The organism is Staphylococcus borealis, from assembly GCF_001224225.1.
Classification (GTDB): Bacteria; Bacillota; Bacilli; order Staphylococcales; family Staphylococcaceae; genus Staphylococcus; species Staphylococcus borealis.
Genome location: NZ_CUEE01000001.1, coordinates 519,042 through 563,044, shown reverse-complemented (window position 1 = coordinate 563,044; position 44,003 = coordinate 519,042). Strand labels below are relative to the sequence as shown.

Annotated in this window: 31 protein-coding genes (1 of these 31 only partly in view); 21 read left to right on the top strand and 10 right to left on the bottom strand. The window is 34.4% G+C overall.

Annotation, left to right across the window (positions count from 1 at the left end):
- The 8 genes from AK212_RS13975 to gtfB all read left to right on the top strand — a co-directional run.
- On the top strand, positions 1-3,512 hold a 3,512-nt coding region (locus AK212_RS13975), incomplete at its 5' end, for an LPXTG cell wall anchor domain-containing protein (protein ID WP_154392006.1).
- 188 nt (positions 3,513-3,700) lie between these two features.
- A complete protein-coding gene (gene secY2, locus AK212_RS02620) occupies positions 3,701-4,900 on the top strand; it encodes an accessory Sec system protein translocase subunit SecY2 (RefSeq protein ID WP_053029044.1) in 1,200 nt (399 codons plus the stop codon).
- 9 nt (positions 4,901-4,909) lie between these two features.
- Positions 4,910-6,484: an accessory Sec system protein Asp1 gene (gene asp1 / locus AK212_RS02615; protein WP_053029043.1), complete on the top strand. Its 1,575-nt coding sequence runs from the start codon at positions 4,910-4,912 to the stop codon at positions 6,482-6,484.
- Complete coding sequence (asp2, locus tag AK212_RS02610; RefSeq protein ID WP_053029042.1) at positions 6,474-8,036, top strand: accessory Sec system protein Asp2; 1,563 nt, start codon at positions 6,474-6,476, stop codon at positions 8,034-8,036. The genes asp1 and asp2 overlap by 11 nt, the downstream gene beginning before the upstream one ends.
- The gene (asp3, locus tag AK212_RS02605) at positions 8,020-8,562 is read left to right on the top strand and encodes an accessory Sec system protein Asp3 (protein WP_053029041.1); all 543 of its coding nucleotides are present in this window, start codon (positions 8,020-8,022) and stop codon (positions 8,560-8,562) included. The genes asp2 and asp3 overlap by 17 nt, the downstream gene beginning before the upstream one ends.
- Entirely contained in the window at positions 8,555-10,945 is a 2,391-nt protein-coding gene (gene secA2, locus AK212_RS02600; protein ID WP_053029040.1) for an accessory Sec system translocase SecA2, read from the top strand. The genes asp3 and secA2 overlap by 8 nt, the downstream gene beginning before the upstream one ends.
- A 16-nt stretch (positions 10,946-10,961) precedes the next feature.
- Entirely contained in the window at positions 10,962-12,470 is a 1,509-nt protein-coding gene (gene gtfA / locus AK212_RS02595; protein WP_053029039.1) for an accessory Sec system glycosyltransferase GtfA, read from the top strand.
- Positions 12,463-13,797 (top strand): accessory Sec system glycosylation chaperone GtfB, encoded by a 1,335-nt coding sequence (gene gtfB / locus AK212_RS02590; protein WP_053029038.1) that lies wholly within the window; start codon positions 12,463-12,465, stop codon positions 13,795-13,797. The genes gtfA and gtfB overlap by 8 nt, the downstream gene beginning before the upstream one ends.
- A 685-nt stretch (positions 13,798-14,482) precedes the next feature.
- Here gtfB and AK212_RS02585 read toward each other — a convergent pair.
- Both AK212_RS02585 and AK212_RS02580 read right to left on the bottom strand, forming a co-directional pair.
- Positions 14,483-15,481, bottom strand: coding sequence for a sensor histidine kinase (locus AK212_RS02585; RefSeq protein ID WP_053029037.1), 999 nt, complete (start codon positions 15,479-15,481; stop codon positions 14,483-14,485).
- A gap of 3 nt (positions 15,482-15,484) precedes the next feature.
- Positions 15,485-16,141, bottom strand: coding sequence for a response regulator transcription factor (locus AK212_RS02580; protein WP_053029036.1), 657 nt, complete (start codon positions 16,139-16,141; stop codon positions 15,485-15,487).
- A gap of 434 nt (positions 16,142-16,575) precedes the next feature.
- On the opposite strand from AK212_RS02580, the gene AK212_RS02575 reads away from it, so the two are divergent.
- The 4 genes from AK212_RS02575 to AK212_RS02560 all read left to right on the top strand — a co-directional run bounded on the left by AK212_RS02575 (position 16,576) and on the right by AK212_RS02560 (position 19,488).
- The gene (locus AK212_RS02575; protein ID WP_053029035.1) at positions 16,576-17,559 is read left to right on the top strand and encodes a DUF4352 domain-containing protein; all 984 of its coding nucleotides are present in this window, start codon (positions 16,576-16,578) and stop codon (positions 17,557-17,559) included.
- A 14-nt stretch (positions 17,560-17,573) separates the two neighbouring features.
- Positions 17,574-17,930, top strand: a complete 357-nt coding sequence (locus tag AK212_RS02570; protein ID WP_053029034.1) for a hypothetical protein — start codon at positions 17,574-17,576, stop codon at positions 17,928-17,930.
- 77 nt (positions 17,931-18,007) lie between these two features.
- Complete coding sequence (locus AK212_RS02565) at positions 18,008-18,484, top strand: peptide-methionine (S)-S-oxide reductase (protein ID WP_053029033.1); 477 nt, start codon at positions 18,008-18,010, stop codon at positions 18,482-18,484.
- Positions 18,485-18,642: 158 nt separating this feature from the next.
- Positions 18,643-19,488, top strand: coding sequence for an SDR family oxidoreductase (locus AK212_RS02560; protein WP_053029032.1), 846 nt, complete (start codon positions 18,643-18,645; stop codon positions 19,486-19,488).
- A gap of 64 nt (positions 19,489-19,552) precedes the next feature.
- Here AK212_RS02560 and AK212_RS02555 read toward each other — a convergent pair whose 3' ends face one another.
- Both AK212_RS02555 and AK212_RS02550 read right to left on the bottom strand, forming a co-directional pair.
- Complete coding sequence (locus tag AK212_RS02555) at positions 19,553-19,912, bottom strand: DoxX family protein (protein WP_037538195.1); 360 nt, start codon at positions 19,910-19,912, stop codon at positions 19,553-19,555.
- Positions 19,913-19,930: 18 nt separating this feature from the next.
- Positions 19,931-20,983 (bottom strand): LLM class flavin-dependent oxidoreductase, encoded by a 1,053-nt coding sequence (locus AK212_RS02550; protein WP_053029031.1) that lies wholly within the window; start codon positions 20,981-20,983, stop codon positions 19,931-19,933.
- 241 nt (positions 20,984-21,224) lie between these two features.
- Here AK212_RS02550 and AK212_RS02545 point away from each other — a divergent pair, with 241 nt between their 5' ends.
- Both AK212_RS02545 and AK212_RS13580 read left to right on the top strand, forming a co-directional pair.
- Positions 21,225-22,403, top strand: a complete 1,179-nt coding sequence (locus AK212_RS02545; protein WP_174841354.1) for an MFS transporter — start codon at positions 21,225-21,227, stop codon at positions 22,401-22,403.
- Positions 22,404-22,588: 185 nt separating this feature from the next.
- The gene (locus tag AK212_RS13580) at positions 22,589-22,762 is read left to right on the top strand and encodes a hypothetical protein (protein ID WP_156305027.1); all 174 of its coding nucleotides are present in this window, start codon (positions 22,589-22,591) and stop codon (positions 22,760-22,762) included.
- A 44-nt stretch (positions 22,763-22,806) separates the two neighbouring features.
- Here AK212_RS13580 and AK212_RS02540 read toward each other — a convergent pair whose 3' ends face one another.
- The 5 genes from AK212_RS02540 to AK212_RS02525 form a co-directional block, all read right to left on the bottom strand.
- On the bottom strand, positions 22,807-23,397 hold the full coding sequence (locus AK212_RS02540; RefSeq protein WP_053029029.1) for a TetR/AcrR family transcriptional regulator: 591 nt from the start codon (positions 23,395-23,397) through the stop codon (positions 22,807-22,809).
- 358 nt (positions 23,398-23,755) lie between these two features.
- Positions 23,756-24,700: a glycine betaine ABC transporter substrate-binding protein gene (locus AK212_RS02535; RefSeq protein WP_053029028.1), complete on the bottom strand. Its 945-nt coding sequence runs from the start codon at positions 24,698-24,700 to the stop codon at positions 23,756-23,758.
- Positions 24,701-24,724: 24 nt separating this feature from the next.
- Entirely contained in the window at positions 24,725-27,409 is a 2,685-nt protein-coding gene (locus AK212_RS02530) for an MMPL family transporter (RefSeq protein ID WP_053029027.1), read from the bottom strand.
- Between the two features lie 299 nt (positions 27,410-27,708).
- Positions 27,709-27,876 (bottom strand): hypothetical protein, encoded by a 168-nt coding sequence (locus AK212_RS13575; RefSeq protein WP_174841335.1) that lies wholly within the window; start codon positions 27,874-27,876, stop codon positions 27,709-27,711.
- Between the two features lie 332 nt (positions 27,877-28,208).
- Positions 28,209-29,081, bottom strand: coding sequence for a LysR family transcriptional regulator (locus AK212_RS02525; protein WP_053029026.1), 873 nt, complete (start codon positions 29,079-29,081; stop codon positions 28,209-28,211).
- 149 nt (positions 29,082-29,230) lie between these two features.
- Between AK212_RS02525 and AK212_RS02520 the strand changes: the two genes are divergently transcribed.
- The 4 genes from AK212_RS02520 (at position 29,231) to AK212_RS02505 (ending at position 35,869) form a co-directional block, all read left to right on the top strand.
- A complete protein-coding gene (locus AK212_RS02520) occupies positions 29,231-29,842 on the top strand; it encodes a metallophosphoesterase (RefSeq protein ID WP_053029025.1) in 612 nt (203 codons plus the stop codon).
- A gap of 117 nt (positions 29,843-29,959) precedes the next feature.
- The gene (locus AK212_RS02515; protein ID WP_053029024.1) at positions 29,960-32,038 is read left to right on the top strand and encodes an LPXTG cell wall anchor domain-containing protein; all 2,079 of its coding nucleotides are present in this window, start codon (positions 29,960-29,962) and stop codon (positions 32,036-32,038) included.
- A 446-nt stretch (positions 32,039-32,484) separates the two neighbouring features.
- Positions 32,485-34,059: a YfcC family protein gene (locus tag AK212_RS02510; protein ID WP_053029023.1), complete on the top strand. Its 1,575-nt coding sequence runs from the start codon at positions 32,485-32,487 to the stop codon at positions 34,057-34,059.
- Positions 34,060-34,330: 271 nt separating this feature from the next.
- A complete protein-coding gene (locus tag AK212_RS02505; RefSeq protein WP_053029022.1) occupies positions 34,331-35,869 on the top strand; it encodes a PTS transporter subunit EIIC in 1,539 nt (512 codons plus the stop codon).
- A gap of 660 nt (positions 35,870-36,529) precedes the next feature.
- On the opposite strand, the gene AK212_RS02500 is transcribed toward AK212_RS02505, so the two are convergent.
- A complete protein-coding gene (locus AK212_RS02500; protein WP_053029020.1) occupies positions 36,530-38,656 on the bottom strand; it encodes an amidase domain-containing protein in 2,127 nt (708 codons plus the stop codon).
- Positions 38,657-38,865: 209 nt separating this feature from the next.
- On the opposite strand from AK212_RS02500, the gene AK212_RS02495 reads away from it, so the two are divergent.
- The 3 genes from AK212_RS02495 to dptG all read left to right on the top strand — a co-directional run.
- Entirely contained in the window at positions 38,866-41,682 is a 2,817-nt protein-coding gene (locus AK212_RS02495; RefSeq protein WP_053029018.1) for a YhgE/Pip domain-containing protein, read from the top strand.
- Between the two features lie 289 nt (positions 41,683-41,971).
- A complete protein-coding gene (gene dptF, locus AK212_RS02490) occupies positions 41,972-43,867 on the top strand; it encodes a DNA phosphorothioation-dependent restriction protein DptF (RefSeq protein ID WP_053029016.1) in 1,896 nt (631 codons plus the stop codon).
- Positions 43,867-44,003 carry the start of a DNA phosphorothioation-dependent restriction protein DptG gene (dptG, locus tag AK212_RS02485; RefSeq protein WP_053029014.1) on the top strand. It continues 1,222 nt past the right edge of the window, so 137 of the gene's 1,359 nt are visible here — the first part of the coding sequence; it begins with the start codon at positions 43,867-43,869; its stop codon lies beyond the right edge, outside the window. Before dptF ends, dptG begins: the two co-directional genes overlap by 1 nt.

Sequence of the window (44,003 nt, the reverse complement as noted above, 5' to 3'; positions counted from 1 at the left end):
CAGACTCATTAAGCGAAAGCACATCAGATAGTGCATCAACATCAACAAGCGTGAGTGATTCAACAAGCACAAGTACATCATTAAGTGCATCAGCATCAACAAGCGTGAGTGATTCAACAAGTACAAGTACATCATTAAGTGCATCAGCATCAACAAGCGTGAGCGACTCAACAAGTGCAAGTACATCATTAAGTGAGTCAACATCAACGAGTGTGAGTGACTCAACAAGTGAGAGCACGTCATTAAGTGGATCAGAAAGCGAGAGTCTTTCAGACTCATTAAGCGAAAGCACATCAGATAGTGCATCAACAAGCGTGAGCGACTCAACAAGTGCAAGCACATCATTAAGTACATCAACATCAACAAGCGTGAGCGATTCAACAAGTGCAAGCACATCATTGAGTGCATCAACATCAGCAAGCGTGAGCGATTCAACAAGCACAAGTACATCAGATAGTGCATCAACGTCAACAAGCGTGAGTGACTCAACAAGTGCAAGTACATCATTAAGTGAGTCAACATCAACAAGCGTAAGTGATTCAACGAGCACAAGTACGTCAGATAGTGCATCAACGTCAACAAGCGTGAGTAACTCAACAAGCACAAGTACGTCAGATAGTGCATCAACGTCGACAAGTGCGAGCGACTCAACAAGCGCAAGCACATCATTGAGTGAGTCAACATCAACAAGCGTAAGTGATTCAACGAGCACAAGTACATCGGATAGTGAATCAACGTCAACAAGTATGAGTGACTCAACAAGTACATCATTAAGTGCATCAGCATCAACAAGCGTGAGCGACTCAACAAGTGCAAGTACATCATTAAGTGAGTCAACATCGACAAGTGTGAGTGATTCAACGAGCACAAGTACATCAGATAGTGAATCAACATCGACAAGTGAGAGTGACTCAACGAGCACAAGTACATCATTAAGTGAGTCAACGTCAACAAGCGTGAGTGATTCAACAAGTACAAGTACATCATTGAGTGCATCAACATCAACGAGCGTGAGTGACTCAACAAGTATGAGCACATCATTAAGTGGATCAGAAAGTACGAGTCTTTCAGACTCATTAAGCGAAAGCACATCAGATAGTGCATCAACATCAACGAGTGTGAGCGATTCAACAAGCACAAGCACATCAGATAGCGCATCAGCATCAACAAGTGTGAGCGACTCAACAAGCACAAGTACGTCAGACAGTACGTCAACATCAACGAGTGTAAGTGATTCAACAAGCGCAAGCACATCAGATAGCGCATCAGCATCAACAAGCGTGAGTGACTCAACAAGTGCAAGCACATCATTGAGTGCATCAACATCAGCAAGCGTGAGTGACTCAACAAGTGCAAGTACATCATTAAGTGAGTCAACATCGACAAGTGTGAGTGATTCAACGAGCACAAGTACATCAGATAGTGCATCAACGTCAACAAGCGTGAGTGACTCAACAAGTATGAGCACATCATTAAGTGGATCAGAAAGTACGAGTCTTTCAGACTCAACAAGCGCAAGCACATCATTGAGTGCATCAACATCAACAAGCGTGAGTGATTCAACGAGCACTAGTACATCTGATAGTGAGTCAGCATCAACAAGTGAGAGCGACTCAATGAGCACAAGTACATCAGATAGTGCGTCAACATCAACAAGTGTGAGCGACTCAACGAGCGCAAGCACATCAGATAGCGCATCAGCATCAACAAGCGTGAGTGACTCAACAAGTGCAAGCACATCATTGAGTGCATCAACATCAGCAAGCGTGAGTGACTCAACAAGTGCAAGTACATCATTAAGTGAGTCAACATCGACAAGTGTGAGTGATTCAACGAGCACAAGTACATCAGATAGTGCATCAACATCAACAAGCGTGAGCGACTCAACAAGTGCAAGCACATCATTAAGTGGATCAGAAAGTACGAGTCTTTCAGATTCAACAAGTACAAGTACATTATTAAGTGCATCAACATCAACAAGCGTGAGCGATTCAACAAGTACAAGTACATCATTAAGTGCATCAGCATCAACAAGCGTGAGCGATTCAACAAGTACAAGTACATCATTAAGTGCATCAGCATCAACAAGCGTGAGCGACTCAACAAGCACAAGTACGTCAGAAAGTGCATCAACATCAACAAGCGTGAGTGATTCAACAAGCACAAGCACATCATTGAGTGCATCAACATCAACGAGTGCAAGTGACTCAACAAGTGAAAGCACGTCAGATAGTACATCAACATCAACAAGTGTGAGCGACTCAACGAGCACAAGTACATCAGAAAGTGCATCAACATCAACGAGCACGAGTGACTCATTAAGCACAAGCACATCAGAAAGTGCATCAACATCAACAAGTGTGAGTGATTCAACAAGTGCAAGTAATTCAGATAATTCAAGCACATCGATATCATTTAGTATGGGTAAACCTGAGAGCCATTCATTGCCAGAATTTGATTTGCCATCATACATTGCTTCTGAATCAACAAGCACATCATTAAGTATTTCGACAAGCATGAGTACATCAACAAGTACAAGTGCATCAGTAAGTGCATCAACATCAACAAGCATGAGCGCATCAACAAGTACAAGTGCATCAGCAAGTGATTCAACATCAGGAAGCATGAGCGCATCAACAAGTACAAGTGCATTAGCAAGTGAGTCAACATCAGGAAGCATGAGCACGTCAACAAGTACAAGTGCATCAGCAAGTGACTCAACATCAGGAAGCATGAGCGCATCAATAAGTACAAGTGCATCAGCAAGTGACTCAACATCAACAAGCATGAGTGATTCAACAAGTGAAAGCACATCATTGAGCGCATCAACATCAACAAGCATGAGCACATCAACAAGTACAAGTGCATCAGCAAGTGAGTCAACATCAGGAAGTTCAAGCACGTCAACAAGTGCAAGTACGTCAACAAGTGGCTCAACATCAGGAAGCATGAGCGCATCAACAAGTACAAGTACTTCATCAAGCGATTCAACATCAGGAAGTTCAAGCACGTCAACAAGTGCAAGTACGTCATCAAGTGGCTCAACATCAACAAGCACGAGCACATCGATAAGTCCAAGTACGTCATCAAGTGGCTCAACATCAGTAAGCACGAGCACATCAACAAGTGCAAGTACGTCAACAAGTGGCTCAACATCAACAAGCACGAGCACATCGATAAGTCCAAGTACATCAACAAGTGGCTCAACGTCAGCAAGCACGAGCACATCGACAAATCCAAGCACATCACTAAGTCATTCAACATCAACATCAGAAAGTGAAACAGGCCGTAAGTCGATGAGCACTTCGGAATCACTTAGTAACAATGACTCACAAATGCATAGCAACGCACAACAACATGATGCTAAAGACGACTTGCCAGAAACAGGTGGTAAAGAATCTAATTCGACTGGATTATTATCAGCAGTTGCAGCAATGTTAGCGGGGTTAGGATTAGTTAGAAATTCTCGTAAAAATAAGAAAGATAAAAAGAATAAAGGATCAGAACAATAAACTATTTCATTAGGGAGATAGATTTGTAAAATAATCACTTGTTAATAAGGTGATTGTCTATCCTTAAAAAAAGAGGCTAAAGTATAATTATTGGTTGGAATAATGTATGTATAAACCAAACTAATTAATATCTTTAGCCTCTTTGATATAATGTAAAAAACTTTATTTTTAAAATTTTAGGTGGAATTATGATAAAAAATCGTGAATATAAGGTTTTATATAAGAGGATTGTATTTACCTGTTTTATATTGGTTGTCTACATTTTCGGGAGTCATATTTCAATCGTAGGTTCGAACGATGTATATGATAATAAAGACACATTTTTTAAATTAGCGGTTTCGAATGTGGGTGGAGATCTTCATACGTTAAATGTGTTCTCATTAGGTCTTGGTCCTTGGTTAACGTCGCTAGTTATCATTATGCTATTGAATTATCGAAATTTGGATCAAGCTACGAAACAAACACGTTCTGAAAAACATTACAAGGAAAGAATTATAACGATAGTGTTTGCGATATTTCAAAGTTATTTTGTAATCAATACGTATATTCATAATAACTTTATTAAAGATTCAAATGTCATGTTACTTATGCTAGTTCTTGTTACAGGGACAATGTTATTGGTTTGGTTAGCTGATCAAAACATCACATATGGTATCTGTGGGCCTATGCCTATTGTATTAACGAGTTTGATTAAGTCTTTATTTAACAATCAACATTTTTTCAAACTTAATGTAAGTGTCGTATTACTCATATTAGTTATTGTGACATTAATCGTCGCATTACTCGTTTTATTATTTATTGAGTTATCGGAATATCGACTTCCTTATAAAGACATGATGAATAACACGACGCAGAAGACACCGACGTATTTATCATGGAAATTGAATCCGGCTGGGAGTATTTCAATTATGATCAGTTTATCAGTTTATGTATTGCTTAATAACTTGATTCATTTAATAGCATCATTATTTGGTACTAATGCAAGTTTAGGATTTTTAAGTTTTGCTAGTCCAATCGGCATTACGTTTTATATTGTGTTACAAATCGTACTAAGTTACTTGCTGTCACGTTTCTTAATTAATACTAAGAAAAAAGCAAATGAATTTCTAAAGAATGGAAATTATTTTGATGCTATACGTCCGGGTCGTGAGACAGAACAATATTTAAATAGTAAAGCAAGAAAGGTATGTTGGACTGGCGCCATATTAGTTGCTCTGATTTTAGCAGTGCCACTATATTCAACATTGTTAGTGCCTAATCTATCCACAGAAATTTACTTTTCAATGCAATTAATTATTTTAGTTTATATCAGTATTAATATTGGTGAGACGATTCGCACCTATTTATACTTTGATCGTTACAAGCAAATCTTGAATAAATATTGGTAGGAGATAATTATGAAACAGTTTATACCTGCATGGTATGATTCGAACAATTGGTGGGATAGCGCTGTTGAGCCCTTTTATAAAAAAAGAAAAACGACAGAATTTGATGACATGGTAAGTTTAATGTCAATGCACCATAAAAATGATGAATCATTTAATACAATCATCTTAAATTATAATCCTATGTTGCGTCTGTTTTTACATCGTCATGAACTTTATGAAATCAATTACTGGTCTCTGTTTGATGACATACAAGGGGCGACGTATCTCACACCTATAGCGATTGATTTTAGAACGTTATCTTGGCCTGAGGATACGGAATTTATCTATACACCTTATCAAGTGATAGCTATTACAGGTGATAATCAATTTTCCAAAATTATTTTTAGTCAAGAAGGCTATCTACTCTATATCGAAGCATATGAAGAGAATAGGCTCAGTCGTAAATTTATATTTGATGACAGAGGGTTTGTGTCAGCTATTGAGACATATAATGAGACGCAAGCACCTGTGAATAGATATTATTTAAATGTAGACGGTCAATGTATGATGGTTCAAAATTTTACGACGCAGAGGGTAGCGATTCAATCAGAATTTGATGATCATTTTCAAAAGAAAGCGTATAAAAATATGGATGAACTTATCCATGAAAAGTTACAGCAATATCATATGTCGACGTTAGCAGATGACGATAAAATAATTATTGCTGCAGATGAACGACATAATCATTTAATGATAGATACATTTAAACCAGAGAATATGTGTTTTTCGATATTTAAGCAGAGAAATAAAACGATCAATGTTGCATTATTAGAGACGATTGGTAAAGCAAATCACTGTATCGTGGATACGCAAGAGAATACGATATTGTTAGACCAATTTATAGCTCAAAATCCTAACTATTTACCTTTTGAAACAATGCGTGTGACACCCTTTGATGCACAAATATTACCTAATATGAGTAGCCAATTATATGAAACAAATATTGGTGTTTGGTTAGGTGAACTTAATGATAACGACTTACGCTCGGTTATGGATCAACTGAGTCAATATATTAATCAACATGAGCAAACAATGCTACATGTATTAACGCGTTCAGTTGAAAGTGATATACCACAATGGTTCAAAGATGAGATTCATCAATTAAATAAAGTATTAAATACAAAGACTGAGTCATTCTCGCCAGAGGTTCAAGATATATTACAAACGGAGTTAGTTGAAGACGAAGTGGAAAAGGTTAAGTTGATTTATGTGCCTTTCGAAGAAGATTTAATCAAAGAAATGTCACAATTGAGAGTGATTGTAGATTTAAATCGAGAACCGGATTTATATTTACAAATTTCAAGTATTAGTGCGGGTGTACCTCAAATAAATATGCGAGAAACGGATTATGTTGATCATAAGTTAAATGGTTTAGTCATTGAAGAGATTCAACAATTGAGTACAGCTTTAGATTATTTCTTAGTCAATTTAAAGAATTGGAACTATTCATTTGCGCATTCTATAAAGTTGAGTAATGAATTTAGTTCAGAAAAGATTATTCAACGATTACATCGTTTGATTGAAGGTGAAATGCATGGCACGTAAATTTAGAATTTTACAAGTGGGTGGGCAAGATTTAGAACCATTATTTGATAGTAAAAAAGGTGTTGAATGGGATTATCTAGATGATGCATTATTCACATTCGATAGTGGTTATATCGAGGCTGTGAAAAGTATTATAGAAACGTTTGGTAACTTTGATTTAGTATTTGTGCAAAGTGCATACTCACCTGAGTTAATGGATTTATTACAAATCGTTACAACACCTCATAATACGGTCATTGATGCACAAATGTGGTCTCCAAAATATGATGATGAGCCATTGATCCAACACAAATTTGTAAAGAAACTTAATTATCAAACTGAGGAAGAGCTACATCATAAATTGTTAGCTGTGACATTTCCTGGGCAATATGGTGATAGGATATCACCAATTAAAACGATGGTTAATCCAAATTTTCAAGGAACGTATGAATATGAAGGAAATAAATATCTCGTTCTAGAAGGAGACTTTGGTAACGCTTTTAAACCTTTAGTTACGTGGACGCAAAATTTAGTTAATGATAAGAACATCGTTAATGAAATTTGGCCGGAGTATGTGATTGAAGGGGACGTCGAAATTGAATATACCTTTAGACTAACGCCAATATGGTCCGCAAACTTTCCAGATGTGACCTTACGTTATCTACAGCACGATTTAACACAACCTATTCAAATGCCAATGTGGTCAGAACAAGCCAATATAAGTGTATCGCTTAAAGCAAAAGGTAAAGGTAAGTTACGTATTGGTGCGATCCATAAACGTTGGTCACGACTAGAAATGGGACAATTTATTATGGGTGGACAACGTTTTGCTGATGAGAAACGAGATGAGTTTATTCATTATTTCAATCCAGGTGATATGAAACCACCGCTCAATGTGTATTTTAGTGGTTATCGACCTGCTGAAGGATTTGAAGGTTATTTTATGATGAATAAGATGGATGCGCCATTTATTTTAATTGGAGATCCTCGACTTGAAGGTGGTTCATTTTACCTTGGATCCGAAACATTTGAACAAGGGGTCATCGACGTAATACGCCATGCCTTAGACTTTCTAGGCTTTAAACATGATGAGCTCATACTATCAGGACTATCGATGGGGTCATTTGGGGCCTTATACTATGCAGCTCAATTAGAACCAGCTGCAGTTGTAGTAGGGAAACCATTGTTAAATATTGGAACGATAGCAGATAATATGAAATTGTTACGGCCTAATGAATTTGGAACAGCGAATGATGTTTTACTAGCGAATGAAAGAGATAACGCAATGTCAAACATTCAACGTTTGGATACACGATTTTGGGAAAAATTAAAAGCGAGTCATTTATCGCATACAATCTTTGCTATTGCATACATGCACAATGATGATTACGATACCAAAGCCTTCCAAAATGTATCACAAGTATTGGAAAAACAAGGTGCACATATGATGAGCCGTGGTGTACCAGGACGACATAATGATGATTCACCTACCATTACTAGCTGGTTTGTCAATTTTTATAACATTATTCTAAAAGATCAATTCGGGAGAGATAGCAATGTCAGTATTAAATAGTTACACATTATTGTGGCGTCATATTAATACGGGAACGTTTATGTATGGTACGAAACTGCGCTTTCAAGATGAGGGGACGGATTTTAATAATCCATTAATGCCGTCAGGAACTGTGATACATGATTGGCGTATGTTAACCACATTTAGTGAACATAAGACTGTGCCCTCACTTCCTATTTTGAAAAAAGGGTATCACTATAATGTATTGTTGAACTTTGATGCGCAGCCACAAGGAAGTGCCTATATTAAGATGACATTTTATCGTAAAAATGATACTGAACATTCGTACTTAATTATTAAACACAGTGATACTACATTTCAATTTCCTGATGAAGCTTATGCTTATAAAATTGAATTAATTAATGCTGGTTTGTCGCATCTCTTTTTCAAAAATATTAAAATTCAAGAAATCGATAAAGCGGATACTGTAGCGCATGAGATTGTAGATAGTAAAGTGAATTTAGACGTATTAAATCGGGTCATATTTGGCGTAAGAAGCGATATGAGAGGTGGTCAAAATGGCTAGTCGTGTAAGTAACGTGATTAATTCAATGCGTTTACAACGGTTACAGAAGCAATTGACAGCAGTCAATCGATTAAGTGAACAAATGCGTCAATCTTCAGATGAAGCATTACAAGCTAAGACGGCTGAGTTTAAACAACGTTTGGCTAATAATGAAACGACTTTAAATAAATTGTTACCTGAAGCGTACGCAACGATTCGTGAAGCATCGAAACGTGTGTTAGGCATGTATCCGAAAGATGTTCAAGTGATGGGTGCGATTGTTATGCATCAAGGCAACATTGCAGAAATGCAAACTGGAGAAGGTAAGACATTAACAGCAACTATGCCACTCTATTTAAACGCGCTCACTGGTAAAAGTGCGTTTCTAATTACCACAAATGATTATTTAGCTAATCGTGACTTTCAAGAAATGAGACCGTTGTATGAATGGTTAGGTTTAACAGCGTCGCTTGGATTTGTTGATAGTCCTGACTATGACTATGCCGATAATGAAAAGCAAGCATTATATCATCATGACATTATTTATACTACGAATGGCCGTTTAGGATTTGATTATTTATTTGATAATCTAGCAGATCATATTAACGCTAAATATTTACCTGAATTAAACTTTGCGATTATTGATGAAGTAGATTCTATTATATTGGATGCTGCACAAACACCGCTAGTCATTTCTGGTGCGCCACGTGTCCAATCCAATTTATTTCACATTGTAAAAATGTTTGTAGAAACGTTAGTCGAGGATAAGCACTTCAAAGTAAAATTAAACAAAAAAGAAGTGTGGCTTACAGATGAAGGTATTGATGTAGCGAATCATTATTTTAAAGTGAATAATATCTATCTACCACAACATTTTGATTTAGTACGTATCATCAATTTATCATTACGTGCGAAATATCTATTTAAAGATAATTTGGACTACTTTATATACAATGGTGAAGTTGTACTGATTGACCGTATTACAGGACGAATGTTGCCAGGTACGAAACTACAATCTGGTCTACATCAAGCTATTGAAGCGAAAGAATCTGTAGATTTATCACAAGATTTAAGTGTCATGGCGACAATTACGTTCCAAAATTTATTTAAGTTATTTCATCAATTTTCAGGAATGACGGGAACGGGCAAGTTAGGTGAAAAGGAATTCTTCGATTTGTATTCTAAATTAGTGGTAGAAATTCCAACTAACAATCCGATTATACGTAATGATAAAGAAGATCGTGTCTATGCGAAATCCGAAGATAAGAATAAGGCGATACTAGAAAATGTAGTCAATATTCATGCTACTAAACAGCCGGTACTCTTAATTACAAGAACTGCAGAAGCGGCTGAATATTTCTCAGCACAATTGTTTAAACAAAATATTCCTAATAATCTATTGATTGCACAAAATGTTGCCAAAGAGGCACAAATGATTGCTGAGGCAGGACAACTTGGTGCTGTTACAGTATCAACGAGTATGGCAGGACGAGGTACAGATATTAAACTTGGTGACGGCGTACATGAACTCGGCGGTTTAGCTGTGATTATCAATGAACATATGGAGAATAGTAGAGTTGATAGACAATTACGTGGACGCTCAGGTCGCCAAGGTGATCCAGGCGTTTCACAGATATATGTGTCATTAGATGATTATATTGTTAAACGATGGAGTAAGTCGAAGTTAGCTGAAAATGAGAAACTAAGAAACATTGATTCAGTGAAATTACAAAATAGTCCCTTTTTCAGAAATAAAGTGAGGGGCATCGTTACGAAAGCACAGCGTGTATCTGAAGAAACTGCAATGATGGCACGTGAGATGGCGAATGAATTTGAAAAAAGTATTGGTATTCAACGTGATCGTGTGTATGAAGAACGCAATCGTATCCTTGAAACATCTGACTTTAGTGGATTTGACTATGATACATTAGCGCGTGATGTCTTTGACTATGATTTGAGAACAAGGGGAATTGATACAAAAGATGACATTGTGCGTTATATATATGAGCAATTGAGTTTTAGTTTCCATGACACATCAATCAGCCAATATATACAAACCCGTGACCAAACCATCGATTATTTAATACAACAATTCAACAAGCAACTAAAATATAATATGGAAATTGCAGGTAATGATTATTTTAAATTACGTTTTCAACAAAAAGCGATATTAAAAGCAATCGATGCTGAATGGATCAGTCAAGTTGATCAACTGCAACAACTTAAAGCGAGTGTCAATAACCGACAAAATGGTCAACGTAATGCGATTTTCGAGTATCATAAAGTAGCGCTAGAAACCTATGACATGATGCTGATTAATATTAAACGAGGAATCATTCGTAATTTATGTTTAAGTATATTAACGTTTGATAAAGAGCAAGATTTAGTAGTACATTTCCCTTAAAATGAGGTGTTCATAAGTGACGATATATAATATCAATTTTGGCATTGGATGGGCGAGCAGTGGTGTAGAATATGCTCAAGCTTATCGTGCTAAATTATTAAGAGCGGTCAATCAACCAGCTAAATTTATTTTTTTGGACTTTATTTCCGCAGAAAATATTCAAACGTTAACAGCCAATATCGGGTTTAAAGATGATGAAGTGATATGGTTGTATCAATATTTTAGTGATATTCCTATTGCACCAACAACGTATACCATTGATGATTTGATTAACGATTTAGGTAATCCTGTCACTGCCCAAACCATCACGGGTAAAACGATTCGTTTATACATTGGAAATGATAATTCATATGTGACTTGTTATTTAAAAAATGAAAATGACACAATTGTCGATCGTGCAGAATTTGTCATTAACGGTATGTTAGTGCGAAAGGATTACTATAGCTATGTACGTACATTCTCAGAGTATTATGCACCTTATGAAAATCGTGCCAAGTTATATAAGAGACAGTTTTATAATGAAGATGGTTCTATTGCTTATAAGGAACATATTGACGGAGAATCCAGTGTGTATGTATTTGATGATGCGCGTTTATACAGTAAACAAGCGTTTGTAGCTTATTTCATGGAGAAATTAAACTTAAACGCGAATGATGTTGTCATTATCGATCGCTCAACTGAAGTGGGGCAAGCGATTTTGGAACATAAAGGACAAAGTAAAGTCGGCATCGTTGTGCATGCAGAACATTATAGTGACAATGCTACAGATGACCGTTATATTTTGTGGAATAATTATTATGAATATGTTTTTACGCAAGCACCTTATATTGATTTTTACATTACAGCAACAGACCTACAAAATCAGATTCTAACAGAACAATTCGAAACCTATACCGCACATCAACCTCGTGTTCGTACCATACCTGTTGGTAGCTTACATCAATTGAGTTATCCAAAGACGGAGAGAAAGCCATATTCAATGCTTACAGCTTCAAGATTAGCGAGTGAAAAGCATGTAGATTGGATAGCGCTAGCGGTCATTAAAGCTAAAAAAGAGGTACCACAGTTAACATTTGATATATATGGTCATGGGAACGAAAGAACGAAGATTGAAGACATTATTACGGAACATCAAGCGCAAGATTATATTCAGCTAAAAGGGCATGTGAAATTAGATGATATCTATGCCAACTATGATGTGTTTATGTCGGCATCAACAAGCGAAGGCTTTGGCTTAACGCTAATGGAAGCGGTAGGTTCAGGACTTGGAATGATAGGCTTTGATGTGAATTATGGCAATCCAACCTTTATTAAGCATGGTGAAAATGGCTACCTCATTCCTATCGATAGGGATAACCAAGATATCGAGGTTATTACTGATCATATGGCTGAGAAAATCGTGCAGTATTTTAATGATGGACCTAAGCAACCACATGATACGTCGTATACTATAGCAGAACCATTTAAAACCGAGTATATTACGCAAAAATGGCAAAATTTAATCGATGAGGTGCTATATGATTAATTTATTTGAAAAATATGATGAAGCATCACAAAAACTTCAACAATCACTTCAACTTGCAGGATTTCAGCATCAAACTATTGTGATGGACGATGATGGTTTTTTACCTGACGGCTTTATATCACCTTATCAATTTTTTGCAAATTACGAACATAAGGATAGTGATAAAGCAGCCTTTTTCAATGAAGTTCAAGTACCACCATTGTGGGAAATTAAAGGGAATCATGATCAAGCTGAAATTATAGATAACGGTCATGTTCGAGGTCGTATCTTTTATCGTGAACACTTTAAAAATAGAATCGTAAACTTTGTAGAATGGTTTGATACAAATGGTCAACTGCGGTCGGTTGATTTTTACAATAAAGATGGCTTTAAATATGCGGAAACGCTATATGATTTAAATAAAACGGCAATCTTGAAAACGTATGTGGATCGACAAGGCAATGAGGTATTATATGAGAACTTTGTCACTAATGATATCGTCTTAGATTGGCAAGGTCAGTCGCATTTCTTTGCGACGAAGCAGGACTTTATCAGCTTCTTCTTAGAACAATTAGATGTTGATACATCAGACGTCTTTATTAATTCATTAGCGACACCTTTCTTTGTATTATACCAATCGAATCATATTGCAAATGCAGTGTTATTTTGGCAAGAACAGAGTCATGGAGATGTCCCGGGAAATATGAAGTTATTGTTAGATAATGGGCGCTTTCATGCAAGTGTAATTATCCCAGATCGTGTAGAGTTTGAAGATATTACATCCAATATTGCATCACACTACCATCCATTGATTCGTCAAGCGGGTTATGTGTATGATTATCAGAAATCCAATCAATATACGAAACAAATACTCAATTTAACAAATTCTGATGATATTCCAAATTTGGAAAAGATCATACAGCAATGCAAAGATTATCAATTTCATATAGGCGCGATTACTGAAATGTCAGCTAAGTTAATGGACTTAGGCAAATATGATAACGTTAAACTCTATCCAACCATTACTCAAGAAAAGGTTCATCACTTATTCGCAACTTGCGATGTTTATTTAGATATCAATAAGGGTGGCGAAATCGTAAATGCCATTGAGCGTGCAATGCTTAATAATCAATTGATTATAGCTTATGATGAAACCGCACATCGCCGTGCATTTATTTCAGAAAAGAATATCACTCAGCAAAGTGAACCACAACAGTTAATTGAAATATTGAACGAAGTCGCACAAGATAAAAAACAATTTAAACAACGTATTGTTGCGCAACAAGAGAAGAACAATAGCATTGATCAACGTACATTTAAGAAAGCAATTAGTAATGCGATGGAATAATTCTAAAAGATGATTTTAAAATAGTTTTTAGATAGATAATCACTCACATAAGTTGCTTCGCGTTCCTGGGGTGCCGTCTCTAAAGTAGTTCTTAAATGGATCTTCATTTCACTTAAGTTGAGACGCTTGCCTAGGGGGCTGGGTCGTAAAGAAATTCTTAGATGAATATTTACTCAATTTGTTGCGACGCTTTCTTGCGGGAAAGGCTCGTGCCTGTAGTCCTCTAAAGAAATTCTTAGATGAACATTTACTCATTCTGTTGTGATGCTTGCCTAGGGGGATGGGTCGAGCCGCGGTCTCGACACTCATCCTACTCCCTCAGGCGTCACACAACGCCATCTATTATCCATCTTTAGAGCTACTTACCTAAGTGTTATAGCACTTAGGTTCTTTGAAACTACTGCCCCCCTAGGAGTCTCCGCAACTCTGTTTCGTAATCTATCTTAGAACTATTTACGTAAGTGTGTGAGCACTTACGTTCATCAATCGTTCTAACTCCCTCAGGCGTCGCTCAACTACGTTCCATTACCCATTTTAGAACTACTTACTTAAGTACTTTAATACTTGAGTTGATATAAACATGAATGAAATTAAATAAGCCAGTAAATGGATTTATAAAAAATTCATTTGCTGGCTTATTTTTTAAAGAATGTGGACTAAACGAATCAGTCATTAATATATAATATTACTTTGATGTTTTTTTAATACTTATTAAAGTCCCATTTGAATCAGATTCAATATTTAAACTTAAAGAGAATCTGTCACATATATTTTTAATGATAGTTAATCCTTTTGATTGTGTGGATTTATTATTAAAGCCAATGCCATTATCTTGAATTGTAATATACTCTTCATTAAGTGAGATAGTAATACGTGATGATTTCGAATGTTTATACACATTTGAAATTATGTTATCAAATAATCGTTCATACCATAGTTGGTCACCAATCCAATAAATATTATCATGTTCAACATTTAAGACAGAGATAATATGTTTTGAATGTAAAAGATAATGCCACTTATTAAGTGTTTTATTTATACACTCTTGTATATCTATTTGATGATTAAAAGTATAAAATTTAGAAATATCATCTTTGTCAGGTAGTGCCTGAATTAACTTGGAAATATAGTTTATCTTTTCGTAAGATAATTCAATATCATTATCATTAATTTGATATTGGAATCCGAGTTGATACAATTCTAAATTTAATGCTGTTAAAGGGGTATTAATATCATGAGCGAGTTGATTAATGTAATGCTGTTCTTGCTTTTTATTTTCAATAATTTCTAATTCCCTATATCTTAATCTGTCTATTAAAACATTGATGGATTGTCCAACCTCATCAATCTCATCATTTATATGAGAAGGTAAATCTAGTTTATTAGGTAATTGATCACTATATGCAATATCTAATAATTTTTTATTTAATAAGTTTAAACGATTAACAATTTTATATATATATCGTGAGGCGATCATAACTAATGTAATTAGAATTAGGAAGAACAGAATATAAAATATTATAGTAAGGCCACTGGATTTAAAATTTAAGCCAATTGGATAACCCATTACTTTTTCAATAAATAAAATACATAGCAGTATGAAACTATTGATAGCTATAAAGACTAGGGGTATAGATAGTAATCCTAATCCCATAAATATATAGTATTTTTTTAATAATCCCATAACTTAGCCTCCATTTAATCTATAACCAATGCCATAAATTGTCTCAATAATTGTTCCAGAATCTAATAATTTAGTTCTTAACTTTTTAATATAGGCGTTCAAAGTATTTTCAGAAGTAGCTTCGAAATGCCAAACATAATCAATAATTTGCGCCTTAGTTAAAATTAAATCTTTATTTTCATACATATAAAAAAACAATCGACGTTCTGTTTTAGTTAAAGATAATTGGTTTCCATCAATTGTTGTAATTACCTTGTCTTTACGATTTACTTTAAAATCATGAAACAAAACCGTTTCATCGACATAATAAGTCGTTAACAGATTGTTAATTCTAGAAATGAGCTCTCTAGGGTTAAACGGTTTAGTAAGGTAATCATTTCCATTAGCTAAACCTTTAACTTTAGAATCTATATCAACTCTAGCTGATAAATAAATAATTGGTATTGAAGAAATACTTCTTATTTCATCTGTAATAGTTAGACCATCATTATTAGGTAACATGATATCCATAATAATGAGATGAATATTATCTAACTCGTTAAACACATTATCTCCAGTATAATCTAGAGTCACTTGTGCACCATTTAGCTCTAATATTTGTTTTAGATTTTTAGCGATTGATTCATCATCTTCCACTAATAAAATATGATAACCCTTCATATAATCCACCTTTATGTTTAATTGATTAGTATAAATGTTGGTATATAGAATAGCACGTATAATAAAAAGAATAATATAGGCAATTTAAAATTAGGGGAATAATCTTTGTCCCTTAACCACGAAAGTGTTTCGTATATGCCTGTTAAAAAAGCTATGGCCAAACTCAACATTGCAATGAGTAATAATACTGATGATATGATGCTAGTCATTCTTATGCACTCCTTTTATCTCAATTTGTAATATCAGTCTAAAAAGTAATTCTGAAAAAGTTATGAATAAGCATCTATTTTTGGTTTGCAAAATTTTGTAACGTACTAATCTACTAAATTAATTAAATTAAATATAAAAAATATATTGCTTTTTGAGTTTTAAAATATAAAATAATATATGTAAATAGTATTCTTTTAATTTACAAAAAAGATGAGGAGGCTAATATGAAAAGATTATTTTTTATAAGTATTATATTTTTAATTTTTTTAGGAGGATGTTCTTTCAGCGACAATAAGGATGAGGCTGAGGGTGAAGAATCAAATAGCAAGGCAAAAGCTACGGACAAAATGAAGAAATTTAAAATGGGACAAGTTGTGGATGCTGATGGTGTAGATATCAAAGTTGTTAAAGCGGAATTTATTGATCATTACACTGACTACAATGCGCCTGAAAATGGCAAAGCCTTGAGAGTATACATAAAATTTAGAAATAATAATGATGATCAAGTTTTAATGGATAATACAGATTTTAGTATGAAAGTGAATAATGAGAATTATGAAGAATGGTATGGAAGCGAAGACATGCATGAAGGGTTCAGTCATCAATTGAATCATAATAACACGGCTTCAGGTTACATTACCTATGATGTACCCGATAGTGATCAATACACGTTAGAGTTAGATACAGTACCTAACTTCAATAAAATAAGAGGCCAATGGATTATCAATAAATCAGAAATTAAAAATTCAAATGGCACCAAAGATACTTCGGCTGACTCAACTACTGATGTTGAAGATGAGTCAGAATCAACCACTAATAATAAAACTAAAGATACAGATCAAGCTGATGTTGGTGTGACGTATCCAGCATATATGTATAATGCCTTAGTGGATGAATATAATTCACTTACTGACGGGGAAAAGATGAACCATGTCTCTAAAGATGTATTAGAAATTGAATATGATCAATTAGAGGCACGTGTAGAAGCATTATATGAAAAAGAAAATGCAAAAGCACAAAAGGAATATGAAAAAGCAATGCAAGCATATGAAGATCAATTGGCACAAGAAGAATATGAAGAACAACAAGCTGAAGAAGCTGCCAATGAAGCATCAGAGTCTGATGGCAATTCAAGTGGACCTGGTTCTGATGAGCCACCAGTAGACAGTCATTCAGAAGATGTAACTTCTGAAGATGATGCAGCATAAAGAAGGAGACAACAATGACGTATATAGACATGAATAAACCTAAACCAACGAATCGAACTGCTGAAAAAACATTAGGTATTTTAGGTAGTGCACTTGGCATTATCGGTGGTCTAACTGGAATGGTAATCGTAACTATAGGTTGGATACTAGGAACTCAAAATTCATTTAAAATGACTGTAATAGCACTTAGTGCGCTATTATTATGTATCTTTACTTTAATATTAAGCTGTCTAATTGAACGAGATAGAGTAGCTATAGGAATTATTTTAATCGTTGGTGGCTTATTAGACATATTTTTAATGGAATTTATGGGTTATTTATCAGGCATTTTAATTATTGTTGCAGGAATCATTGCGTTAGTTAGAAAATAATTTGATGGAATAGAAGGAAACGATAACAAAGTTCCTTCTATTTTTTTATAATTAAGATTAGAAACGAGGTGCTAGAGATGGAAACAGTTTATATTGCAGGTGGATGTTTGTGGGGGGTTCAAGCATTTATTAAAACATTGCCGGGTGTCTTAACGACCGAAGCGGGACGTGCAAATGGGACCTCCCCGCAACGGAGTGACACATATGACGGTTATGCAGAATGTGTTAAAACGACGTTTGACCCTATGGTATTAACCATTACTGATTTAATGAATTACCTTTTCGAAATTATAGATCCGTATAGTATTAATAAACAAGGTGTAGATGAAGGACCAAAATATCGTACAGGGATATATAGTGAGAAGGCGGAACACCTTGAAGAAGCACGAAGCTTCATTTCTAATCGACCCGATAAGGCGCGTATTGCTGTGGAAGTATTACCTTTAAATAACTATGTTCCAAGTGCGGATGAACATCAGGACCGACTCGATAAACATCCAGAGGATATCTCATATTGTCATATTAGTCGTGAGATGTTGCAAAAATATCTTTAACTACAATCAAGTTTGCTCAAAATAATAAATTCTATAACATCCTTCAATATTTTTCGGAAAAGGTTATGCATAACAAAGCTTATTTAGGCAATATCATAACTATAGGAAGTATAATAAAATAAGGATTATTTAAATATAAAGAGAAAGAAGCGGTAAATATGACTATTTTACTCACTGGGGCAACAGGCCATCTTGGTTCACATATAACGGAACATGCCATTAAAGAACAGTTATCTGATTTCAATATTGGTATACGAAATCCAGATAAAATGCCAGCGCATTGGAAAGATAAAGTTAATGTTCGAGAGTTAGATTATTTTAATAAAGAAAGTATGGTTGAGGCATTTAAAGGTATTGATACAGTTGTGTTTATTCCAAGTATCATTCATCCATCATTTAAACGACTTCCAGAAGTCGAGAATTTAGTTAGTGCAGCTCAAGAAGCCAACGTTTCACACATCATGTTTATTGGTTATTATGCAGATCAACATAATAATCCATTTCATATGAGTCCATACTTTGGCTATGCGGAGCGTTTGCTAGCCTCTAGTGGCTTACATTATACGTATGTCAGAATGGCGATGTATATGGATCCGTTGAAACCTTATTTACCAGAACTTGCAAAAATGCATAAATTAATTTATCCAGTAGGAGAAGGGCGTATTAATTATATTTCAAGGGACGATATTGCCAGAGGAATTGTCGCGTTATTACAACAACCGGATAAGTTTGGACAGAGATATTTACTATCAGGCTATAGCTATTCTATGACAGAGTTAGCAGCAATACTTTCTGAAGCATCAGGGACTAAGATTGCGTACGATCCTGTTTCTTTTGACACATTTGCAGAAATGTACGATGAACCGAAAGGATTTGGCGCATTGCTAGCGTCAATGTACGATGCGGGCGCAAGAGGTTTACTTGACCAACATTCAGATGACTTTGAACAACTTGTTCATGATAAACCACAAACCTTCCCAGAATTTTTGAAAAGTGATCAATAAAAGAGCAAGGCGTGTGATGATTATCATCGCACGCCTTGCTCTCGCATTATATAGTTAAATGATATTATTTGTTATCGCAATCGAAAGTATCAGCGAAACTTAAAGCAGCTAAGCCTAATAAGTCTAAAGCGTGTTGAGCGCCTTCTTTACCATGGCCAGCTTCAAAGTGTTTGTAAGCAGCAACGCCTAATACACCGAAAGTAGCGATTGAACCTAAACGTGATAAGTTTTTGTTTAAGAAACTTGCAGCATAAAAAGCAGCAGCAGCAGCTTCTACAGTACCAGCTAATTTAACTGAACTTTCTGGTAAACCAAATACATTTTGGAATGTATCTTTCATTTCTTGGTCACCTTTTAATTTAGGTTTTGAAGCAGTGTATAATTCTTTAGCAAGTTTTAAGTTTGCAGCATAACGTAAAATCATAATTTAAAAATCTCCTTTTTATTTGTTTTCAAAGTATTTATCAACAATAGGTTTAACGCGTTCGCCAAATAGACGGATTGATTTCATTACATACGCATGAGGCATTGAGCCTACAGGTGTATGAATCATGAAACGGTTAAGACCTAAGGTTTCCACAGTATCAATAATCTTTTGGGCAACCGTTTCAGGACTACCCAGGTAGATTGCGCCGTGACTTCCTATTTCTCGTTCCAACATATTCTCATCAAAGCTAGGCCAACCACGTTCACGACCTAAAATGTCATGATGTGCTTTCAAAGAAGGGAAGAATTCTTTCTTAGCTTCTTCATCAGTTTCGGCGATGTAGCCCCATGAGTGCACCGATACAGATAATTCATCTGGATTATGACCGTATGATTCTGCAACGGATTTATAAATCTCAATATTACGTGTAAATCGTCTAGGATTGCCACCAATAATCGCATACGTAATCGGCAATCCAAAGGCACCTGCTCTTAATGAGGATTCAGGTGTGCCACCAGTTGCAATGGAAATAGGTAATTTACCATGCTCGACACGAGGATATATACCTGTTGGGTCGAAACTTGGACGTAACTTACCTTCCCAACTTACGACTTCATGTTCGTTAATCTGTAATAACAGTTGCAATTTCTCATTAAATAAATCTTCGTAGTCATTTAAATTATAACCGAATAATGGAAAAGATTCGATGAATGACCCTCGACCAATCATAATTTCAGCACGCCCATTAGATACAGCATCTAATGTCGCATAGCGTTGATACACACGTACTGGGTCATCTGATGATAACACAGTTACTGCTGAAGATAATTTAATATGCTTCGTACGCGATGCTGCAGCAGCAAGCACAGTGACTGGATCTGATACAGCATAATCAGGACGATGATGTTCTCCTAATCCATATATATCTAAACCTAATTGATCTGCTAATTCAATTTCTTCAACAATATCGCGAATTCTTTGCGCATTTGACACGGCGGGTTGTGTACCATCAGGCATCACCATATCAACATTGTCTGCAAATGAAGTCAAACCTAATTCTATTTTCAACACGTCACCTCCATTGGTATAAAATTTATACTAGAATTGTAGCCCTTATTTCATGAATAGTCAATAGAAATGTTTCGAATTAGAGATTTTTTTGGTTTTGAAAAGGGTGATGTATAAATTTATAAAATGCATGAACTTTAAAAGTATTTCGTCAATTTTAAGTGGTCTTTTGAAAAGTAGTCGAAAGTGTCATAATAGAAATGTTGTAGAAAACATTGAAGAAGGGAGAAGCAAAATGTCTATCCAAAAACCAATGAATTATAACAAAATAACAACCATATTTTTTATTGCTGGAATTATCGTTATGAGCAGTTTGTATACTGCTATCCCGTTAACGGCAGAATTTGCGAAAGACTTTAAAATTCCACAATCAATTGCAACGTTAAACGGTGTTGCATTTTCCATTACATATTCAGTGAGTTGTTTGTTTTATGGTACTATTTCAGAAAAATATGGACGTATTCGCACTATATTATTTGGTATTAGTGGGTTAGTGCTTATTTGCTTAGTTATAGGATTTGTACATTCTTTCACGATACTTGTTATTTTAAGAGCCATACAAGGCATATTTGCTGCTACCTTTTCACCCATATCTATCACATATGTCACAGAAACCTACGCACCGGTTAAACGTATGACTGCAATCAGCTTTATTAGTACAAGTTTTATGCTATCCGGGGTTATTGGTCAAAACTTAAGTGAAATTATCGTTGGCTTTTCTAATTGGCACATGGTTTATTTTACGTTAACGGTGCTTTATATTATCCTAGCTTTCGTTATTCTTAAACAAATTCCTGAAAGCCCAGTGAAAAATCCAAACATTCAATTACTTAAATTCTTTAATAATTTTAGTGACTTTAAGACAAATAAAGCAGTGCTACTATGTTATGGTGTGTCGCTAACACTATTAACGATGTTTATTAGTATGTATACAGTGTTTAACAATTACGTCACGTCCGATACGATTGGTGGAAATGAAACGACTGCGATTAACGCTAAATTGTTCGGTATTATAGGTATGCTATTGTCACTTGTAGCGGGGCGTATTAGCGACCGCATTGGCGTTAAAAATCTTATCTTAGGTGCACTGATTGTGAGCACAGGTTCGCTTATCTTGATGTCTATGACAACGAATATCGTATTACTCATTTTTTGGAGTGTGCTATTTGTAAGTGGCATTGCCTTCGCAATCCCATCAACGATTTCTAAAGTAGGGTTAACCGTGAATGGTAACCAAGGCTTCTTTTTATCAGTTAATACATTTATTTTATTTTTAGGTACAGCGATTGCACCAATTTTAAGTATTGTGTTAAATGCGATTTCAAGCTTTACAATCCAGTTTAATATCATTGCCGTCATTGGCATTATGGCTATCATAATTGCTTTATGCCTGCCACGTAGGAAGAATGAAGTAAGATAACATTGAATAACCGCTCACTTTATTTCAATTTCAAACTAAATAAGTTCGATGTTGCTTACTCATCTTATCGGCACAGCATAATTAGCAGGTAATCAATTTGTGAAAAAACAAAACTTTCAAACGTAGACGTAAAATTGTAATTAAATTGAATAGAACAGGGGATAACATAGTAAGAGGTGATTTTAGTGGATAGATCATTGTTGATTTCAAATGCAATAAATCTTGTTTTGATGATCATACTCATTGTATTCAATATGGTTAATATAGGGGTTTGGCCAATGGTCATACTAGCACTATTAATCATTGCTAATAGTATCTTCATGGTTTATAAAACAGCAGGAGATAGAAAACGGAAGTAATCAATTAAAAAGCAATCTCACGCCTGGTTTGTGTGAGATTGCTTTTATTTATTATGGCAATTTAGAGATGTTTCAAGCACGTTGTTTAATGTTTCAAGCACGTTGTTTAATGTTTCAAACACTTCTTCAACATTGTAATTGTAGTCATTTTCGACCCAACGGCGTAGTACTTCTATTACGCCACTACTATAAAAATCCGCCACAATTTCAGGATGTTTACTTTCTCTAATCTTTTGAGTGAGTAGATCATCTTTGTGATTTGAGGGGTTTAACATCATATCACGACTCACATTGGTTAAGCTTCTAAATACATCAGCTTGACGTGATGATACTAATAAATGCTTGAAAATCTTTTTATTATTGCCAATAAAGTATATAAAATCTTCAAACGACTCTGGTGTTGTAATATCGGCTGACGTGTCACCTTTAGCTATAATTTGTTGAGTAATGAAATCAGGTAGGGTGTAGAGTAAATCGTATTTATCTTGAAAGTATCTGTAGAACGTACTACGGTTAATCTCTGCAATATCGCAAATTTTTTGAACAGTGATTTCATCAAAGTGATAATCATGTAACAGTACAAACACAGTTTCATGAATATGTTTAATCATACGTTTTTGATTTGCTGACGGCATTATCTGATGCTCCTATATCTTTAATCTTGTCAGATAGCCTGACGTAATAAGAGTAATTTATCACAATAATCTTGATTTTTCCAAACATTGCAACTGATAGCACGTTTAAAATAGGTATAAAAAAAGAGTAAATAACGCGCGTCATACGCTTATTATTATAAGAGATTAAATATAAAAAGGGGAAGTGATACTGAGTTCAATATCACTTCCCCACAAGGATGATTAGAACTGAGTAATACTTGATTTAAGTACCTCTCAATTCAGTCAGCTACTACGACTATAAAATGTAGCTTTAATATATTTATATGCTTGATTAAACAAGTGTACCCCTTTGATTTAATGTTTCTCAACGCTCTGATTAGTTCATTTCAATACCGTCTAACCATTCATCCACTTTATTATCATTGTCGTCCACGTAGTCTTTAGCTACTTGTTCTGGATTTTTATTATTAACAAAGATTTGTTTAGCTAATTTTTCTTCATCAGATTTACTCCAGTCATCTGCGATACGTGTAGCAATTGTATATGCAGCAGGATGTGCTTCTTCAAAGTCTTTGTTGAATACTAAATCAATATGTTGATTGTTATTACCGTAAATGTTGTCGGGATCTTTCAACATTTTAACGTCTAACTCTTTAGAGAACCAACTTGGTTCCATTGCTGTGAAGACAATTGGTTTTTGTTGTTTATAAGCTGATTGAATTTTTTTGAATTGTTCTTGGTCAGAGCTTTCTTTCAAGCTATATTTATCAAGATTGTCACTATCAAGTTCATCTTTCGTTTCTTTCATCACACCATTACGTGCATCTGTGCCTTGAATTGTCCAATCTACAGATTTACCGAAATCACTATCTTTTAAGTCACTAATTGAATCAACGTCTTGTACATATTTAGGTACTGCTAAGCCAACTTTTGCGTTATCAATTAAATGTTTGTCATCATAAATAGTTAACTTACTTTTGAATTTATCGTAATAACTTTTATCAGTAGTAGGGAAGATACCTGATGCATGGAATGAATCAGCGTTCTCTGAGACAGCAGCATATAATGGACCGCTTGCTGTTACAGGTGTAGTCGTTACATCATAACCTGCTTTTTTCAATACTTCTGCTATCACTAGTGAACGTGGTGTGGAATTATCACTCGCGATATAGGGTATTTCGATTTCTTTATTACCAAGCGATGTTTGACTATCGTCAGATGAACCACTACCGCTACCACTATTACCACAAGCACTTAGCACTATGGCTAAGGCAAGTGTGGCTAGTAGTCCTATCACTTTCGAACTACGTCGTTTTAACATAACGTGTTTCCTCCTTTGTAATCATTAGTCTCTATATTCGTCATCGTGACGATGCTCAGATGGTCGGTTATATCTATCGTAAACACCTTTATTATTTTCACGAGCGTATAACATAAGTGCTTTAAATAATACATCTTGATCGATATTGCTATCAGTTAATTCTTTATAAAGATGAGTTGTTTTGTCGAAATTTGAATTGTGCTCATGATGACGGTCGTTGTATTGTTCATCATTGTTATAACGATTTTCATCATGTCTATCATATTTGTCTCGATCGCGACGCGCACGGTCATTGTATTTATCGTGCTGACTATGGTCGCCATTTTGCGTGTAAAGTGACGCGTAATCAATATCATCATATTGGTTATCATGGTAATGATGTTGGTGCGTGCGGTTGTCGTGATGATGACCTAAATGTACAGAACGATTATAATCTTCATCATTATAGTTGCGATTATCGTGACGGCTACCATTTTGATAACGATGATCTTGTTTGTCTGGGCTAGCGTATTCACCATGTCTATCATTGTCATGACCTTTTTCAGAAGATGCGTCTTGATGTTGATCTTCTTCTAAAGCTTTACCTTCTACATCAATATTTGGCAATACTGAACCTAACCATTTAGGTAGGTACCATGAAGCTTTGCCAAACAGTTTAGTTAGCGCAGGAATCAATGTCATACGTACGACAAATGCGTCGAATAAGACACCAAATCCAAGTGCGATACCCATTGATTTGATTGCACTATCATCTTGGAAGACGAATGCAATGAACACACTGAACATGATGAGTGCTGCTGCTACGATAACAGGTCCACTTTCTTTAATACCGACGCGAATTGAATGGTCATTGTCACCCGTCTTGCTGTATTCTTCATGGACACGTGTCATTAAGAATAACTCGTAGTCGATGGCAAGTCCGAATAACAAGCCAATTGTGATCACTGGAAGGAATGCAAGTAATGGTCCTGTATTTTCAATTCCGAATAAGCCACCCATAAAGCCGTTTTGAATAACTAATGTTGTGAAACCTAATGTAGCCATTAATGATAGGATGAATCCTAGTACTGCTTTTAACGGAACTAAGATTGAACGGAATACAATCATTAATAAGAAGAATGCTAATACAACAATAACGCCAGCGAATACTGGAATAGCGTTATTTAATTTTTCGGACATATCGATATTAATGACGCTTTGTCCTGAAATTTCTGTACTATAGTCATATTTTTCTTGAGCTTGACTGTGATAATCACGTAAGTCGTATACGAGATTTTCTGTAGACTGAGCGTTAGGTCCTTTTTCAGGAATAATTGTGAATAGTGCGTAATTGTTATTGTCAGTCAATTGCGCTTTTGACACGGTATCTACATTGTCGATATCTTCTAAATCGCTACGCATATTATTTAAGTCACGTTCGATAGTGTTTTTACTGCCACCATCTTTTGTATTAACTAACATAACGATTTGTCCGTTATAACCTTCACCAAAGTTATCTGAGATCAATTTATAAGCTTTATACTCTGATGAATCCGTTGGTTTTAAGCTGTCATCAGGAATACCTAAACGCATACCACTCACTGGAATCGCAGCTAAGATTAAAATAATTAAACTCACAATCACTGCAATAACTGGTTTGCCTACAATAAATTTTGCCCAAGGGTGATCTTTAGGATCTTTACTTTTAGATGGTTTATCTTTAATTTTAATGCTCTTATGGAAGATACTAATCAGTGCAGGTAATAATGTTAATGCTGCTAATACTGCGAATAATACACTAATTGCTGAAGCGAATCCCATTACCGCTAAGAAATCAATGCCTACGAGTGATAATCCACAAACAGCAATCATAACGGTAAGACCAGCAAATATGACTGCACTACCTGCTGTGCCAACTGCAGTTGCAATAGCTTCTACTGTGTCGACACCTTTTTTCTTAAGTTCTTTAAATCTGAATAGAATAAAGAGTGAGTAGTCAATACCAACAGCTAAACCAATCATTACGGCTAGTGTAAGTGTGAAATTTGGAATATCAAAGATATAGGTTAATAACGCAATGATACCAACACTTGAACCTAAGCCGATGATTGCACTAATAATTGGCATACCCGCTGCAATCAGTGAACCAAATGTAATAAGTAAAATTACAAATGCAACGACGATACCAACAATTTCAGATGTACCACCAGGTTCAGCATTCATAGCGCCACCTTGTGTTTTCTCGATTTGAACATTATGGTTATCTGTTACATCTTTTAATTCTTTATCGATGATATGTTTAGATGAATCTTTTAATCCAGTTTGTGGAACGACGTAACTTACGTTAGCAATCGCAGTGTCACCTTCATCGTTAACTTGTCCAGTGTCGTATGGATTTGAGATGTTTTGGATGTAATCATCATTTTGTCTGATGTTATCTAGTGCATCTTCAATATCTTTCTTCGTATCTTTATTATTCAATCCATCATTCTTATTAGAATGAAAGACAATTTTCATCGAGGCTTTTTCACTATCCTGATGAAATTCTTTACTGATTTTGTCGTTTGTGTCTAATGACTTAAGGCCGTTCATAGTAATGTCACTATCAAACTTAGGTGAGTTGATCATTAAAGGCGTAATAATGACACCTAGAATGACAAGCCATCCTATGACACTTAGCCATTTGTTTTTAGCTATAAATTTTCCTAATTTATATAATAGCTTTGCCAAGACATTTCCCCCTATTTCATTATGATTTTATTTGCTTAACATGTAGATAGTGTGTTGATGAATTGTGAGCAAGGATGTTACATCGCCATCGTAAATTAAGCTTATTTAAAATGTTACATTTGATAATGTAACAAGTTATACCCTTGTTCGGTACCATTAAAAGTTTTATGACGTTGGAAAATGCAACACTTTGGAAGAAATGTTGGTGAAAATAGCATGATTTCATGGGGATAATAAAAAAACAGGTAACCGTTTGAAGCTGGTGTACCTGATGATAGGGTGTATGTATTAAGTTGTGGTTATTTTATTAAATCAAACAGGAGAAGTAATGCGCCAATTAATACGAAAATAACGCCTGGAATATAAATTTTTTCTCTAAGATCAATGTCACGCTGGTATGCAACAAATCGACTAATACCGATTAGAATAAGACCTAGGAGTAATAAGATGATGGAAAGAACGAGCATTAACATTGCCTCCTAATCAATAATATACAAAATAGCAAATTGATTAATATGAATATCTTTCATTCAAATCTATTATATTATGTGAACACATATTTTTATAGCAATTTATTAATATGATGTAAAATTGTTATTATTTTTTAGAATATTTATTAACAAACTTTATACTATCTTAATATTTTATAAATATAATAATAAACTGATTTTTCAAACTATAAGTATTTAAATTGAATGAATGAGTCATCAAGGAACATCGTCATCGGAATAGTACGTATATAAAAAAGCAATCACGTTAACGAAAGTCTAATCAACGTGATTGCTAAGGTATATGAAAGTTATTTAGTGTTATATATTAACGTAATAAAGTCTTGAATGATTGTAGTCAGATGTCTATCATTACGATAAACGAGTGATATATAACTTGTCGTTGGGGCGTTAGGCAATTGTTTACTAATAATATTAGGATGATGACGAATGGCGTTTTCACTCACTAAACTTAAGTAATTAGAATCTTTAATCGTTGCTAGAATACTGCTAATACTATTTGTTTCCATATGGACATCTAAGTTGATAAAGTTCTTTTTTCGCCATTCATTAATACTGTCTCGAGTTGAACCACCGTTATGTATAATGAAACGATAGTTATTAATATCCTCAATCGTACATTGTTTATGTTGAGCTAGCGGGTGACGTTTATCCATAGCAAGTACTAATGGGTTGTCGTGAAGACGTTTAACTTGTAGTTCACTTTCGTTAAACCCTTTTTCGGCTATGACAGCAATATCAATTTTACGGTTTTTGACTTGATCAATAATGACTGGTGCGGTATCTACCATTAAGTTAATGTCTATATTTGGATGTTCATGCATATAGTTTTTAAAGGTTGAGGGCAAAATACTATAAATCGGTGCATGACTAGCTCCAACTCTCAATGTACCTCGTTTAGATTGCTTAAAATCATCCATCATATCTGTTGTTTCTTCAATTAAATTAATCATTTTAGTCGCATTTCGATAAAGTAATTCTCCGGCTTCAGTCAGGTTGAAATGTTTACCTTTCTTGAAATAGAGTGGTAAACCGCATTCTTTACTTAAGTTTTTTAAATGAAATGTTACTGTTGGTTGTGTGATGCCGAGCTTTTCAGCGACGGCGTTTTCATTTTGTGCTTCAACGAAATGTTTAAAAATGTGTAATTGCTTTGTATTCATAAATTGATTCCCCAAAATATATATTTTGTTTATACTATTTCCTATAATAAATAAAGAATTTTGAGGACACGTTAATAATTTGTTTAAAGTTAGTTAAACAGTGGTTTTATATTAGTATGCATTTAGTAGTAGGTTAGGAGAGAAGACATATGAAAGAAAGGATACTGGTGGTTTCTGATATTCATGGACATCGGAAAGCGCTTGTCTCTCTTTTAAAAGCAGTAAATTTTAATGCTAGAAAAGATCAACTGGTTTTAATGGGAGATTATGTTAATAATGGTCCTGACTCATTTGGTACTTTAAAGTTAGTGAAACGGTTAAAACGTCGAGGTGCACGCGCGTTAGCTGGAAACCATGAGATGCGTTGGTTGGAAAGTAAAGATAAAAAAATTAAACGATGGCATAAGTTTTTAAGAGAATTGTCTACGATTGAGGTTATCGATGATTACATATTTGCGCATGCTGGCATTGATACGTCAAAGCCTTTAAATAAACAAATCAAAGAATACACAACGGGGCATTATAATCACAATTTAAATAGAAACATCCCTAAAAATAAATATTTAATCCATGGTCATATCCCTAATTATCGCTATGGTCTTAAAAATGATGAGTTATATCAAAAGAAAAATATATTAGATATTGATACAGGTGCAGGTCATAATAAATTCTTATCGCTTATAGATTTAACGAATGCGTATCAATATTCTGTTAAGGTCACAGATATGAGTAGCATTAACACGAAACGTATTAAATTATAAACATTTGTAATTAGTCAAAAAAGAAAAGCGTGTATTAGATTTCAATAAAAAGAAGTATAAGTTTTAAAATAAATGTTATATAATGTAGTGGAATATTAATAAAAAAGGGTGACATGCGTGGATAAGCATAAACAACATTCTAAATTCAGTTCGTACTTAAAAGTGTCATGTTCAGTATTGTTAATGAGTGGCACATTCGTAGGATATGGATTTACAAAGGATAGCTTTGCGCAATCAAATGACCATGCTAACAACGCTTCAAGTGAAGTGAAAACGGTTCAAGGCCAACTTGATTTAGCGATAGATAAAGCGAAGACGAAAATTGATCGTTTAAAACACTTAAAAGCGAACGAAATTAAAAGCTATAAACAAGATATTGAAGATGCACGTAACCAATCTGAAATAGATCAAATTGTAAGGGATGCACAAGCAAAAAATCGTATATCTGATGAAGAAAGTACTGAAGAAGCGGATAACAACGAAACACCTTCAACCTCTAAACATTCGTCAGTAAATGAAGAAAATCAATTAGATGAATTAGATAAAATCATCACAGATTTAAATACTTTATCTGAAAAGGTTGATACTCGTCAACAAAAAGATGGTTTGGAGTCAGAAGAAACAGTTAATGATCATGAACAGTTAAGTAGTGATCAACCATCAACGTCTGGAGATTCAAACTATTTAGAAAAAGAAAGTGATGATACGTCCGTCTTAGATAAATTAGACAATTTAAAAAATGATGTCGAATCAGTCAAAGACAATCAGCATACATCAGTGGAAGATACTGAAAAAGATATAGAATCTACGACGCAAGATACTCAATCAGCAGGATCTTCTTCAGAAAATACGGCACAAACTCATTCAGATGGACGTGTTATAAATGATGTTAAAGAAATGGATAAAGAGGATGTCACAAATCATCACGCAAACACGAATCATTCAGAAAGTGATGCTCTTAACGCATTGAATGATAAGTTATCAGCTACTCAAAAAATTGACCAAGCTATTTCAAAAGTAGAAGGTGCACAAGACAATACAGCTGAGCGATATAGTAATCGTAAACTTGAGCAATTAAGACAACTCGAACAACAAGTAAAACAAAACCAAAATTTGACAACTAAACAGAAACAAAATGTTGAAAATGATATAACAAATGTTCGACAAGATGTTAAAGCAAATCGAGATACAATTCTTGATCGCCTAGAACAATCGAAAGATAAACGAGCAACAGTTGACCAAATCATCGGAAGTGTCTTTAGTAAAAATGAGGCACAACATATAGCTAAAGAGATTAACACTAAAGGTCAATCAGATAAGCAAATTACAGATCAAGTGATGAAACAGCTAGATCGTTTGAAAACGACGACAAGCGATGACATCTTAGCATCCATGTTCGACCAAGCACCAGATAAAGAAGTGTTAATTAAAACATTACTTTCAACGCGTTTAGGCAATAGTGAGGCATCACAAATTGCGAAGCGACTTGCTAAAGCACAACTGTCTAATTCAGAATTAGTCAATAAAGTGAAACAAGAAATCAATGCACAACGAACAGTGACTGCAGATGATATTCTGAAAGATGTTCTCGAAAAATCATCAGACCGTAAACAAACGATTGAAACGTTGTTAGCGACAAAGTTAAATCAGTCACAAGCGAAAGCATTGGCAGATATCATTGCTAGAGCACAAACAGGTAAAGCAAACACGTTAGATTTAGTGAAGAATGCATTAAATGGTACTGCGAGCGATTTACTTCAACTACAAAATCAACTCGACAATGCCAAAAAGAAATTAAACTATATCTTAGCACCGATTACACAAAGACCATCATTACTTGACCGTATTAATGGTACTTCAAATCACACTACATCTAACTCAAACCTTCTTAACCAAGGGTCTCATGTATTAGATGGATTAACTGGTGGCAGTCTATTAAATGGCCTTAATTCAGGTGGTCGTCTTTTAGATAATATTGAAGACATTCCTAATCCAGTACAAGGGTTATCTTTAGGACATTTAGGAAATGATGATGGCTTTTTAAGTGGCTTATTTGATGATGATGGTAATATATCTTTACCTAATACTGGGGAAGTAGTTAAGAAATCATGGTTACCGATAACCATGCTATTAGTGGTAGCGGGTGGCACATTGATTTGGTTAGGTCGCCGCAAACGACATCATACAAAACATTAAATATAAACTTATATTGTAAGTTACATTGCACACGTAATGTAGCACAAACTAAACTGAGAAAGTGCTTATAGCAAGCTTTTCTCAGTTTTTTTATGATTATAAACGAATTTAATAGAGCTATGAGGAATGTTGACCCTGACTTGCGCATTTCAATTATGAAAAGGTGAATCGCAAAAGAAAGCGCTTGCACAATTTACCAAAAATAGCAAGCGAATTTCGAGGAATTATTGGTAAAGTTGTGTGAAATAATTATGAATTTATCTAAAATATTTACATTTTTATATATATTCATATTGATTGTAAATTGCATTAGACATACACTAATAGTGGAAAAAGAAATTGATAACTTTTTCACAAAGTCACTTATTTGACATATTTCAACAAAGTATAAGTTTTAAATGTGTAAGCATTTTCATAGATGAAAATACTTGAAGGGGTTGAAACGCATGACACATACTAATGACGTAACTAACAGCACCAGCAAAGGACGGAAAAAACGATTCTCGCTTAAGATGCCCGGCGCATTTACTATTTTATTTATTTTAACTGTAATTGCGGTTATGGCAACGTGGATCATACCAGCTGGTGCTTATTCTAAGTTATCATATGATGGCGGTGCGCAAGAATTCAAAATTGTTGATGCGCATAATAAATCAAAAACAGTCCCTGGAACACAAGAGCAATTAGATAAATTAGGTGTAAAAATTGATGTAGACCAATTTAAATCAGGTGCCATCAATAAACCTATCTCAATTCCTGGAACATATGAACGATTAGATCAAAATCCTGCTGGACCAGACCAAATTACATCAAGTATGGTCAACGGTACGATTGAAGCCGTAGACGTAATGGTATTTATTCTCGTATTAGGTGGACTGATTGGTGTTGTACAAAAGAGTGGTTCATTCGAATCAGGACTCTTAGCACTGACTAAAAAAACAAAAGGTCATGAATTCTTACTTGTATTCATGGTATCTGTATTAATGGTATTAGGCGGTACGCTTTGTGGTATTGAAGAAGAAGCGGTAGCATTTTATCCAATACTTGTTCCAATCTTTATTGCAATGGGATATGACTCAATCATATGTGTTGGGGCAATCTTCCTTGCGAGTTCTGTAGGTAGTACATTCTCAACTGTTAACCCATTCTCAGTTGTTATCGCATCAAATGCAGCGGGTACAACATTCGTTGACGGTTTATACTGGAGAATCGCGGGCTTAATCGTAGCTACAATATTCACAGTAGGTTATTTATACTGGTACGCTAAAAAAATCAAAAAAGATCCAAAAGCATCATATACTTATGAAGATAAAGCTAAATTCGAAAAACAATGGTCAGTTATTAACGATGATGGTGCTGAAAAACCATTTACATTACGCAAAAAAATCATTTTAATTTTATTCATTCTACCATTCCCAATCATGGTGTGGGGCGTTATGACACAAGGTTGGTGGTTCCCAATCATGGCCTCAATGTTCCTAGCATTTACGATTGTAATCATGTTAATGGTTGCATTAGGTAAAGATGGACTCGGCGAGAAAGTCGTCGTCGATGCATTTGTTGAAGGGGCATCAAGCTTGGTAGGGGTATCACTTATCATTGGCTTAGCACGTGGTATCAATATGATTATGAATGATGGCTTAATCTCAGATACAATCTTGAACTTCAGTTCATCACTTGTACAGGGTGTAAGTGGACCAATCTTCATTGTAATATTGTTGATTATCTTCTTCTTCCTAGGTTTCATTATTCCATCATCTTCTGGATTAGCAGTACTCGCAATGCCAATCTTTGCACCACTTGCTGATACAGTAGGAATTCCTAGATTTGTAATTGTTACAGCATATCAATTTGGTCAATATGCAATGCTCTTCTTAGCACCAACAGGATTGATTATGGCAACATTACAAATGTTAGACATGAAGTACTCTCATTGGTTGAAATTCGTATGGCCAGTCGTTGCCTTCGTATTCATCTTCGGTGGTGGCATGCTAATCACTCAAGTATTAATTTACTCTTAATAAATGAATTATGAAAATAGATACTGCCAACAAAGTTTTAACTTTGTTGGTAGTTTTTTTAGGTAGTTTTAATTAGCTGTCTTATAAACATTCTTTAAAGAATATATTGCTTGTAGATTTAAATATTTGTATAAAGTATGGACATAATTATGAAAAAATTTTTCATTTTTAATTATAATATTGATTAAAATTTTCTTTAGTATTATATTTCTATTTAAGAAAGCGTTGTCATGCGAATTAAAGTTATTATATTTTAAGGGAGATAATCTAAATGAATAAGCTATTTGAGAAAGCACAACAATTTGGGAAATCGTTTATGCTACCAATTGCTATTTTACCCGCAGTAGGCCTATTGCTCGGAATTGGAGGAGCGTTGAGCAACCCTAATACTGTTAAAGCATATCCATTTTTAGATATTACACTATTGCAAAATATTTTTACACTTATGTCTTCAGCCGGAAATATTGTCTTTCAGAACTTACCAGTAATATTTGCTATTGGTGTAGCTATAGGATTAGCACGTAGTGATAAAGGCACAGCAGGTTTAGCTGCACTAATCGGTTTTTTAATTATGAACGCGACTATGAATGGAATGTTACAAATTACAGACGATTTAGCTAAAACAACTGAATTAGCTCAAAAAGGTCAAAGTATGGTATTAGGTATCCAAACCATTGAAACGGGCGTATTTGGCGGTATCGTAACAGGAATTCTAACAGCGTATTTACATAACAAGTTTAATAAAATAGAGTTACCTGCTTATTTAGGATTCTTTAGTGGATCTCGTTTTGTTCCAATTATTACAGCGGTTAGTTCAATTTTCTTAGGGGTAATAATGTTCTTTGTTTGGCCAACAGTACAAAGTTGGATCTTTAATGCAGGTGGATTAGTTGAAAAGACTGGAGCTATTGGAACCTTCTTCTTTGGATTTATATTACGTTTACTGGGTCCATTCGGTTTACACCATATTTTTTACTTGCCATTTTGGCAAACAGGACTTGGTGGTTCATTAGAAGTAAATGGACATATGGTACGAGGTACACAAAATATCTTTTTAGCTCAATTAGGCGATCCGAGCGTCACACATTATTTCTCTGGTATATCTAGATATATGTCTGGTCGATTTATAACAATGATGTTTGGACTATGTGGTGCAGCATTAGCTATCTATCACACTGCTAAACCAGAACATAAAAAGGTTGTTGGCGGGTTAATGCTATCAGCAGCATTGACTTCTTTCTTAACAGGTATAACTGAACCATTAGAATTTTCATTTTTATTTGTTGCACCCGTGTTATATTTAATTCATGCTTTTTTAGATGGTTTAGCATTTATGATGGCAGACATATTTAATATTACTGTGGGACAAACATTTAGTGGAGGATTCATAGACTATATACTATTCGGTGTACTGCAAGGTAATTCAAAAACGAATTACTTATGGGTTATACCAATCGGAATCGTCTGGTTCTGCTTATATTACATTATTTTTAGATTTTTAATTGTTAAATTTAATTCCAAAACCCCTGGACGAGAAGATAAAGCACAAGTTGAAAGTGTTGAAGTTACTGAACGTGCTGATACTATTATTAAAGGTTTAGGTGGAGCTACTAATATTGAAGAAGTAGACTGCTGTGCTACTAGACTTAGAGTAACTTTAAAAGATGGCTCATTATTAAATAAAGATACCTTAATGGCTACAGATGCTAAGGGAGTCATAATTCGTGGTAATGGCGCTCAAATTGTCTATGGGCCACATGTTACAACTATTAAAAATGAAGTCGAAGAAGTATTAGAGCAACAATCTTAAAACATTGATCTTATAAATATTTAGATAAGTGAAAAGGTAATTTCTATTGAAATAGCATAGAAATTACCTTTTAGTTGCTTTAAGACTAATAGTGAGACAACCACATAAATGAACATAAGTGCTCACACACTTGCGTAAATAGTTCTAAGATAGATGACGAAGTGTAGTTGTGTAGACTCCTATGTTTATTATTAATGAACATAAGTGCTAGCGCACTTATGTAAGAAATTCTAAAGATGAACTACGAATGACGTTGTGTGCTGGGGTTGAGGAACTTAAGTGTTTACACACTTAAGTAAGTAGTTCTAATGATTAAAATCAAAGAACTACTTTAGAGCCTTTCCCACAGGAAAGCGAAACAACTTAAACGAGTGAATATCTATCTAAGAGCTACTTTATAAGTATTGTAAATAAAAGAGCCTGGGACATAAATAATATGATGATGCTATTTTGCAAATTCGCAGTAGCTGACTGAACCGAGAAGGCGCTTAATTTAAGCTTTTCTCAGTTCTAGTCATCCTTGCGGAGGTGGGCGGGGCCCCAACACAAAAAATCACGAAAGTGATTTTACAAGCTAAGCAAGTTGGGGTTACAACGAATTGTAAAAGAATTCTGTCCCTCTTCCTATTTTACTTTAATATTACTCCATCCATTGCAACGTTATTTTGGTTCAATGTAATGTAAGGTTTCAGCTGTGTTTGCATCAATAGTGCGATATGACACGATGCCTAAACCTTTAACGTTAGACTCTGAAATGACGATTGAGCCATCACTGTTTACTTTTTCAACGAAAGCAACATGACCATATACGTCATGGGCGTCAGCTTGTCCTGCCTCAAAGACAACGGCACTATGAGTTAAAGGTGTTTGACTGACATCATAGTTATCACGTTCTGCGCGATTATCCCAATGATGTGCATCGCCCCAGTCACCACTGACTTGCTTACCAAATTGTTGCACACGTTCGTATACATACCAAGTACATTGACCTTGAGGATATGGTGAAGACGCATCCGTCACTTCGAATGATTTAAATCCACGACCTGAAGTATCTTTGCCACTCGATGTTTGTTTAGCATATTGATCTAAATCAGGCATTGTTTTCTTATCAAAATCTGTTAAGTGATAGTGCTTGATTAAACTGTTCAATTTAGTAGCATAGTTCGGATCCGTAGCATATGTACGACTCAAATGTTGTGTTGCATCACGATAATCTATAGCTTCACTCTTCCAGGTAGGTTTATAGATTGTGGCATTACCATCAATACCATGTTTAATTAAATCAGCATAATCTTCCAATGATGCCTTCGTATTTGGGTATTTTCGGAAACCGGCATTAATACTAAACATACTTTGATCACTGCCAGCTTCTAAAGTATTAAAGTTAACAGATTGTCCTTTGTAACTTCCCTTAATTCCGAATAAATTATAATTTGGCGCTTGTGCTATAGCACTATTACCTGAACTCGACTCAAGAATAGCCTGTGCAATCATAACTGAGGCATAAATATCTTTGTTTTGACCAATTTGATGTGCATCTTTAGCAATAGATTTAATAAAGTCACGTGTACCTTTATTTTCAACCACTGCTATGTCTCCGTCAGTTACCTCATTACCATTAAATTGAGGTAAGGTTTGGAAGAGACTCGTTGAACGTGTGTTGCTTTGTTTAAAGTCATCTTCAAATGATTGTGCGGGTGCTGTCTTATGTTCAAGTTCGTCTTTAGTTGGTAATTGTGGATTATTAGATGTCGTCGTATCATCATTATCTTGTTCATCTTTAGACGTGTTTGATGTGTTATCTTTTTTAGATGATTCGAAATTGTGATGCGTCTTTTTAGCATCTTCACTGTATTGATCCAGTACAGAATCTAAAGCGGATTCAGTTAAAGACTTACTATCAGAAGATGAGGCATGATTAGCGTCATCATTAGTACGAGTACTTGCATCATCCGTAGTAGATTCATGTTGACGGTCAGTGTTATCTACATCATGACTTGCTTGATGATCTGTGTCATCATCTGTGGTATCAGAAACGAAATCATCAATAGCATCTAATGCTTTGCTCACGCTCGCATCATCTTTATTTTGACTAGCTGTTGATTGCTGGTTCGTCGCCGTGTCATCTTGTTGTTGTGTTGAATGGTCTGTTTGATTAGTTTGTTCATCGTTTGGCTTCACATCTTGATGGTCACGATGAGCTGTGTCGGCATCGTGTTCATCTGTGATATGGTCGTCATCTGTTGATTCACTAGAACTTGCGGGTTGCTCATAATCTGAAATATCACTGTCGAAATGGAATAGTGATGCAATTAAATTGGTTAAACTAAATCCATTTTGATATAAATCAGGATTTAAAAAGTTAGATGAAAACAAGCCGCTAGATTGTGCTTCGTCAAAAATAGGAGAAAGGGGTGTACGGTAAGTGTCCTGTTTGTCTTCATCACGCGTTTGATGACTACGAGATATGTTTTTGTTGTCTTCATCCCTTTTTTCTGATGACGTATGTGTAGATTTATTTTGTTCTTTATTATTATGTTTCTTTGACGCTTCTTTAGTTGGTGTCTCTGAAGAGGGACGATCTGATTGTTTGCTATTTGATTCAGACGTTTCATTCGTATGGTTATCATCTACATCTTCGGTATCATAAGTTGCTTCTTTTGATGTAGTGGATGCTTGTGTCTTAGCATTTGCTTGTGTGTCTTCAGCATGGGCAATGCTAGTTGTAAATGTTGGTAATACTAGCGTTGTAGTTAAAAAATAGATGATAAATTTATGCTTCGACATGACGCGTTTTGCCTCCTATCAAATAAATTATGGTGGTATGCGAATATATCAGAATTTGATATAATACTTATTATGGTTTTTAGTTGACCACTATCAACTAATTTCTACTTTACTCAATAAAAGTATTATACTAACTCTATAAAGAAAAAAACAATGCTTAAAATCATTTTGAGATAAAATCTTAATATTTCATTTTTAGGAGTGTGAAAATGAAAAACGCACTAAAACTATTTAAAACGGACTTGAAACGTGTGGCTAAGACGCCAGCAGTTTGGATCATACTAGCTGGTCTGGCAATATTACCATCTTTTTATGCGTGGTTTAACTTATGGGCCATGTGGGATCCATATAGTCATACAGGTCATATCAAAGTCGCTGTTGTGAACGAGGACCGAGGCGACAAAGTTCGCGGTAAGAACATTAACGTGGGTAATACGCTTGAGAATAATCTTAAGAAGAATGATAAATTTGATTGGCAATTCGTTAGCCGGGAAAAGGCAGACCATGAAATCAAAATGGGGAAATACTATGCCGGCATATACATACCGAAAGAATTCTCACATCAAATTACTGGGACATTGAGAAAGAAACCGCAAAAAGCAGATATTGAATATAAAGTTAATCAGAAAATTAATGCGGTTGCACCGAAAATGACAGATACAGGTTCAACGGTCATTGTCGACGAAGCAAACAAACAATTCAATGAGACAGTAACAAAAGCGTTACTACAAGAAGCGAATAAAGTAGGTATTCAACTGGAAGATGAAGTGCCTACAATTAATAAGATTAAAAATGCAGTTTATGCAGCACATAATTCATTACCAGAAATTAATAAAATTGCAGATCGTATTGAATATTTGAATGATCATCAAGATGAGCTTGATAAATATGCTAATCAATTCCGTGCGCTAGGTAATTATAAAGGTGATGTTTTAGATGCACAACAAAAACTGAATGATGTGAATGCAGCCATACCATCATTGAATGAGAAAGCAAAACTCATCTTAGCACTTAATGAATATATGCCAAATATTGAGAAATTGCTGAATGTAGCTTCTAATGATATACCAGCACAGTTCCCTAAAATTAATAGAGGTGTAGATATTGCTAGTGAAGGGCTTGATTTAGCACATTCACGTCTGAACGATGCACAAGGATATCTTACAGCTGCGCAACAACGTGTAGGCGATTACCAAGAAGCGGCCAATCGTGCACAAGAGGTAAATAATCAAGCTAATAATAGCTTGCGTCAACAAAGTACATCGGGATTGCCGCACTATGATGTTCAGAAGTTGAGTACGGATAGTAGCCAAGACACAGTCAACGATAATCAAATTGTGTCAGACAAAGACGTGAAGTCGATGAACAGTGCGCTTGCAGAAGCGTTACTCACACTTTCTAGTCATTCTGATACTCAAGCGAAAGCGACACAGTCAGACATCAATGCCTTGAAAACTATATCTTATGGCGTCATCGGTTCTAATCGACCAACTGAATTTAATGAGATGTTACGAAATTTAAAAACACGTCTTGAAAACAGCTCGAAAAACAACCAACAACTGATCGACGTATTAAAAGAATTAGAAAAAAGAGAACATGTCGATTTATCATCACAAATTAAACAAGTAGAAAGTGCAAATAATCGCATCAGTGATACATTGCGTTCAACGAATCAACTGATTGATGCCTTGAAAAATGGTAGTTCAGGAAAAGCAGAAGCGGTTAATGTATTACGTTCATTACCAGATTTAAATAAAGCGTTAGGTAACTATCGTGACTTTATTAAAAATGACTTAAACAATCGTTTGTTAGTCGTATCTAATCAAATTACACAAGAGTTAAATAAAGGTCAGAATACGCTATCAGACGTTCAATCTAAATTAAATACAATTAATCGTGTTATCATTGCGGGTCAAGATATTGTAGCGGATGGGCAAAATCGCATTGCTAATATTCAAAGCGAATTGCCGGCTTTAGAACAAACATATATTAATGCGATGCAAACGGCACAGAACTACTTCCCGACTGTAAAAGCGGATGTAGCGAATGCAGCAGACTTTGTTCGTAATGATTTACCTGAGTTAGAGCAACAACTTGCTAATGCGACAGCAACTGTAAATGCGAATTTACCGACATTGTTTAATAAGTATGACAATGCAGTTGATTTATTAAATCAAAATCAACCACGTGCGAAAGAGGCATTAGCTAACTTAGCGAATTTCTCTGAAAATCGTTTGCCTGATATTGAAAAAGATTTAGACAAAGCGAATAAAATCTTCAAGAAATTAGACGAAGACGATGCGGTGGATAAAGTCATTGATGCGTTGAAGAATGACTTGAAGAAACAAGCAGATGTGATCGCCAATCCAATTCATAAAAAACAAGTGGATGTCTTCCCAGTTAAAGATTATGGTTCAGGTATGACACCATTCTATACCTCATTATCTATATGGGTAGGTGCCTTGCTATTAGTAAGTTTACTGTCTGTAGATAATAAGCATGAATCACTGAGAGACGAATTGACGAAACGTCAAATTTATTTAGGTAAAGGTGCATTCTTTATCATGATGGGAATCATTCAAACACTGATTGTAACCATTGGGGACTTAGTGATTTTGAAAGCACAAGTTGAATCACCGATACTATTTATCTTAGTTGCATTATGTGGTGCGATTGTCTTTAACACAATAGTGTATACATGCGTATCATTACTTGGTAACCCAGGTAAAGCAATCGCAATTATTTTATTAGTACTACAAATTGCCGGTGGTGGGGGTACTTTCCCAGTCGTTACAGCACCTAAATTCTTCCAAACCATTTCACCATATTTACCGTTCACATATGTGATAGATTCATTACGTGAAACAGTAGGTGGCATTGTACCGGAAATATTAATCACAAAAATGCTTATCCTAGCACTATTTGGATTAGGATTCTTTATTCTAGGTATCTTAGTCAAACCAGTGTTAGATCCAGTAATGCGTAAAATTTCTAAACGTGTAGATGAAAGTAAAGTTACTGAATAGACTATAGTATCTCTAAAATAAAAAGGGTCTTGAATAAGTTATTTTATTATCTGTTTAACTAAGTGTATAAGTAAATTGAATTAATTTAATAAGAAGTATAAAAGATAGTTTTAGTATGAAGTTATCATGCTAGAACTATTTTTTTATAAAAATGTTTTTTTAAAAGTGGAGAGAAACTAAAAAAATAATTGTTATAAATATTTTAAACTATAAAAATAGTTTGAATTATATATTTTTGTAATATTATTAGGTATCATGATAGTGATGCAAAAATCTTAGGGGGGATAATATGGAGCTAAAAAATATAATTAAAGATAATTTTTTTAAAACCTTAAAAATGATAGATATCTCATTTGATATTTATAATCTAGAAAAAGTTAATATTAATGTTTTTAATTCTCATATATTTAAACTACGAACACAACAACTTGTCGACAATACTACTTATGAGCTATTAAGGAATATAAAAAATCAATTAAAAGAAGTTCAACAATATGGGGATGAAAATAGCTATATCAAGTTAAACGAGTATTTAAAACATTTGAAAAGTTATATTGAAAAACAAAGTAATATTACCAGTAGCAATCTTATTGATTTGATGAATAACTTAAGCACCTCTTCAAGAGAATCAATAGTTAATACTGAAGAATTTAATAAATTTAATGAATATCTACATGTACATAGAAAAATTGAAAATGAATTAAAAGAATCTTTGTTGAATTTAAAAAGTAAAGATAGAGGAATTATTTTTTTAGTTGGTTCTGTAGGTGATGGGAAGTCACATTTACTATCATATTTAAATAAATATCAACCTGAATTATTTAAAGATGTATTTATATATAATGATGCTACTGAAAGCAATAATCCTTATAAAACAGCAATTGAAACCCTGGTAGAAAAATTAACACAGTTTGAAAAAAATGAGATAAATAAGATAGTAATAGCTATTAATGTTGGTATGCTCAATAATTTAAACGAATACTTGAGAGCGAATAACATAAACTTAGAAATTATAAAAACTATTGAGCAAAGTAATATTTTTTCAAATAAAGGTATGAACAATTTGTACTTTGGATTAGATAATATTTCAATAGTTTCATTTTTAAACGAAAAAGTATTTGATATTGAACAAAGTGAAGTTAAAAGTGAATTTTATGATGCAATTTTTAATAAGATTTTTTCTGAAGATATGGGTAATCCTTTTTACAAAGCCTTTATTGAAGATGATGGTTTTAATAGAAAAGAACCGATTTATCAAAATTATTTATTAATGTTAGATAAAAATGTTCAAACTACTATCAAATATTTAATTATTAAAACACAAATAGTAAATAAAAGAATCATCTCGACTAGAGCATTACTAAATTTTTTATATGACATTATAGTCCCAGAAGTAAATCAAAGAAGTAATGATTCATTTTTAGTTAACATGCTATTTAATAGTAACGGTAAATCTTCGTTATTAACTTCAATGCACTTTCAAGATCCAGTGTTATTCCAAAGTGCTAAATTAGATAAACTTAATATTGAATTATTTAATACTCTCGATTTGCAAGCAAAGTGCGAACAACTTTTTGGAGAAGATAATTATAAAAAGGTGATGAGTTATTTATATTTGTTGGATGGTTTAGATCATAAACGACGATTTGAAATGATAGTAAGGTTACACTATTTGTTCGACTATACAGAATATGAACCTACTACTTTTATAAGTTTTATAAATATGATAAGTGATTTAAATACAAATAATGCTTTAAAAAAAGATATTTTAAATAAAGTAATATTAGCAATTTATAGATGGAAAGGTTCTCCGAAGAAAAATTATATATACAATGAAAGTCTAAAACCTGAGACAAGCATTCAAATTGGTTTAGAGTTTAAACCTAAGGTCCATTTAGTGAGTGTAAATGAAAAAAATAATTTAATAGTTCAACTTAAGGTTCAAGAATATATAGCTGAAATTGAAATGGACTATAATCTATTTAATTTATTGGAAAAAATAGAAGCTGGTTACGTTGTTAAAGAAAAAGATAAAATTGAAGCAATAGTGTTTACTGAATTTGTAGATAGTATAATAAATAATCTTGAATCCAATGAAAATACAATTATTAAGTTACCTTCTAGTAACGAGACATATATAATTCATGATGGTTTTCTAGGTTATCAACTTGAGGAGGTTGACTGATGGATTTTAACGGTACTAATGCATTAATAAAACATTTAAAATTAGATGAAGGTTCTCCTAAATATAACAGAAGCTTTGATTATAATATACTTCCTTTTTTTACTCGACAAAACGAAAGAGCAAAATTTAAAAATGG

What these genes read in the sequence shown, in the direction of transcription:
- secY2 (WP_053029044.1), top strand. Translation starts at nt 3,701, where the DNA reads ATGATAAAAAATCGTGAATATAAGGTTTTATATAAGAGGATTGTATTT.
- asp1 (WP_053029043.1), top strand. Translation starts at nt 4,910, where the DNA reads ATGAAACAGTTTATACCTGCATGGTATGATTCGAACAATTGGTGGGAT.
- asp2 (WP_053029042.1), top strand. Translation starts at nt 6,474, where the DNA reads ATGGCACGTAAATTTAGAATTTTACAAGTGGGTGGGCAAGATTTAGAA.
- asp3 (WP_053029041.1), top strand. Translation starts at nt 8,020, where the DNA reads ATGTCAGTATTAAATAGTTACACATTATTGTGGCGTCATATTAATACG.
- secA2 (WP_053029040.1), top strand. Translation starts at nt 8,555, where the DNA reads ATGGCTAGTCGTGTAAGTAACGTGATTAATTCAATGCGTTTACAACGG.
- gtfB (WP_053029038.1), top strand. Translation starts at nt 12,463, where the DNA reads ATGATTAATTTATTTGAAAAATATGATGAAGCATCACAAAAACTTCAA.
- AK212_RS02585 (WP_053029037.1), bottom strand. Translation starts at nt 15,481, where the DNA reads ATGGGATTATTAAAAAAATACTATATATTTATGGGATTAGGATTACTA.
- AK212_RS02580 (WP_053029036.1), bottom strand. Translation starts at nt 16,141, where the DNA reads ATGAAGGGTTATCATATTTTATTAGTGGAAGATGATGAATCAATCGCT.
- AK212_RS02575 (WP_053029035.1), top strand. Translation starts at nt 16,576, where the DNA reads ATGAAAAGATTATTTTTTATAAGTATTATATTTTTAATTTTTTTAGGA.
- AK212_RS02570 (WP_053029034.1), top strand. Translation starts at nt 17,574, where the DNA reads ATGACGTATATAGACATGAATAAACCTAAACCAACGAATCGAACTGCT.
- AK212_RS02565 (WP_053029033.1), top strand. Translation starts at nt 18,008, where the DNA reads ATGGAAACAGTTTATATTGCAGGTGGATGTTTGTGGGGGGTTCAAGCA.
- AK212_RS02560 (WP_053029032.1), top strand. Translation starts at nt 18,643, where the DNA reads ATGACTATTTTACTCACTGGGGCAACAGGCCATCTTGGTTCACATATA.
- AK212_RS02555 (WP_037538195.1), bottom strand. Translation starts at nt 19,912, where the DNA reads ATGATTTTACGTTATGCTGCAAACTTAAAACTTGCTAAAGAATTATAC.
- AK212_RS02540 (WP_053029029.1), bottom strand. Translation starts at nt 23,397, where the DNA reads ATGCCGTCAGCAAATCAAAAACGTATGATTAAACATATTCATGAAACT.
- AK212_RS02535 (WP_053029028.1), bottom strand. Translation starts at nt 24,700, where the DNA reads ATGTTAAAACGACGTAGTTCGAAAGTGATAGGACTACTAGCCACACTT.
- AK212_RS13575 (WP_174841335.1), bottom strand. Translation starts at nt 27,876, where the DNA reads ATGCTCGTTCTTTCCATCATCTTATTACTCCTAGGTCTTATTCTAATC.
- AK212_RS02525 (WP_053029026.1), bottom strand. Translation starts at nt 29,081, where the DNA reads ATGAATACAAAGCAATTACACATTTTTAAACATTTCGTTGAAGCACAA.
- AK212_RS02520 (WP_053029025.1), top strand. Translation starts at nt 29,231, where the DNA reads ATGAAAGAAAGGATACTGGTGGTTTCTGATATTCATGGACATCGGAAA.
- AK212_RS02510 (WP_053029023.1), top strand. Translation starts at nt 32,485, where the DNA reads ATGACACATACTAATGACGTAACTAACAGCACCAGCAAAGGACGGAAA.
- AK212_RS02505 (WP_053029022.1), top strand. Translation starts at nt 34,331, where the DNA reads ATGAATAAGCTATTTGAGAAAGCACAACAATTTGGGAAATCGTTTATG.
- AK212_RS02500 (WP_053029020.1), bottom strand. Translation starts at nt 38,656, where the DNA reads ATGTCGAAGCATAAATTTATCATCTATTTTTTAACTACAACGCTAGTA.
- AK212_RS02495 (WP_053029018.1), top strand. Translation starts at nt 38,866, where the DNA reads ATGAAAAACGCACTAAAACTATTTAAAACGGACTTGAAACGTGTGGCT.
- dptF (WP_053029016.1), top strand. Translation starts at nt 41,972, where the DNA reads ATGGAGCTAAAAAATATAATTAAAGATAATTTTTTTAAAACCTTAAAA.